Raw genomic sequence first — 57,671 nt, 5'->3', positions numbered from 1 at the left:
GGTTGGTGCGATCGCGCAGCTCGTCCTCGCGCTCTACCTGGCGACGCTGCTGAGCTTCAAGACTCGGTTCTCAAACCTGTTCAAGGGCATCATCTTCTTCCCCTACCTGATCAACGGTGTCGCGATCGGCCTGGTGTTCCTGTACTTCTTTCGTCCAGGCGGCACCCTCGACGCGCTCCTGGCCGTCGTCGGCGTACAGGACACCCCGCAGTGGCTCGGCGACCCGAGCGTGGTCAACCTGTCCCTCGCCGCGTCCAGCGTGTGGCGGTACATGGGGTTGAACTTCGTGCTGTTCCTCGGCGCGATCCAGTCGGTTCCGGCCGAGCAGTACGAAGCAGCAGACCTCGACGGCGCAACGTCGTTCGACAAGTTCCGCTACATCATCGTGCCGAGCATCCGACGCATTCTCGGCCTGTCGTTCATCCTCGCGATCGCCGGTGCACTGTCCGCCTTCGAGATGCCGTACGTGATGACCGGCGGCGCCAACGGGTCCGAGACGTTCGTCATTCAGACCGTGAACACCGCGTTCAAGTTCTCCAAGGTCGGACTCGCGTCGGCGATGGCCGTCGTCCTGCTCGTCATCGTGCTGGTGATCACCGGGATACAGCGGTGGCTGTTCCCCGACGAGAAGAAGGAAGTCGCATCGTGAGCGCACCGTCCGTGACCCGTGGCCGTCTTCTCGCCCGAGCAGGGACTACCGGGAAGTACGCCAGCCTCATCATCGCGAGCCTGTGTGCGCTCATCCCGCTCATCACGATCGTGATGCTCGCGTTCAAAACGGACCGCGAGTACCGATCGACGACACCGCTGACGCCGCCGTCGAACTGGCTGAACTTCAGCAACTTCGTCACCGCGTTCACCCAGGGCGGGATGGTGCAGGGCTTCATCAACACCGGCATCATCCTGCTGGTGTCGGTCACCGGCACGATCCTGATCGGGACGATGGCGGCGTATGCCATCGACCGGTTCCGGTTTCGCGGCAGGAAGCTCGTCTTCGGCGGGTTCCTCCTGGCGACTCTCGTGCCGTCCGTCACGACACAGGTCGCGACGTTCCAGGTCATCAACGCACTCGAGCTGTTCAACACCCGAGGCGCCGCGATTGTGCTGTTCATGGGCACTGACATCGTCGCGATCTACATCTTCCTGCAGTTCATGCAGTCGATCCCGGTCTCCCTCGACGAGGCAGCCATGCTCGACGGTGCCAACCGGTTCACCGTGTACTGGCGGATCATCCTGCCGCTGCTGCGGCCGGCGATCGCGACCGTGATCATCATCAAGGGCATCGCCGTCTACAACGAGTTCTACATCCCCTTCCTCTACATGCCGTCGCAGGACCTCGGCGTCATCTCGACGTCGCTCTTCCGGTTCATGGGGCCGTTCGGCGCCCAATGGGAAGTCATCGCCGCCGGCACGCTGCTGGTCATCATCCCCACGCTGATCGTCTTCCTCTTCCTCCAGCGACACATCTACAACGGCCTCACGGCAGGAGCAACCAAGTGAGCACCACCGCCCCCACCACCACCACCGAGACCCGGCGCACCCTCCACGACGGATGGACGCTCCGGGCCACTAGCGGTGACACCCCGGTCGACGTTGCGCTGCGATCCATCCCCGCAACCGTGCCCGGCCTCGTGCACACCGACCTGCTTGCCGCCGGGCTCATCCCCGACCCGTACCTGGACCGCAACGAGCAGAAGGTCACCTGGATCGGTGAGACGGATTGGGAGTACCGCACCACCTTCACGTGGGAGCCCGACGGGCACGACCACCACGACCTTGTCTTCGAGGGCCTCGACACCGTCGCCACGATCACCCTGAACGGCCGCGAGCTTGCCCGCACCTTCAACCAGCACCGCACCTACCGACTGGCAGCGGACGACGTCCTTGTCGCCGGCACCAACGAACTCGTCGTGCACTTCGCCTCCCCGGTCGCGTACGCCGACCAGGCGAGTCTCGACATCGGCTACCGGCCCCACACCTACTTCCACCCGTTCAACGCGATCCGGAAGGCCGCCTGCAACTTCGGTTGGGACTGGGGTCTCGATGCTGCATCCTCCGGCATCTTCAAGCCCGTGACGTTGCACGCCTGGTCAGGCGCCCGCATCGAGTCCGTCCGGCCCACCGTCACCACGGACGGAACCGCCGGCCACGTCGAGGTGGCGCTCGCGCTGCAGCACGCCGAGAACGCGGCTCCCGTGACCGCGACGGCCACCCTCACCGCCCCTGACGGCGCAGAACACACCGTCGACGCCGTTATCGACGGCGCCACCGGCACACTCATCCTTGATGTCGACGAGGTCGAGCTCTGGTGGCCGCGGGGCTACGGCGACGCCGTCCTCTACGGCCTGTCCGTGACCATCGCCGACGAGAGCGGCGTCCTCGCCACCTGGCGGAAGCGGATCGGCTTCCGGACCGCCGTCGTGGAGCTCCTGCCCGACAGCGACGGCACGAGCTTCCGCGTCGTCGTCAACGACGAGCCCGTATGGGTGCGGGGCGCGAACTGGATCCCTGACGACGCGTTCGTGACCCGTGTCACGCGAGACCGGGTCGCAGCACGCCTGGACCAGGCGGAGTTCGCGAACATGAACCTGTTGCGCGTCTGGGGCGGCGGGTACTACGAGTCGGACGACTTCTACGACCTCTGCGACGAGCGCGGCATCCTCACCTGGCAGGACTTCCTGTTCGCCTGCGCCTCCTACGCCGAGGAAGAGCCGCTGCGCGGCGAGGTCGAGGCCGAGGTGCGCGACAACGTCACCCGGATCATGTCCCACCCGAGCCTCGTGCTCTGGAACGGCAACAACGAGAACATCTGGGGCTTCGAGGAATGGGGCTGGGAGAAGCGCGTCCAGGGCCGCACCTGGGGCCTGGGGTACTACCTTGACCTGCTGCCGCGCTTGGTCGCCGAACTCGACCCGCAACGCTCCTACACGCCGGCGAGCCCCTGGTCCGGCGACGTCGACCGGCCGGCGAACGAGATCGACCACGGCTCGGTGCACCTCTGGGAGTTGTGGAACCGGGTCGACTACCCGCACTACCGCGACACCGTCCCGCGCTTTGTCGCGGAGTTCGGCTGGCAGGGCCCAGCGACCTGGTCCACGATCAACCAGTCGATTTCGGACTCGCCGCTCACCCCGGAATCGCCCGGCATGATTTGGCACCAGAAGGCGCAGGACGGCAACGACAAGCTCACAGACGGGCTCGTGGCGCACCTGCCGCTGCCGGACCACACCGAGGACTGGCACTGGGCGATGTCGCTGAACCAGGCCAACGCGGTGGCGTTCGCGATCGAGCACTGGCGGTCCTGGTCCCCGAAGAACATGGGCTCGATCGTCTGGCAGCTCAACGACTGCTGGCCCGTCACATCCTGGGCCGCAGTCGACGGGTACGGCCGCGCGAAGCCGCTGCTCTACGCCCTCAAGCACGTCTACGCCGACCGCCTCATCACCATCCAGCCGCGCGGCGGCGACCTCGTGACAGCGGTCGTGAACGACTCGTCGGCAGCATGGGACGGCGACGTCGTCCTCCGCCGTCTCAGCTACGACGGCACCGAGCTCGCAGCCACGACGATCACAGTGTCGCTCGCTCCCCGCAGCACCCAGACGGTCGCTGTGCCGGCGGACCTCGCAGCGTTCACTGACCCGGCGAGCGAGGTGCTCGTCGCGATGCTCGGCGACGAGCGAGGCTTCTGGTTCCCGGTGGAGCAGCGCGATTCGGCGTTGCCTGCTGCGGACTTCCGGACGGAGGTATCCGCGACCGACGGCGGGTACGACGTTGCAGTGACCGCAACGTCGCTCGTCCGCGATCTCGCGCTTCTGGTCGACAAGGTCGATGTGGACGCAACGGTCGACGACATGATGGTGACGCTTCTGCCGGGCGAGACGGTCACGTTCCACGTGACGACGGCGAAGACGCTCGCGCCGGAGGAGCTCACCTCGAGCAGTGTCCTCCGCACGTCGAACCAGCTCGTCACCGACTGGTCGTAGCCGTGACGTCGCTCGCACTCGCTGTCGATCTCGGCGGCACCAAGATCGAGACTGCGCTCGTCGACGCGAGCGGCGCCATCATCGCCGGAAGCCGTCATCGTGCCCCGACTGGTCGCGCTGCACGGCGTGAGGACCTCGCCGCAACGGTGTCCCAGACGGTCCGGCAGACACTCGCAGCGGTCCCTGCCGACTCGACGCTCGCCGGTGCGGGCATTGGGTCGGCAGGGCCGATCACACTCGACACCGGGCAGATCAGCCCGAAGAACCTGCCCGCGTTGGTGGACTTCGACCTCCGCGGGGCGGTCGCACGTGAACTGGGGGGCCTGCCAGTTCAGCTGCGACTGGACGGCACGTGCATCGCCCTCGCCGAGCACTGGTGCGGCGCCGCAGTCGGCGTCGAGAACTCGATGTCGATGGTCGTCTCCACCGGCGTCGGCGGCGGGCTGATCCTCGGCGGGACACTCGTGTCCGGCCGCAGCGGCAACGCCGGCCACATCGGCCAGATCCACGTCGCCGGCTTCGGCGGCGATACAGCCGATGCCGACTCCACCACCCTCGAGGCAGTCGCTTCGGGAACCAGCGCCGTCGCCTGGGCGCAGCAGCAGGGATGGTCGGGGACCTCGGGGGAGGACCTCGCTGCGTCCTGCGCGGCCGGCGACACGGTCGCCTGGCGGGCGGTGCGCCGCTCCGCGGACGCTGTCGGCCAGGCGATCGCGAGCACGACGACGCTGCTTGACCTCGACGTCGTCGCGATCGGCGGCGGCTTCGCCTCCGTGGTACCCGACTACGTCGACCTCGTCCGTGCCGCAGCCCGGCGCGCGACGGTCTTCACCTACGCCACCGCGGTGCAGATCCGCCTCGCGCTCCTGGGATCAACTGCACCGCTCCTTGGCGCTGCAGCCCTCATCCACCGCCCCGACATGACCAGCCCCACCCGACCGCGAACCGATCACCTCGTCAGCACCCGCTGAACCCCGGACGGCCACTGCCGCCGCCCGAACCGTAGCCCAGCCGAAGGAGTCTGAGCACCGATGCAGCGCACCACGAACCCCGTCTCACGCCCAACGTCCCGCCTGGCGCACCACCCGCAAGTCCGTGTAGTCCGACTAGGTGCAGCGATCCTCACGGCTGTCCTTTTCGGAACGATGCTCCCGCTCACCACTCATATGCCGGCCAGCGCCGTACCAAGCGAGTGGACGAACCAGAACACCGGCTTCGTCACGCGCGACGCCACGCATCTCCAGGTCGACGGACAGCGGTTCCGCGCGAGCGGCGCGAACATCTACTGGCTCGGCCTCGACGAGAACGTCGGCGGTGTCGACTACCCGACGTACTTCCGCATCAAAGACACCCTCGACGCCGCACACCGCGCCGGCATCACCGTGGTTCGCTCCCACATGGGAACCTCAACCAGCCAGGACAACGCGAACACGCTCGCGCTGATGCCATCCCTCGGCGAATACAACGACCAGGCATTCGCCACCATGGACTTCGCCGTCGCATACGCCGGCACGCTCGGCATCCGACTGATCCTGCCCCTCACCGACGAATGGGAGTACTACCACGGCGGACACCGCGACTTCACCGCACCGCTCGGCCTGCAACCCGACGACTTCTACACGGACTCCCGCGCCATCGGCGCATACCAGGACTACGTCGACCACGTCATCGGCCACACCAACACCCTCACCGGCGTGCCGTACTCGCAGGACCCGACCATCATGGCGTGGGAACTCGGCAACGAGCTCGAGGGGATGACACTGCCCTGGATCAACGAACAAGTCGCCCACGTCAAGCACGAAGCCCCCTCGCAGCTCGTCGCAGCAGGACGTCGATTCGACATAGACCCGGACACCCTCGCAGCAGCGAACCTCGACATAGTCGACGTGCACTACTACCCCCCGACCGCAGCCAAGATCTCCGCAGACGCCAAGACCGTCACCGCCGCCGGGAAGGTCTACATCGCCGGCGAATACGCCTCCACGGCCGCAACCGATGACCTACTGAACGCCGCCGCAGCCGACTCGAACGTCACGGGCATGTTCGTTTGGTCGCTGTTCGGCCACGACGACCGCAGCGGCCTCGTCGCCCACGACGACGGATTCACCCTCCACATCCCCGGCGGGACCGCTCTGGAGCAGACGCGTGCAGACGCGGTCGAACAGTACGCGCGCAGCATCGGCGTCACGATCCCGACCACGCCACTCGACGCGCCACTGATCACAGCCATCACCCGTACCAACGGCGTCTCAACCGTCACCTGGCGCGGCACTGCAGGAGCCACTGACTACGTCGTAGAGCGACAGATCCCCGGGAAAGCTTGGACCGCCGTTCATGACGGCACCCTCGGAGCATCCGCCGGCACCGTGACTGACTTCACATCTCCTGCCGGCGCCTCGTACCGCGTCCGAGCGATCAACGCATCAGGCGCTGCGCCGGCAACCAGCGACGTGGTCACGCCCGCCGGCGGCGACGTCCTGGTGGACCCGCTGCAGGACTGGCGTCTCACATCGAGCCCCACCGACACCGCGGTGCAAGCCGACCCCGAGGGCGGCTTCGTCACCGCTGTAGGCGGTGGCTCCGGCATCGTGACCTGGAAGCAAAACGGACTCACCCGTGCTGCATTCCAGACGGACGACACAGCAGCCCTTCGAGTCGAGACAAGTACGGACGGTTCCACCTGGGCCGCCGCCGACACGACCATCGGCGCCGACGGCACGGTGACCGCCGACAGCCTCACCGGCGATTACGTGCGTGTCGTCGTGACGGGAACTGCGCACCTCACGCGAGCAACGCTCCGCTCAGCAGTGAATGACCCAACAACCGAGCCCGGGGCGTTCTCCTTGCAGTCTCCGACTGTCGGCACACATGACGTCACCGCAGTACCCACCTTCTCCTGGACGCCCGCCGCTGACGCCGCCTACTACCGGTTCAGCATCACCGACGAGGACGGGACGACCATCGCGGACACCGATGGACTCACCGCCACAACCATCCGTCCCGACGTGGACCTGCAGCCTGGCGTGACCTACCGCTGGTCCGTCACCGCAGTCAATGGCGTCGGCAGCACCTCGTCGACACCCGCCAGCGCCTCGTTCAGCACTCGTGCCCTGCCTACGCAGCCGCTCGTCGTTGAAGACTTCGAGGAGTACGCCGACGACGCCGAGCTCAATGCCACCTACGTTCGGAACACCGGCGGCGGGTCCATCACCGCGGCGCTCACACGGAACCCCGACACCGGATCTCAGGCAGGTCGCTTCTTCTACGACCTCGCCGGCCCTGGATACGCCGGCGTCGTGCGAACGCTGACCACGCCGCAGGACTGGTGGGGGTACGCCGGGCTCGAGCTGTCACTCCAAACCGCCGCAGGCGACGACGTCACTCTGCAGATCGTCGCTGGAGGCTCGTACTTCGAGACGACGGTCCCGGTGGACGGGAACGGGTGGCAGCATGTCAGCGTGCCGTTCGACCGGTTCAAGCCGCCGGCGTGGGCGGGAGACGCCACCCTCGACCCGTCGAAGGTGACGCAGCTCGCGTTCTATCTCGGCGGCGACGGCGCCGGGGAGCTCACCATCGACGACGTGACGACCACCGTCGCTCCCGCAGCCACAGACCCGGGCGAACCCGGATCACCGATACCGCCCTCCCCGTCTGGCGCTGGCACTCCGACGACGCCGAACGGCTCCGACGGAGAGGCATCTCCATCGAAGACGGGGTCGAGTGCGAGTGGCGACGTCGGGAACGATGAGGACGCTCGGGGGGTGCTGGCGTTCACGGGCGCACCTCTCGGCGAGGCGCTCATTCTTGCTGCCACGGGAGCAGTGCTGCTCGGGACAGTGACCCTCCTGAGCGCACGACGTCGTCGCTCGCGGATGGCTACTGGACGAACCGGCCACCGGTGAGCATCGCGTCTCCGTGAGTCCAGGTACGCCGACGACCGATCGCACTCCCAGTTCTCGCTTCGGCTCCTGCTCTCCGCCGCAGGAGCGAGCGATACCCATGGCAACAACACGAGGGGAAGACAATGAAGTCGACAACACGCGCGCTCCTGACGGCCGGTCTGGTCGTCGCGCTCGGTGCCACGATGGCCGTCGCCACTCCCGCCGCCCCGGATGCGGAAGCATTCAGCGCGGCGAACAAGGCAACCGTCCTGAACTACCTGGGCTCGATCAAGGGGCAGAAGATCGTCAGCGGGCAGCACAACAAGGAACCCGCCGGTCAACCGAACCAGTACACCCAACGAGTGAAGGACATCACCGGCGTCTACCCCGGGCTCTGGGGTGGTGACTTCCTGTTCAACTCGGCCGATGTCGCGAACAGGCAACGCATCATCGACCAGGCGAAGACCGAGTGGAAGAACGGAGCCCTCGTCAGTCTCACCTGGCATGTCTGCCCACCGACCGTCGGGTCCTCCTGCTCGTTCGATGACGTCAAGTCGGACCTCAGCGACGCACAGTGGTCACAACTCGTCACGAACGGAACAGCCCTCAACACCGCGTGGAAGAAGCGGCTCGATGAGATCGTGCCGTACCTGCAGCAGCTCAAGGACGCCGGAGTCCCTGCGATCTTCCGTCCGATCCACGAGATGAACGAGCAGTGGGCCTGGTGGGGTGGACGGCCGGGAAGCAACGGGTCAGCTCGGCTCTACCAGATCACCCACGACTACCTCGTCGGCACGAAGGGGATGACGAACCTCGTGTGGGCATGGAACGTGCAAGACAATCCGGCAGGCGGCTTCTCGAACTACTACCCCGGCACGGGCTACGTCGACGTCGTGACGCTCGACGCTTGGTACAAAGCGTTCCCGAGTGCCGGCGAGTACCAGTCGCTCCGGTCGATCGCCGCCGGCAAGCCGATCGCCCTCGCCGAGGTCGGGACCTTGCCGACGGCCGCGAATCTCTCCGCACAACCCGAATGGGCCTGGTTCATGGAGTGGTCCGAGCAGCTCGAGGGCAGCAACTCACCTCAAGCGATCAAGGACACCTACTACAACCCTCGCGTCCTGCACCAGGGGGACCTCACGATCCCGTGAAGTGCGCTCCGTGAACCTCCTGCGGGGGAGCAGCGCCGACGTCGGCGGCCGGCTCTCCGCGCAGCAGCCTCCGCCGGGTAGCAAGACCTTCTCCTGGAATGCGACAGCGGGCTTCAGCGTGTGGCGTCCAAGACGTCGCCGCGAGGATCCAACGGTCGAACGACGAACCAGAGGGTGACGACCACGAAGACCTGCGCGAGGTCGCGACCACGGTCGCGAGCCCGACCGCTGAGATGAGGAGGTCCGAGGTGGACAGGACGACCAGTCGTCGCAGTTCCACCCGCGATGCGAGCCGCGCACCGAGTTGCGATCCGATCATCATGCACAGCGCATGCGAGGCAAACGCGACACCGGACCCGGTCGCGGTCGAGCCGAAGTGCCGTTGGAAGATGCAGACCGGCCTCCCTGCCAGCCGGTCGCCCCCGACACCCTCGGCGTCTTCGTGGCACTGCCCGGCGGCGATCAGCCGGCGTCGAGCCGTCGGACGCGCGCGCTCGTCGGCTGGGAGCCCAGCGGCCCGCTCCTGCTCGAGGACCCCGACGCAAGGTGCTCTACGCAAGCCGGCCGACGGACCGGTCCCGAGGACGAGGCACCGCCGACCGGCCCTCGCTCGACGAAGACCCCGGCGCCCGGCGCGCTAGGGTCGGCGCGTGGGGCTTCGGGAGCGGGACCGATCACGGCAGGTCAACGTCCGGGCACTCGTCGCGATCGCCCTGATCGTCCTGTGGGGCATCGTGCTCGTGGCGACCGGAGTCTTCGACCCCGCACACCAGACCCCGCCGTCCCAGTTCGACCACGACGACGGGATGCTCCCGCCCACAGCAGACGACCGCCGGACCTCTGCCGTCCAGGCTGCCGCGTTGATCGGGTCCTTGCCCGTCGCCGTCCTCGCCCTCTGCATCGCGGCGACCTCGCTCCGCGTCTGGCGTGAACAGGTGTCGGCGGTCATCGCGACCGGTCTCGCCAGCCTCGCCGCGCTGGCCGCCATCGGCCTCGCCTGGATCGGCGTCGGCACCGTCGTCTTCTTCACCTAGCCGGTGCAGGTGACGGCATCGACGTCGGGGGAGACGGCACCGACGTCGGGGGAGACGGCACCGACGTCGCGTCCCGAGCGGTCGACGTGGCACGGCGATCGTGCCGGTCGTCCGCCCCGTCAGGACGACAGGTGCGCTGCCGCACGGACCGGACGGAGTGCGTGACCGGCGGGCGGCGACGCCGCCCGCCGGCCGCCGGCCATCTCCTGCAGGACCCGGTGCACCTGTCGGCTGTAGCCGGACTCGTTGTCGTACCAGACGTACAGCACCGCGTGCTCGGACCCGTCCGCGATCGTCGCGAGCCCGTCCACGATGCCCGCCCGCCGACTGCCGAGCAGGTCCGTCGAGACGACCTCCGGCGACTCGACGTAGTCGATCTGCCGCCGGAGCGGCGAGGTGAGCGAGGCGTCCCGGAGCACCCCGTTCAGCTCGTCGCGTCCGACCGGGTGACCGAGCGTCAGGTGGACGACCGCGAGCGAGACGTTCGGCGTGGGGACGCGGACGGCGCTGCCGGTGAGCCGCCCGCGGAGTTCGGGCAGTGCCTTCTCGGCGGCCTTCGCTGCGCCGGTCGCGGTGATCACCATGTTCAGGCCCGCCGCCCGCCCTCGCCGGTCGGCGGGGTGGTAGTTGTCGACCAGGTTCTGGTCGTTCGTGGCGGAGTGCACGGTCTCCACGTGCCCGTGGACGATGCCCCAGGCGTCGGACACGACCTTGAGCACCGGGACGATCGCGTTCGTCGTGCACGAGGCGGCACTCACGACCGGGTCGTCGCCGATGCCGTCGTGGTTGATGCCGTGCACCACGTTCGGTACGTCGCCCTTCCCCGGCGCGGTGAGCAGCACGCGGGCCGCTCCGGGGGCGAGGAGGTGCTGCCCGAGCCCCTCGGCGTCGCGCCAGCGACCGGTGGTGTCGACGACGATCGCGTCCTCGATGCCGTGCGCGCGGTAGTCGACGGCGTCGGGGGAGTCGGCCGAGACGAACTGCACGAGGGTGCCGTTCGCGGTGATGGTGTCGTGCTCGGTGTCGACGGTCACCGTGCCGGCGAAGGGGCCGTGGATCGAGTCCCGGCGGAGCAGGCTCGCCCGCTTGACCAGGTCGCCGGGCCCGCGACGGCGGACGACGACGGCACGCAGGGCGAGCGGGGCGTGCTCCCCGGCGCGTTCGAGCAGGATGCGGGCGAGCATCCGACCGATCCGCCCGAACCCGTACAGCACGACGTCGCGCGGGGCTTCGCGGTGCGGTCCGTCCGCCGTGCCGCGGTGCAGGAAGAACTCGTCGGTGAGGAACTCGCGCAGGGTGCTGCCGAGGCGGTCGCGTCGGTGGCGGGACGCGAGGTCGCCGAGGTCCACCGACACCGACGACAGTGCCATCGTGTCGAGCTCGGTCAGGATCGCCAGGCTCGTCGCGACCGGCAGTTCGGTCTCGTCGACCCGGCGGCTCGACCGGTGCGCCTTGACGATCCCGATCGGGGACTGCCCCACCAGGGGACGGCCGTGGACGGACGGCACGACGTCGTCCCGCCGGTACAGCCGTCCGATGAGCGGCACCATCGCCTCGGCGGCAGCGAGCTTCTCGTCCCACACCCGCTGCAGGCGCGCACGCTCGGCGGCGGTGGACACCCCGGTCGTGGTCGGGGCGCCGGACGGCATCAGGCGACCTGCCGGACGTCGGCCGTGGCGTGCAGGGCGGCGCGACGCTCGTCGAGGATCGCGGTGAACACCGGGGGCGTGCGGTCGCCGAACCCGGCGAGGAACTCCTCGGTCAGGTCGCACTCCTCGAGCCACGGCCCGGGGTCGACGGCGAAGAGGGCGTCGAGCTGTGCGGCGGTGACGTCGAGCCCGTGCACGTCCAGGTCGTCCAGGTCGGGGAGCAGGCCGACCGGGCTCTCGGCCGCCGGCACGGTGCCCTCGACGCGGCGCGCGATCCACTCGAGCACGCGGGCGTTCTCGCGGAAGCCCGGCCACAGGAAGGCGCCGTCCTCGCCACGCCGGAACCAGTTGACCTGGAACACCGCCGGTGCTCCGGCGCCGAGGCGCTCGCCGATCCGGAGCCAGTGCGCCCAGTGGTCGGCCATGTCGTAGCCGCAGAACGGCAGCATCGCGAAGGGGTCGCGGCGGAGCTCGCCGACGGTGCCCTCGGCTGCGGCGGTCCGCTCGGACGACACCGTCGCACCCATGAACACGCCCTCGGCCCAGGTCGACGCCTGCGCCACGAGCGGGACGTTCGTCGACCGACGACCGCCGAACACGACGGCGTCGACGGGGACGCTGCGCTCCCACCCGTCGGCGAGCGTCGGGACCCGGTCGAGCGCCACCGTGAACCGGGCGTTCGGGTGCGCGGCCGGAGTGCCGCTCGCCGGTGTCCAGTCGGCGCCGGTCCAGTCGACCAGGTGCGCGGGCGGTTCGGGGGTGAGGCCCTCCCACCAGACGTCGCCGTCGTCCGTGAGCGCGACGTTCGTGAAGATCGTGTCCGCGGCGATCGTCTCGACCGCGACGGGGTTCGTGTCGGGGCCGGTCCCGGGCGCGACGCCGAACAGTCCGGCCTCGGGGTTGATCGCGTGCAACCGCCCGTCCGCTCCGGGACGGAGCCAGGCGATGTCGTCGCCGATCGTCTCGACGGACCACCCGGGCAGGGCCGGCTGCAGCATCGCGAGGTTGGTCTTGCCGCAGGCCGAGGGGAACGCGGCGGCGACGTGGACGGCCCGGCCCTCGGGCGAGGTGAGCCGGACGAGCAGCATGTGCTCGGCGAGCCACCCCTCGTCACGACCCATCACCGAGGCGATCCGGAGCGCGAAGCACTTCTTGGCGAGCAGGGCGTTGCCGCCGTAGCCCGAGCCGTACGACCAGACCTCGCGGGTCTCCGGGAACTGCACGATGTACTTCGTCGCGTTGCAGGGCCAGGACACGTCCGACTGCGGGACGCCCTGGTCGTCGCGGAGCGGGTGCCCGACGCTGTGCACGGTCGCGACCCACGGCACGCCGGCGTCGATCGCGCGGAGCACGTCCGCCCCGAGCCGGGTCGTCCTGCCCATGCTGAGGACGACGTAGGCCGAGTCGGTGACCTCGACGCCGAGCTGCGAGATCGGCCCGCCCACCGGTCCCATCGAGAACGGCACGACGTACATCGTGCGGCCGCGCATGCTCCCGGCGAACCGCTCGTCGAGCTCGGCGCGCATCGCGGTCGGTTCCCGCCAGTGGTTCGTCGGACCGGCGTCCTCGGGCGTGCGGGAGCAGGTGAACGTGCGCCCCTCGACCCGGGCGACGTCGTCCGGGTCCGACCGGGCGAGGTAGCTGTTCGGTCGGCGTCCCGGGTCGAGGGCGATCAGCTTGCCCTCGTCGACGAGCTGCCGCGTCAGGCGGGCGGTCTCGTCGGCTGACCCGTCGCACCAGACGACCTGGTCCGGGCAGGTGAGGGACGCGATCCGGGCGACCCACGCCTCCAGGGCGACGCGGGGCGAGCCGGGCACGGTGTGCGGTGCGGGACTCGTGTGGTTGGGGTTCGTGATCATCGTCGATCTCCTCGTGACGGGGGACTACCGGCGGGTGGCGGTCGAGCCCTCGGGCTCGACGATGGTGCGGACGGCCTCGGTCGAGATCCGCTCGTCGGTGGCGGGAGCGGAGCCGGGACCGTCTGCGCGAGCCGACGCGCCGTGGTCGTCGGCGGACATCGTCCGCTCGTCGAACGGCGCCGCACCGGACAGCACCCGCTCGACCTGCTGCTTGTCGATCTGCTTCGTCCACGTCCCGACCAGCACCGTGGCCACGGCGTTCCCGGTGAAGTTCGTCAGCGCGCGGGCCTCGGACATGAACCGGTCGATGCCGACGATCAGGCCGACGCCGTCGACCAGGTCCGGGCGGTGCGCCTGCAGGCCGCCGGCGAGGGTGGCGAGTCCGGCACCGGTCACCCCGGCAGCGCCCTTCGACGCGATGATCATGAAGACCAGGAGCGAGATCTGCTCGGGGATGTTCAGCGGCGTGCCGAGGGCGTTCGCGATGAACAGCGAGGACATCGTCAGGTAGATCGCGGTGCCGTCGAGGTTGAACGAGTACCCGGTCGGCACCGTGACGCCGACGACGGGCTTCGAGACGCCGAGGTGCTCCATCTTCGCGATGAGCCGCGGGAGGCTGACCTCGCTGGAGGACGTCGACACGATGAGCAGGTACTCGCGGCCGAGGTACTTCATGAGCCGGAAGATGTTGACCCCGGTCACGACGCGGAGCAGGACACCGAGGACGCCGACGACGAACACGATGCAGGTGATGTAGAACGCGACCATGAGGGTCCCGAGCGCGACGAGCGCCGCGACGCCGGTGGCACCGACCACCGCTGCGATGGCCCCGAAGGCGCCGATCGGGGCGGCCCACATGACCATCGCGAGGATGCGGAACACCAGGGCCTGCAGGTGTCGGATGCCGGTGAGGATCGGCGCACCCTTCTCGCCCATCGCCTGCAGCGCGAAGCCGACGAGCAGCGCGACGAACAGGGTCTGCAGGATGCTGCCGCTCGTCAGGGACGACACGAGCGTCGCGGGGATGATCCCGAGCAGGAACCCGGACGTCGAGGACGCGCTCTCCTCGGTGCCGGCGGGCAGCTCGTACGTCGCCTTCGACATGTCGAGCTGGTCGCCGGGGTGGATGAGGTTGCCGACGACGAGGCCGATCGCCAGGGCGAACGTCGACATCGCGACGAAGTAGCCGAGCGCCAACCCGCCGACCTTGCCGACCGTCGCCGCCTTCGCGATGGAGCCGACGCCGAGCACGATCGTGCAGAAGATGACCGGCGCGATCATCATCTTGATCAGCGCGATGAAGCCGTCGCCGATCGGCTTGAGTCCGACGGCGAAGTCGGGGGCCGTCAGGCCGACCACGATGCCGGCGAGCACGGCCACGATGACCGCGATGTAGAGCCAGTGCGAGCGATCCAGACCGCGTCGCCGTGGGCGGGCGGTGGTCGAGTGCGTCGATGCCATGCGACTTCCTTGTCGTCAGGACCAGGAGCGGCGTCGCTCCGGTCGGTTCGTCCTCGGGGGAACGGACACACCCTCGCGCGGAGCGACCCGCGGCGGCGACTTGTGTTCACAACGTTCACGGGGAGGCTGCGCGGACGGGCCCCCGTGCGCGAGGATGGGTCGTCCCGCAACGGAGCGAGGAGGCAGCTCAGTGGTACCCCGTCGGTGGAGCATCGCCGCGCGACTCTTCGCGCTGCAGCTGCTGTTCGTCGTGGTCGGGGTGGCGGTCGGTGGCGTCTGGAGCTGGACCTCGGCGCGAGCCGACCTCGAGGCGGACGCGGCCGAGAAGTCCACCGCCGTCGCGGTGTCGATCGCCCGGAACCCGTTCGTGGTCCAGCAGGCGACCACCGCGGACCCGTCCGAGCGCCTCGAGCCGTACGCGCTCGACCTGATGCGCCGCACCCACACGGACTTCATCACGATCATGGCGCCCGACCGGACCCGGTGGACGCACCCCGACCGGTCGGAGCTCGGCCGGCCGTTCCGCGGTACGGTCCAGCCGGCGCTCGACGGCCGGACCTTCACCGAGACCTCCACCGGGACGCTCGGCCCCTCGGTGCGGGCCGTCACGCCGATCACCGACGACGACGGCCGTATCGTCGGGCTGGTCGCCGCCGGGGTCACCGTGGCGAACATCTCGAGTGCCCTCGTGCCGCGACTCACGTCGGTCGTCCTGCTCGGCCTGGCGGTGGTCGCGGTGTCCGCGTTGTTCTCGTGGTTGCTCAGCCGGTACCTCGGTCGGGTCACCGCGGGACGGGGCCCGGAGGAGCTCGCGCGGGTCTTCGCGTCCTACGAGGGCGTGCTCCACTCGGTGCACGAGGGGCTCGTGGTCGTCGACCGGTCGGGGGCGGTCGTCCTGCACAACGACCGTGCGGCGGAGCTGCTGCACCTGCCGGCGCCGGCCGAACGCCAGGATCCGGTGCCGCTGGCGGCGCTCGACGTGCCGGACGCCCTCCGGACCCTGCTCGCATCGGGTGACCGTGCCGTGGACGAGACGTACCCCACGAGCGACCGGGTGCTCGTGGTCAACCAGGAGATGGCGTTCCCGCGGGGGGCGACCCGGCCGGTCGGCACCGTCGCGACCATCCGCGACCAGACCGACCTGCTGCACCTGTCCGGCGAGCTCGCCGCCACCAGGACGCTCACCGATGCGCTGCGCTCGCAGACGCACGAGTTCGCCAACCGCCTGCACACCGTCGTCGCGCTGCTGGAGCTCGGTCGGGTCGACGAGGCGATCCGGTTCGCCGCACACGAGATCGACCGGCACAGCGAGGTCGAGCGGCACGGCGAGACCGACCGGCGCAGCGGGACCGACGCGTCCGGCGAGAGCGACCCGTGCGCCGACCCGGCGCACACCGAGCCCGAGGTGCTCGACGCCCTCCTCGCCGCCAAGCGGGCACAGGCGGGCGAGCGCGGCGTCGACCTGGTCGCCGACACGAGCGGACTGCTCGGCCCCGTCCCGGCCGCACCCGCCGACGTGGTCACCGTGCTCGGCAACCTCGTGGACAACGCCGTCGACGCCGTCGCCGGTTCCCCGCAGGGCCCGGACCGCGGCCGCGTCGAGGTCGTCGTCGCCGCAGCCGGCGGGACCGTCCGGCTCGTCGTCCGCGACGACGGACCGGGCATCGCCGACGTCGACGCCGTCTACGAGCGCGGGTGGTCGACGAAGCAGTCCGGTCCCGAGGGACGCGGCATCGGCCTCGACCTCGTCCGCGCCACCCTGGCCCGCATCGGCGGTGACGTCGCCGTGACCACGGGACCGGACGGCAGCACGTTCACCGTCGAGATCACCACCGGGCGGGTGCCCTCGTGACCGCGCCCATCCGGGTCCTCATCGTCGAGGACGAGCCGCTGACCGCCGAGGCGCACACGGCCTACGTGTCGCGCATCGAGGGCTTCGCCGTGGTCGGCACCGTGGGGACCGGTCGGGCGATGCTCGCCGCGGTCGCTGCGGAGCGACCGGACCTCGTGCTGCTCGACCTGAACCTGCCGGACGCCCACGGCCTGCAGCTCGTCCGCACGCTGCGAGCCGCCGGTTCCGCCGTCGACGTCGTCGCGGTGACCGCGGCACACGACGTCCAGGCGGTGCGGAACGCGATCGCCCTCGGGGTCGTGCAGTACCTCGTCAAGCCCTTCAGCTTCCGGTCGTTCGCCGACCGGATGACGTCGTACCGCGAGTTCCGGCGCGGGTTCGAGGACCGTCGTGCCCTCACGCAGGCCGACATCGACCAGCGGCTCGGGACGCTCCGTCCGGTCGCGCCCGCCGACCACGAGAAGGGCATCGCCCCGGAGACGCTCGAGGTGGTGCGCGACGCACTGCTGCAGCGGTCCGACGGTGGTTCGGCATCCGAGGTCGCCGAGGCGACCGGGCTGTCGCGGGTCACCGTCCGGCGGTACCTCGAGCACCTGGCCGCTGCCGGGCAGGTCGCCAAGGACGTCCGCCACCGCGGGCAGGGACGGCCGGAGTACGAGTACCGCTGGTTGCGCTGATCGGCGCGCTGCGGGCGTGTGACGTGCGGCGTACCGGACGGGAGGCACGACGCGTGCCGGCGCGGCACGCTGCGGCCGTGCGCGGTGCCGGACGGGAGGCACGGTGCGGGCCGGCACCGCGCCTCCCGTCCGTGGTCCGGTCGCCCCGGCAGCGGGGTCAGCGTGCGCGGGCCGTGCCCGCGTCCGCACCTGCTCCGGTCCGGTCCTGCCGGAACCACTGCAGGAGCTCCCGCACCGCGGCGAGGTCCGGTGCCCCGCCGTGGTCGTCCGGCAGGAAGTCGAGGTCGTCGAAGGTGGTGCGGTGACCGGGCACCGCGGCGCGCTGCAGGGTGGTCTCGGCCGCGTAGCCCATCGACCAGTCCGGGAACTGCCGTGCGGGCACCTGTTCCTCGAGCAGCACGGTGACCTGGTCGTGGCGCGGGTCCTCGGCGATGTACGCCATCTTCTCGCGGACCGCCGTGGCGGGCCCCTCGAGCAGCTGCAGGAACCGGTGGTCGCGGAACAGCAGCAGGCCGGTCACGCCGGCGCGGGCGTTCGCGCTGCGGGCGTGCGCCAGCAGGTCGTCGAGGTCGTCGAGTCCGAAGCCGACGACCGCGCGGCTGGCGTAGACGAGCGACAGCAGCGCGCCGTCACCCGGGGTCTGCGTCGGTTCCGATGAGGGCTGCACGGGTCCACTCAGCCCGCGCGAGCCGAGAGCCGACCCGGTGACCGGGCGGTGACGTCCCCCGGTTCCCTGTGACCGACGTCGTGCCGCTCTCTACGGTGGAGCGATGCGAGAAGAGCTCGAGGCGGTCCTGCAGGCACACCGCGTCACGCCACTGCCCGACGGCGTGGACCGTGCCAGTGCCTGCGACCCGGAGCTGCCGAGCGCGGAGATCGTCGGGTGGGCGACCCTCGTCGTGGCCGGGGTGCCGCTGTCGGCGTCCGAGCAGGACCGGCTCGCGGACACCGCAGCGAACGCGTTCGCCCTGATCGCGGTGCTCCCCGTGGGCGCCCGACCGTACTTCGCCCGGCTCGGGCTGATCGCGACCCTGGCGTCGGCGCTCGCCGTGGGCGCGCCCGCTCCGCGCTAGTCCCTCGCCGCGCCCGCGTCCGCCGAGTGCGTGACTAGGCTCAGCACGTGCGGTCCGCGGGTGGTTCCCGGAAGGGCCGTCGGGCCGGACGGGCAGAGAGCAGGAGACCACGTGGCGCGAGCGACGAGCATCCGCGACGTGGCGGCCGAGGCCGGGGTGTCGATCACGACGGTGTCGCACGCGCTGAGCGGCAAGGGCACCGTGAGTGCCCGGACGCGCCTCCGGGTCGAGGAAGCGGTCGAACGGCTCGGGTACGCGCCGAACCCGATCGCCCGTGCCATGCGGACCGACCGACGGGCGGTCCTGGGGTTCGTGTCCGAGGAGATCGCGTCGACCCCGTACGCGGGCAAGATCATCGTCGGGGCGCAGGCCGAGGCCGCCGCGCACGACCACGTCCTGATGATCGTCGACATCGCAGCCGGGGAGTTCGACGACCCGCGCATCGACGCCCTGATCCAGCGGCAGGTCGACGCGGTGGTGTTCGCCTCGGCGTCGAACCGGGTCATCCGGCTGCCGCGGTCGCTCGACCCGGCCCGGACGGTGCTGCTCGACGCGTTCGACCCCGCTGCTCCGGTGCCGTCGGTGGTGCCCGACGAGCAGGACATCGCCGCGACGGCGGTCCGCGCGTTGCTCGCGGCGGGGCACCGGCGCATCGCGCACCTGACGGTCGAGGGCGCCGGTCCCGCCGTGACCGGCCGGGTCGAGGGGTACGAGCGGACCCTGGTGGAGGCCGGCGGCACCCCCATGGTGGTCCGCGCGGTCGGCGAGGTCGCGGATGCCGCAGCGGGCTTCCGGGCGGCGACGGAGCTGTTCGGACCGGTACCGGAGGCAGCCGGCGACCGCGCCGCCGAGCGCCCGACCGCGGTGTTCGCCTTCAACGACCAGATGGCGATGGGGGTCTACCAGGTCGCGGAGGAGCGGGGCATGCGGATCGGCCGTGACCTGTCGGTCGTCGGCATCGACGACCTGCAGCTCGTGGCCGCCGCCCTGCGTCCGGGCCTGACGACCGTCGCGCTCCCGCACGAGCAGATGGGTCGTGCGGCGGTCCGCCGTGCGCTCGAGCAGACGGGAGCGCTGACCGCACCGCCGACGCCGCGTGCCGGGGTCGAGCGGCTCCGCGGAGAGCTCGTCGTCCGCGACTCGATCGGACCGGTAACCGTTACTCGTTCGTGACCCGCGCCCGTGGCGAGCGGTCGGCCCCTGTGTGATGCTCTTCCTCAACACAAAACGATTTGGGTTTGTGCGAGTGAAAGGTCGAAGTAATGAGGCTTCGTAAGGGCATCGCCGTCGCCGCCGCGCTCGCGGTCGGGACCGGCTTGACGCTGACCGGCTGCAGCGCCGGAGGATCCGCATCGTCCGACGGCACGGTCACGATCTCCGGTGGCTTCACCGGTGCGCAGGCCACGGCGTTCCAGAAGGACCTGGACACGTGGGCCGAGGGCCAGGGCATCACGGTCAAGTACTCGGGCAGCGACAGCTTCCAGACGTCGATCGTCACGCAGGTGAAGGGCGGCCAGGCCCCCGACGTCGCGATCTTCCCCCAGCCCGGCGTGCTCAAGTCGCTCATCAGCCAGGGCATCCAGCCGCTCGACGACCTCGTGGACGTCAAGAGCGTCACCGCGGACGAGGCGAACGGCCTCGCCGACATCGCGAAGGTCAACGGCAAGACGTACGGCCTGCCCTACAACATCAACGTGAAGTCGCTCGTCTGGTACGACCCGGCCGCGTTCGAGGCCAAGGGGTACGAGGTCCCGAAGACCGACGCCGAGCTCACCGCGCTGCAGGAGAAGATCATCAAGGACGGCTCCGGCTACCCGTGGTGCGTCGGCATCGCGTCGCAGGGCTCGAACGGCTGGCCGATGACGGACTGGCTCGAGGAGTACGTGCTCCGCTACGGCGGCCTCGAGAAGTACGACGACTGGATCACCCACGAGGTGAAGTTCGACTCGCCCCTGGTCAAGCAGGCCGCGGGCAAGGTCGAGTCGATGATCTTCGCCGACGGCGCGGTCAACGGCGGCGGCAAGGCCATGGCGTCCACCGACTTCGGCGCGGCGGGCAACAACCTGTTCGTCGACGGCGGCAAGTCGGCGGGGCAGTGCTACATGATGCGCCAGGGCACCTTCATCACCGGCAACTTCCCGGCCGCGATCCAGGAGCAGATCGCGAAGGGCGACACGACGAACGTGAACGCCTTCCCGCTCCCGACGCCCGAGGGTGCCGCGACCTCCGGCACGCTCGGCGGTGGTGACCTGGTCGCCGCGTTCAAGACGGACGACGACACGAAGAAGGTCGTCGACTACCTGGTCGGCAAGGAGTTCGGCACGAACGGCTACGCCAAGAACTGGTCGGCCGCGCTCTCGCCGCACAACGACTTCCCGGCGTCCGAGTACACCAGCCCGTTCCAGAAGGTCGCGCAGCAGGCCGTGAAGGACTCGAAGGTGTTCGGCTTCGACGCCTCCGACCAGATGCCCGGAGCCGTCGGTGCCGGTACCGAGTGGACGAACCTGACGGCCTGGACCGCGGGTCAGCAGTCACTCGACCAGACGCTCAAGGCCATCGACGACTCCTGGCCGTCGCAGTAACACCCTCCACCTGCGCCGTGGCGGTGCCGACCAGCACCGCCACGGCCGTCGGCGCCTGCACGCCGCGACGACACACCCCGACAACGAAGTGAGGTGACCCCTCGTGCAGCAAGTCCTCAGCGTCCTCGTCTCCGTCATCGGCGGACTGGCCGTCTCGTTCCTGATCTACCTCGGGCTGAACTTCCTGGTCTCGAAGACGCACGGCAAGTGGCACGGTCGACTGCTGCCCTACGTCTTCATCGGGCCGGTCCTGCTCCTCCTGCTCGTCTTCCTGGTCGTCCCGACGGTGCAGACGGTCATCCAGAGCCTGCAGAAGACGGACCAGTACGGGCTGACGTCCTTCGGCGGCCTCGACAACTACGTCTCGCTCTTCTCGACGCCGTCGTTCCTGTCGACCCTGTTCAACAACCTGCTCTGGATCATCGTCGTCCCGGCGGTGGTGGTCGTGATCGGCCTGCTCGTGGCGACCTTGGCGGACCGCCTCGGGCCGAAGCGCGAGAAGACGTTCAAGTCCCTGATCTTCCTGCCGATGTCGGTGAGCTTCATCGCGGCCGCGTCGATGTGGTCGTTCGTGTACGCGTACAACGCACCGGGACAGCCCCAGGTCGGCCTGCTCAACGGCATCTGGACCGCGATCACGCACCAGAACCCGATCCCGTGGCTGCAGAACGACTTCCTGCGCATGAACAGCTTCCTGCTCATGGCGGTCGTGATCTGGCTGAACGCCGGCTACGCGATGGTCCTGCTCTCCGCGGCGATCAAGGCCGTGCCCGAGGAGACGATCGAGGCGGCACGCATCGACGGTGCCAGCGAGCGGCAGGCGTTCTTCCGCGTCATCGCTCCCCAGATCCGCACGACCATCATCGCCGTCGGCATCACGGTCCTCATCACGGTGATGAAGATCTTCGACATCGTCTTCGCGATGACCAACGGGCAGTTCGACACGAACGTGCTCGGCGTCGAGTTCTACTCGCAGTTCTTCGCGTTCAACAACCCCGGGAAGGCGTCCGCCGTGGTCGTCATCCTCATCCTCGCCGTGGTGCCCGTCATCGTGTACCAGGTGCGGACCTACCGCGAACAGGAGGCCCTCCGATGACCGAGATCGTCCCGGTGGCCGGAGCCCCGGAGATCGTCGCGACGAAGCGCGAACGGGTCACGAAGACCAGCGCCGAGCAGCGTCCCCGCGTCCTGCTGAGCATCGTCATGGGCGTCATCGCCGTGCTCTGGATGGTGCCGGCGATCGGCCTGCTCGTCACGAGCTTCCGCACGACGACCGCCGCCCAGAGCACCGGGTGGTGGACCGTCTTCGGGAACCTGTTCGGTACGGAGTGGACCCTCGACAACTACTCGAACGCGCTGACGGGGGCGACCTCGGGGACCGGGCAGAGCCTGGCGGCCGAGTTCCTCAACAGCGTCGCCGTCGCGGTCCCGGCCACGATCCTGCCGCTCATGATCTCCGCGTTCGCGGCCTACGCGTTCACGTTCCTGCAGTTCCGGTTCAAGGAGTTCTACTTCGCGGTCATCGTCGGGCTGCTCGTGGTGCCCGTGCAGATCTCGCTGATCCCGGTCCTGCAGCTGTACAAGACGATCACGCAGGCGACCGGGCTGCAGATCACCGGCACCTTCCCGGCGGCGTGGATCGTGCACTCGGCGTTCGCGCTCCCGCTCTGCATCTACATCCTGCGGAACTACATGTCGACGCTCCCCGTCGCGCTCATCGAGGCCGCCCGCGTCGACGGCGCGTCGCACTTCCAGATCTTCTGGCGGCTCGCGGTCCCGATGTCGGTGCCGGCGCTGGCGTCGTTCGCGATCTTCCAGTTCCTCTGGGTCTGGAACGACTACCTCGTCGCGTACATCTTCATCGGCAACACGAACCCCGTGCTGCAGCAGGGCCTGCTCGGGCTGCTCGGACAGTACGGGTCGGGCTGGAACCTGGTCGCGGCCGGCTCGTTCATCGTGCTGATCGTGCCCCTCGTGGTGTTCCTGTCGCTCCAGCGCTTCTTCGTCCGTGGCCTCACCGCAGGGTCGGTCAAGTGAGCACGGAGACGGCGACGCAGTCCGACGTGCCGGCGACGGAGCGCACCCGGACCGAGCCAGCGGCCGACGGCGCCACGATCCGGCGCCCGCGGCAGCACTTCACGCCCGCCCGCAACTGGATGAACGACCCGAACGGCCTGGTCGTCCACGACGGCCGGTACCACCTCTACTTCCAGCACAACCCGGACGGGATCGACCACGGCACGGTCGGCTGGGGGCACGCGTCGAGCACCGACCTGCTCACGTGGACCGAGCACGAGGTGGCGCTCGAGGCCGACGCGGACGGGCAGGTCTTCTCGGGCTCCGTGGTGTTCGACGCGGAGAACACGAGCGGGCTCGGATCGGCCGAGCAGCCGCCGCTGGTCGCGATCTGGACGCAGGCCGCCGAGACCGAGCAGTCGCAGGCCCTCGCCTCCAGCACCGACGGCGGGTACCGGTGGCGGAAGTACCCGGGGAACCCGGTGCTGCGCCGCGGCTCCGCCGACTTCCGCGACCCGAAGGTGTTCCGGTACGAGGGCACGGACGGCCCCTGCTGGATCATGGTCGCCGTCGAGGCCCAGGACCGCCAGGTGCTCGTGCACCGGTCGACCGACCTGCGCACCTGGACCCTCGTGTCGACCTACGGTCCCGCCGGTCCGGTCGGTGGTGTCTGGGAGTGCCCGGACCTCTTCCCCCTGACCGTCGACGGCGACCCCGACCGCGTGGTCTGGGTGCTGCTGGTCAGCCTCAACCCCGGCGGGGTCGCGGGCGGATCCGGTACGCACGTCGTGCTCGGGCAGTTCGACGGGGAGCGGTTCGTCCCGGACGAGCCGCTCCCCGCCGAGACCCGGTCGCCGGACGGGTCCTGGCGGCAGCAGTCCACCGAGGAGCTCGCGACGTACCGCTGGCTCGACCACGGTCCCGACTCGTACGCCGGCGTGACCTTCTCCGGTACGGGCCTCCGAGACCGGACGCTCGTCGCGTGGATGGACAACTGGGACTACGCGAAGGACCTGCCGACCACGCCGTGGCGCGGCGCGATGACCGCTGCTCGGGCCCTCGGTCTGACCGAGCGGGACGGACGCCTCGAGCTGGTGCAGCGGATCGTCGGCCCGACCGGTGCCGTGGACACGGTGCTCCGTCACGACGACGACGCGGCGAGCACCCACGAGCTCCCGGGACTCGTCCGCGTCGAGGTCGTGATCACGCTGCGCGGACCCGACGGTGTGGTCCGGTTGGAGCTCGACGACGCCGACGGCCGACGTCGGCTCGGCCTGCGCTACGACGCCGCCGACGCCTCGCTCCGGCTCGACCGTCCCGCCGTGCCGGGGCTCCCGGCGTCGTTCGGACGGCACGTGGCGTCGACGGTGCGACCGGAGGGCGACCGCGTCGCGCTCACCCTGTGGTTCGACGAGTCGTCGGTCGAGGTCTCGTCGGGTGCCGGCACCGGCTCGATGACGGCGCTGCTCGCCGGGTCGGCGACCGACGCACGCCGTCGCCTGCTGGTGGACCCCGGGCCGCACGCGGTCACCGTGACGGCATCCGCCGACGCGGACGAGGTGACCCCGGTCGGCTGACCCGACGCCGTGCCGGACGGGAGGCCCGTGGCGACGCCGCCACGGGCCTCCCGTCCGGCACCCGGTCCGGTCAGCGCGCGGTGCCCCGCTCCTGCTCGCCCGTCGCACGGTCCGGTGCGTCCGGCGCGTCGCGCCGTCGACCGCGCAGCAGGTCCGCCGACCGGATGAGGCGCAGCGACGTCACCAGCACGACACCGCCGAGCACGTTGAACACGAGCACGTAGCCGAACCAGGCGGCCCACTGGCCGTACGTGATCGACGCCCCCGCCTGGATGGCGCCGAAGACCAGCAGCGAGTCCAGGATCGAGTGGAAGAGCTGCAGACCGGCCAGCAGGAAGCCACCGGCGACCGCCGCGACGAGCTTCGCCGGGTCCGAGTCGGTGCCCTGCTGCATGCGGGTCACGAGGGTGATCGTGCTCCCACCGAGCACGGCGAGCACCGCGGTCTGCAGTCCGAAGGGGGCGTCGACGTAGTGCCGGGCGGACTCCTCGAGCACCGTGTGCCACTGCGGGAACGCCTGGACGACGAGCCACATCACGACCCAACCGCCGGCGAGGTTGCTGACCAGCGTCCCCGCCCAGAGCCGGACGAGCTGCCACACCGTGCCCTCCCGGGCGACGAGCGCCACGATCGGCACGAGGAAGTTCTCGGTGAAGAGCTCGCTGTGCGCCAGGTACAGCGCGACGAGCCCGATGCTGAAGGCGAGGCCCGCGAGCAGGTGGCTGTCGGTCTCGTGCAGGACGGCCAGGTACCCCATCACGCCGAGCCCGATCTCCAGGCCGCCGGCGAACCCGGTCGCGAGCACCACCCGCAGGGTCCGCTGCAGGCGTTCGGCCCCCTCGTCGACCACCGCGTCGAAGGACTCCTCGATCTCGTCCTCGACCGGGGCGTCGTTGTCGCCGACCTCGCGGCGTCGTTCGTCCGTCACCGGTCCGACGGTAGCCCCGGGCCCGCTGGGAGCCGACGACGGTGCGGATCGGGGCCCGGCGGACGCGCAGCGGGGTCGTCCCGCCACCGCACCTCTAGAACGGATCCTCACTTCTCCTGACGTCCAGCGCGGGCCTGCCGACAGGGGTCCCTGCGACCCGACGCACGCCCCGCCGCCGAACCTCCGCCCCCGGAAGGGACCCCTCCGTGCACCTGGTCCGCACCGTCGTCGTCACGCTCCTGCTCGGCGGGCTCTCGCTCGCGCCCGTCGCCGCCGCGGACCTCGCGTCGGCGAGCACCCTCCCGACGGTCCTGCCGGACCCTGCCGCAGGGACCCTAGCCGCGGACCCGGCAGACCCGCCGGTCGACCGGGCCGTGGCATCCGCTCCCGGTGCTGCCGGCCCGCAGGTCGACGGCGTGCGCGTCGGGGCCGGCTCGTACGCGCCGACGCCGCCGGCGGAGATCGCGTCCGTCGCCGACGTGCGGAAGACCGTCGACCAGCACCTGTACGTCGACCCGTCGCAGGCGGGGAAGCCCGTCCCCACGAACCAGTGGTGGACCGACCTGCTCGTCAGCAGGTACTCGGGCGACATGTGGGCGTACCCGTTCGTGTCGTCGAACAGTGCGCAGGGGACGAAGGTGACCCTCCCGACGTCCTGGAACGCGGACGGCACCGCGATGCGGCTCGACGCGCCGGTCACCGTGGGCGGCACGGTCGACCCGACGCCGGACACCTCCGACCGGGTGCTCGCCGACTTCGAGGACGGTCTGCCCGACGGGTGGACCACGACCGGTGACGCCTTCGCCGGGACCTCGTCCGGGACCGCGTCGGGGCAGAGCGCCGTGTCCGGCTGGCTCGGTGGTGGGTTCGTCGACTCGTTCACCGACCGCGACGGCGACGGCGCGACCGGCACGCTCACCTCGCCGGGGTTCACGGTCGACCGGTCGACCCTCGCCTTCCTGGTCGGCGGGGGCCGACACCCGGGGGCCGAGGCTGTGCAGCTGCTCGTCGACGGCGCGGTGGTCGAGGAGGCGACCGGCGCGGACAGCGAGGAGCTGCGCTGGACGACGTGGGACGTCAGCGCGTACCGCGGACGGACGGCGCAGGTCCGGGTCGTCGACTCGCTCCGTGCCGGGTGGGCGCACGTCCTGGTCGACCAGGTGCTGCTCACGGACGCCCCGGACGGCATCGCGGAGCGCTTCACCACGGCGTTCTCCGCCGATCGGGCCGACGCCCTGCGCTGGGGCGACTGGAACGTGAGCTGGCGGATGCCGCAGGCCGGACCGGGCGGTCAGTACATGGACGTGACGAGCGTGCAGGGGTCGCCGTACGAGTGGTTCGAGTTCCACGGCATGACCCCGCGCATCACCCTGCAGGACGGCGCCGCGCTCACCGACGCCGACGGCCGCGGACTCACCGGGACGATCACGACCGACCGCTTCGAGATCCGGCAGGACGGGCACGTGTTCGGGGTGCACGCGCCCACCGGCACCACCTTCACCCGCTCCGGGAACGTGCTCGAGGCATCCGCGGGCACCCCCTTCCTCGTGCTCAGCGCGGTGCCCGAGCAGGGGCTGACGCTCGACGACCTGCACCGCACGGCCTTCGCCGTCCCGCGGGACACCCGGATGGACTACTCGTACGACCCCGCGGCGGGTCAGGTCGAGCAGCGGTGGTCGCTGCAGACCGACGTGCTGCAGGGCTCGGACCACGACACCGTCCAGGGCTGGCTGCAGCACCAGTACGCCGAGGCGACGCACGACCTGTCGTTCACCGGAGCCACGTACGCGACGCCGCGCGGCACGATGAGGACGACCGTCGGGCACGACGGCTGGACGCTGCGGTACGCCTTCAGCGGGCTGACCCCGATCGGCGCCGAGCCGACGAGCACGGGCGACGACCCGTACCGCGAGGAGGTCATGCGGCAGTACCTGTCGGACTACGCCGCGAAGGAGACCTACGGCGGCGACACCTACTGGGGCGGCAAGGACCTGCAGCAGCTCGGCGCGTACATGAGCGTCGCGGACCAGATCGGCGACACCGAGGACGCCGACCGGATGCGGGCGACCCTCGAGCGCGCACTCACGGACTGGTACACGTACAGCGAGGGCGAGCGGGAGCACTTCTTCGCGATGTACCCGACGTGGAAGGCCCTCATCGGGTTCGGCGACTCGTACGGGTCCGCCCAGTTCAACGACAACCACTTCCACTACGGCTACTTCACACTCGCGACCGCGCTGCTCGGACGGGCCGACCCCGAGTGGGCACAGCGGTACGGCGAGATGGCGACCCTCGTCGCGAAGCAGTACGCGAACTGGGACCGGGACGACGAGCGCTTCCCGCACTTCCGCACCTTCGGCGTGTGGACCGGTCACTCGAACGCCGGCGGTGTGTCCTCGCCGGGCGGCAACAACCAGGAGTCGTCGTCCGAGGCGATCCAGTCCGAGGCCGGGCTGTTCCTGCTCGGGTCGGTGCTCGGTGACGAGGACATGCAGGCAGCCGGTGCGGTGCAGTACGTCACCGAGCGTGCCGCCGTCCGCGACTACTACCAGAACGCCCACGGCAACCCGGCGTCGGCGGCGTACGACGGCGACGGCGCGTTCCCCGAGGCGTACGACGCCGGACAGGCCGGCATCCTCTTCGACTCCGGGCAGGCCGAGGCCACGTACTTCTCCGGCGACCCCGCGTGGATCTACGGGATCCAGTGGATGCCGACCGCGCCGTGGTTCACGTACTTCGGGTGGGACCCGGACTTCTCGATGGCGATCATGCGGCAGATGATGGCAGCCCGGGGCGAGGTCGTCGGGCAGGACGGCGTCGTGGACGGCAACGCCGGGCACGTGCAGATGCTCACCAAGAAGTGGTGGGGCGTCGGTACCTACGGGGACGTCGCGATCACGCGGGACCGGCCGGCGGCGATCGGTGAGCTGCAGGACGCGATCCGGGCCGTGGAACGGAACCACCCGGGCTACGTGACCGCGAAGACCGCGACGAACCCCCTGTACGACCGGTCGACGGACACGCTGTACGTCTCGGTCGACGACGACGGCTCCGTCGTGTTCCCGTCCCGGTGGTGGACACCCGAGGCCCTGCCGGCGGCACTCGTGCCCGCGCAGCTCGACGGCTCGACGGCGGACCGGCAGCCGGGGGACTGGCCGGAGCCGTCGCCGCTCCTGCCGTTCCTCGTCACCGACTACCGGGCGGACCCCGACACCATCGGCCGGCTGTACGGCGTCGACCTGACCCACCACCGCCCGGGCGCCGACACCGCCCGCGCGGCCGCCGTCTTCAGCGAGATGGGCGATGCACTCGGCAACGTCGTCCTCGGGTTCCTCGCCCAGTACGACCCGGACACCTACGCCGACGTCCACGCGGCGCTCTGGGAGGCGCAGGACCCGACCGTGACCGGACAGTCGATGGCCGGGATGGTCTACCACCAGGCGATGTCGAACCGCACCGTCGGGCACGAGGTCACCGACCGCCACACGTCGAACCCGCTGAGCCAGGTGTTCCGCGCCGCCGACGGCACGTACTCCTACGTGATCGACAACGTCGACGACGTCCAGCGCACCTACGACGTGTACGCGGGGCAGCGGGTCGTCGGGCAGATCGCGGTGCCCGCCCGGACGCAGATCACGTCGCACCTCGATGCCCGACTGGCGAAGGTCGTCGTCGGGACGGAGGGCGACCCGCGCACGCTCGCCCCGGGCAGCACGACCGCGTTCACCGCGACCGGCTACGACCAGTACGGCGCGACCGTGCCGCTCGACGACGTGCGGTGGTCGACGAGTGCGGGGACGATCGACCAGGACGGCACCCTGCACGCGGGGGCCGCGGCGGACCAGGTGTCCGTGACCGCGACCGTCGGCACGGTCTCCGACGCGTACGACGTGCGTGTCGCCCCGGCACCGGTGCTCACGGGCATCGCCGTGACGCCCGGCACCGCCCGTGCCGTGGTCGGCGAGCCGGTGACGTTCTCCGCCGAGGGGCGCGACCAGTACGGTGACCCGGCTCCGCTGCCCGCCGACGTCGCCTGGAGCACCACCGCTCCCGGCACGGTCACCGGTGACGGGACCCTCACCACCACCGCGCCCGGCGCAGGCTACGTCGTCGCGACGGTGAGCGACGTCGAGGCCGGCGGGGTCGAGGCCGGCGGGGTCGAGGGCAGTGCCGTCGTGTCGTCGATCGCCTCGGTCCCGGTGGTCGAGGGGACCACCGCGACCGCGAGCTCGACCGACGGGGGCAACACCGCGGCGAAGGCCGTCGACGGGGACCCCGCCACCCGCTGGGAGAGCGCGCACGGCGTCGACACGGTGGACCTGACGCTCGACCTCGGGTCCGCGCGGGACGTCGACTCCGTCCGGGTCACGTGGGAGAACGCCGCGGCGGCACGGTACGTCGTGCAGGTGTCCGACACGGACGACGGCCCCTGGCGGAACGTCCGCACCGTCACGAACGCGGACGCGTCGGTGGACACCGTGCCGGTCGGCGCGACCGCCCGCTTCGTCCGGCTGCACATGACCGACCGCCTCACCCAGTACGGCTACTCGGTGTGGGACGTGCAGGTGACCGGGACACCGGCCACCGCCGACGTGGACGTGCGCGACCTGCTGGTCGCCCCGCGCAGCGTCACGGTGCTGCCCGGCTCCTCCGTCCGGCTCGCCGCGTACGGGTTCGACGCCGACGGCCACGGCGGTCTGCTGACCGGTGACGCCCAGCCCGTCTGGACCGCGGACGAGGGTGCGACGGTGAGCGCCTCGGGCACGGCGACCCTGCCGGACCGCGGCGGTGCCACCGCGACGGTCCGCGCGGTCCGTGGTGCGGCGACCGGGCAGGCCGTCCTCACGACCCTCGACCAGGGTGAGTCGCCCGCGGTCTCCCGCGACGTCGCCGTCGGCAAGCGGGTGACGACCTCGTCCGACGAGCGCGGGAACCTGTCGGGCGACGCAGCCGTGGACGACGACGACACCACCCGGTGGTCGAGCACGGCTCGCGACGGCGAGTGGCTCGCCGTCGACCTCGGCTCGGTGCTGCCGCTCGACCGCGTCGAGGTCCTCTGGGAGACGGCTGCAGCGGCGTCGGACCACGTCGAGGTCCGCGACCGGGCATCCGACCCGTGGCGCACGGTCTCGACGACGGCCGAGGGACGGGGCGGGACGGAGACGCACGACCTCGACGGCGTCCGGGCCCGCTTCGTGCGCCTGGTGGCCGACTCGCGCACGACCCGGTACGGCGTCTCGGTGTGGTCGTTCCGGGTGTTCTCCACCGAGGGCACGCCGACGCCGGACCTCGCCCGGCGCGCCGCGGTCTCGTCGTCCGGCGACGAGTCGGCAGGCACACCGGCGCGCCACGCGGTGGACGGGGACCCGGGCACGCGGTGGGCGAGCGAGCACCGGGACGATGCCCGGCTCGACGTCGACCTCGGTGCGCGCCACGAGGTGCACGAGGCGACGATCCGGTGGGAGGACGCGTACGGCCGCGCCTACCGCATCGAGGGTCGCGACGCGACGACCGGAGCGTGGACGACCATCGTCACCGTCACCGACGGCGACGGTGGCACCGACCGGGTCCCGCTGTCCGGTACGTGGCGGCAGATCCGGTTGCAGGGTGTCGACCGGGCGACGCCGTACGGGTACTCGACGTACGCCTTCGAGGTCCGGTAGCGCGGGCGGCGGGCGGAGGACGACGTCGCCGCCCGCCCGCCTCGTCAGCCGAGCGCTGCCGCGAGCAGCTCGTCGACGAGCTCGACGTAGCCGAGGCCCACCGCCGCGTACATCCGCGGGACCTGCGACTGCTCGGTGAAGCCCGGCGCGGTGTTCACCTCGTTGAGCACCACCCCGTCACCGGTGACGAAGAAGTCGAAGCGGGCGACCCCGGCGCAGCCCAGGACCTCGTAGAGCACGGCGGCGGCACCGGTGACCGCTGCGTGCTCGGCGACCGACAGGCCGGCCGGGATCCGGAACGGGGCGCTGCCGTCGTACTTCTGTTCCCGGTCGAAGACGCCGCGCTCGTCGGTGGCGATCTCCAGTGTCGCGCCGCACCGCAGGACGCCGGACCGGTCGCGGAACAGCGCCACGTCGACCTCACGCCCGGCGACGAACGACTCGACGAGCACGGTGCCGCCGGCGGAGCGTGCGTGCTCGATCGCCGCCGCCAGGTCGTCGTGCCGCCGGACCAGGGTGACGCCGTTGCTCGACCCGGCCGACGTCGGCTTCACCACGAGCGGGGGTGCGGACGGGACGGCCGCCGCTGCCTCGTTCGCCGACACCGCTGCCGCGACGCGCACGGCGGGCGCGCAGGCGATGCCGACCGCGCCGGCGACCGTCTTCGTCACCCACTTGTCCGCCGCGAGGGCGCCGGCTCGGACCGGTGAGCCGACGACGGGCACGCCGACGAGGTCGAGCAGCCCGGCGACGGCGCCGTCCTCGCCGTGCTCGCCGTGGAGCAGCGGGAAGGCCGCGTCGCAGGACGTCAACCGGGCGACGGCATCGGCCGGGGACAGGAGCGCCCCGCCGTCGTCGTGCCACGTGCCGTCACGGCCGACGGTCAGCGGGACCGCGGTGTGGCCGCCGGTGCGGAGTGCGGCGACGACGGCCGCCGCGGAGGCCAGGGACACGTCGTGCTCGTCGTTCGCGCCGCCGCCGATCACGGCGACGCGGTGGTGTGGTCGGTCGGTCACGGGTGCTCCTCGGTGCTCGGATTGGTGCTGGTGCTGGTGCTGGTGCTGGTGCGGTGCACGCGGGCGACCCGGCTGCCGATCCGCGTGACGAGCTCGTGCGGGATCGTCCCCGCCCACGCCGCCCACTCGGCGACGGTCGGTTCGCCGCCGTCCCCGGGGCCGAACACGGTGACCGGTTCCCCCGGGGACGTGCGTTCGGTGCCGGTGTCGACGACGACGCTGTCCATCGAGAAGCGCCCGACGACCGGACACCGGCGCCCACGGACCAGGACCTCGGCCCGGCCCGAGGCAGCGCGGGGGAGACCGTCGCCGTACCCGAGCGGCAGCAGCGCCAGGTTCGTCGCGGACGCGGTCGTGCTCGTCCCGCCGTACCCGATGCGGGTGCCCGCCCGCGCCGAGCGCGAGGACACGACCACGGTCGTCAGTGACAGCGCCGGCCGCAGCCGGTCGGTCGTGCCCGAGGGGTCGATGCCGAAGAGTCCGGCGCCGATCCGGTGCAGGTCGAACCCGGCCCCGACGCCGGTCAGCGTGGCAGCGGTGGCCGCGAGGTGCACCGTGGACGGGGTCAGCCCGCGGCGACGGGCGGTCCGGACGGCGTTGCCGAAGAGCAGGCGTTCGCGGACGTTCTGGTCGTCCTCGGGGCGGTCCGCCGAGGACATGTGCCCCATCACGCCGACGACCCGGACCGACCCGGTGCCCTCGGCCTCGCGCGCCAGCGAGCACAGCGCTGCCCAGTCGGCCGGCGCACACCCCTCGCGGGCCATGCCGACGTCGACGTGCAGGTGCACCCGTGCCGCGCGACCGACGGCGCGTGCCGCGACCACGACGGCGACCAGGACGGCGGGGTCGGCGACGGCGAGCGCGACGTCGGCGCCGACCGCCGCGGCGAAGTCCGCGTCCGGTGGGTTCAGCCAGCTCAGCACCGGTGCGGTCACGCCCTCGGCGCGGACCGCGAGCGCCTCGTCGACGCTCGTGACACCGACGGAGCCGGCCCCGGCCTCCAGGACGGACCGTGCGACCGCCCCGTGCCCGAACCCGTCGGCCTTGAGCACCGCCATCAACCGTCCGCCCGTCAGGGCGGCGAAGAAGGTCGTGTTGGCGCGGATGGCGTCGTCGTGGACCGTCAGGAGCGACCCGGACGCGGTCACTGCTGCATCCGCGGGTCGCCGGTCGGGTCCCAGTACTTGCGGGGGCACCCGTCGGAGGGGGCGTCCGGCCGGAGCTCGAAGTGCCACGCCTCGTTGTCGTAGACCTGGCAGAGCCCGTACCGAGCGCCGTTGTCCTGCAGCCAGGTGGCCGCATCCCAGTCCCCGATGTCGATCGCCTCGCCGCGGACGTGGAGCGACGTCTCGGGCGTCGAGACCCAGCGCGCCGCCTCCTGCCGCGAGCCGTACTCGGCGACGGCGTCGTCGAGGAGTCGTTCCTGGAGCGCGGGGGAGCGCCAGCCGCTGTTCACGACGAAGCGCACGCCCTCGCCCTCGGCGTCCCGGGCAGCGCGACGGACCGCGTCGAGCAGGTCCGGCTGCAGTCGTGCGACCGCGGGCAGGTCGTCGTCGAAGACCGACGCGCCGGACGGCACCTCGCCGGCGGCGGATCCGGTGGCGGCGCCGGCCGTGCCGTCGTCGTGTGTGCCGGCGGAGGCGCCGGTGAGGCCGTGCCCCGGTGCGCCGCCGGTCGCTCCGGGGCGGCCGGAGACGGCGGACAGCACGACGAGGACGACGGCGACCGCCGCGACGAGGGCGAGGAGGACGACGACCAGGACGGCCCCGGTTCGTCGCGGTCGTGCGGGGACGGGGACGGAGGGAGGAGCGGGACGGTGCTGCATGTCGACCAGTGCAGCGTGGACCGTGTCGTCGGAGCGTACGCGTTTCCGCATACGCTCCCGACACGTACCGCCGCCTAGCATCGGTGCCGTGCGTGTGCTGATCCTCGAGGACGAACCCCTGCTCGCCGAGGCCGTCCGCGACGGCTTCCGCCTCGAGGCCATCGCGGCCGACGTCGCGCAGGACGGGGACGCCGCGCTCGAGCTCCTCGCGCTGAACCGCTACGACGTCGCGGTGCTCGACCGGGACGTCCCCGGGCCGACCGGCGACGAGGTCGCCGCACACCTGGTCGCGACCGACGCCGGCGTCCCGGTGCTCATGCTGACCGCGGCCGACCGACTCGACGACAAGGTCTCCGGCTTCGCCGTCGGTGCTGACGACTACCTGACGAAGCCGTTCGCACTGCGGGAGCTCGTGCTCCGCGTCCGCGCGCTGGCACGGCGGAGCGGCGAGCACCGCCCACCGGTCCTCGAAGCGGCGGGGCTGCGGGTCGACCCGTTCCGCCGCGAGGTCTTCCGCGACGGCCACCACGTCGCCCTCACCCGCAAGCAGTTCGCCGTGCTCGAGGTCCTCGTCCGCGCCGGTGGCGGGGTGGTGAGTGCCGAGCAGCTGCTCGAACGCGCCTGGGACGAGAACGCGGACCCCTTCACGAACGCCGTCCGGATCACGGTGTCGGCGCTCCGCAAGCGTCTGGGGGAGCCGTGGGTGATCGCCACCGTGCCGGGCGTCGGCTACCGCATCGACACCGACGGACCGCGTGCCGGCGGCGTGACGGACGGCGGCTCGTGACCGACCGTCGCCGCGGCGCCAGCGTGCGGGTGCGACTCGCCCTCAGCTACGCGGGGGTGGTGGTGCTCACCGGAGCGCTGATCCTCGCCGTGGTCTGGGTGTTCCTCCTGCGGTACGTGCCCGTCGGGAACCTGGCCACGACCGACGGCTACGTCCCCGACCGCTCCGACCTCGTCCGTGCGTTCGTCCCCGCAGCGGCCGCGGTGTCCGTGGCACTCGTGGTCGTCGGGCTGGTCGGCGGGTGGTTCCTCGCCGGCCGGGTGCTGGCGCCGCTCCAGCGGATCACCGACGCCACGCGACAGGTCGCGGCCGGGTCGCTCGCGCACCGCGTCGCGCTCCCCGGGCGACGCGACGAGTTCCGTGACCTCGCCGACGCGTTCGACGGCATGGTCGGGCGGCTCGAGGCGTACGTGGCGGAGCAGCAGCGCTTCGCGGCGAACGCGTCGCACGAGCTGCGGACGCCGCTGGCCACGACGCGCGCGCTGCTCGAGGTCGCCGCCCGCGAGCCGGACCGCGACCCGGCCGGGGTCCTCGAGCGGTTGCGGAACGTGAACGAGCGGGCGGTCGACCTGACCGAGGCCCTGCTGGTGCTCGCACGAGCCGGCCGGGAGCTCCCGGACCGCGAGCGGGTGGACCTGTCGCTCCTGGCGGACGAGGCCGTCGAGACCGTCCTGCCCCTCGCCGAGGCGCGGGGCATCGACGTCGAGCCCGTCACGGCGACGGCGTGGACGACCGGCTCGACGTCCCTGCTGCTCCAGCTCGTGACGAACCTCCTGCAGAACGCCGTCGTCCACAACGTCGGCCCGGGGCGGGACGGCTGGGTCCGCGTCACGACGGGCACCCGGCAGGGCGCGTCGGTCGTCGTGGTCGAGAACCCCGGTGCCGTCGTGCCGGCCGCGGTCGTCCCGACCCTCACCGAGCCGTTCCAACGGGTGGCCTCGCGGCGGCGCGAGGACGACGCCGGCGCCGGTCTCGGTCTGGCGATCGTCGCGGCGATCGTGACCTCGCACGGTGGCACGCTCGACGTCGCCGCACGTCCGGAGGGCGGTCTCGTCGTCGAGGTGGCACTGCCCGCCGCGGGGTGCCCGGCCGGGCCGTCCTCTGCCGCGTGACCGCCGTCGTGCACGGGAGCCGGGCCGCTCCGTGCGAGGATCGGTCGGTGCAAGCAACGCCCGTCGCCGTCGTCATCGCCGCGATGACCGAGGAACTCTCCGCCGTCGCCACCCTGCTGGGTGGTGTCGTCATCGACGACGGGCCGGTGGGCGGACACGACGAGCACCACCTGCTCGACGTCGGCGGATCGGTGGTCGCCCTCCGCCGCAGCGGCATCGGGTTCACGAACGCGACGGCCGCCGTCGCGCACTGCTTCCACGACTTCGGCACCGTCCCGGTGCTCAGCGTCGGGACCGCCGGCGGGCTCATGCGCGGCATCGAGATCGGTGACGTCGTCGTCGGCGAGCACTACGTGAACATCAACGCGGACGCGACGGCGTTCGGCTACGCGCTCGGGCAGGTCCCCGGGATGCCGCCGCAGTACGCGCCCGACTCCCGCATGCTCGCCCGCGCCGCCGCTGCTCGGACGCCGTACCGCATCCGATCCGCGACCATCGGCTCGAGCGAGGTCTTCGTCACCGAGGGGCGCGCCCGTGCGTTGCGCGAGGTCTTCCCCGCGGTCGCAGCGGTGGACATGGAGTCCGCGGCCATCGCGCAGTTCGCGCACGTGCACGACATGCCGTTCCTGTCGATCCGTGGGATCAGCGACCTGTGCGCACCGGACGGCGACGAGTTCCGGGAGCACCTCGACGACGCGTCGGCACGCGCAGCGCGCGTGGCGCACGACGTGCTGCTCGACCTGGCGGCCTGAGGCGGCGACCACCAGCGACCACCGCCGCCCACCGGACGGGAGGCAGGGCACCCGTCGGTCCCGCGCCTCCCGTCCGTCGGTCGCCCGCGTCGGACGCGCGTGGCGGCAGACCGGGTGAGCGCCGGGTCAGCGACGCCGGCGGCTGGCGATCAGGCCGCCGAACACCAGGACGACCGCGATCACGAAGACGATCAGCTGGGCCGGTTGGAACCCGTCGAGGTCCATGGTGCACTCCTTCCGTGCGCGGGACGTCCGCGCTCGCATCGACCCGAACGGTAGGACGCGGTTCCTGTACGCGTCGAGGGGACGGGGTACGACTCCTGCACGACAGCCGGTCTCCGCACACTCGTGCACGGTTGGGCGCCAGCCGAGTGCCTCGACGCTCCGCCGGTGCGATGATGATCCGCGGCCGTCGCCCGGACGGCCCGGACGGAAGTGACGAGCGTGACCGAGACCCGCTCCCCGGCGCCGACGAGCGACACCGTCGACGACCCCTCGCACGGGCCGGCGAAGGGCATCGCAGCCCTCGCCCTCACCGCCCTCGGCGTCGTGTTCGGCGACATCGGCACCAGCCCGCTGTACGCCCTCCGCACGGTGTTCACCATCGACGGCGGCATCGTGAAGGCGAACCAGGAGGACGTCTACGGCGTCATCTCGATCATGTTCTGGAGCGTCACGATCGTCGTGTCGATCAAGTACGTGCTCGTGCTCATGCGCGCCGACAACGACGGCGAGGGCGGGGTCATGGCGCTCGCCGCACTGGCGCGCCGGCTCTACGCGAAGCGGCGCGGGGGCGCGACGGTCTTCCTGGTGATCGGCATCATCGGTGTCTCGCTCTTCTACGGCGACTCGGTCATCACCCCGGCCGTGTCCGTGCTCTCCGCGGTCGAGGGGCTCTCGACCGCGGCGCCGTCGCTCGAGCACCTCATCGTGCCGATCGCGGCCGTCATCCTCGTGCTGCTGTTCCTCGTGCAGCGGTTCGGCACCGGCAAGGTCGGCAACCTGTTCGGTCCGGTGATGCTGCTCTGGTTCGTGGTCATCGCCGCGGCCGGCGTCCCGCACATCGTCGCGCACCCCGGCGTGCTGCAGGGGCTCTCGCCGACCTGGGCGATCTCCTTCCTCGTCGCCCACCCGTACATCACGTTCGTGGCGATGGGTGCCGTCGTGCTCGTCATCACCGGGGCCGAGGCGCTGTACGCGGACATGGGCCACTTCGGCCGTCCGGCGATCCTCCGCGCCTGGTTCTTCGTGGTGTTCCCGGCGCTCGTGCTCAACTACCTCGGCCAGGCGTCGCTGGTGCTGCAGGACCCCTCGGCGGCGAAGGACCCGTTCTTCCTGCTCTTCCCGGACGCCCTGCAGATCCCGGTCGTCGTGCTCGCGACGATGGCCACGGTGATCGCGAGCCAGGCGGTCATCTCCGGCGCCTTCTCGCTCACGCGTCAAGCCGTCCAGCTCGGGCTGCTGCCGCCCCTGACGATCCGGCAGACCTCGCGGGAGGAAGGCGGCCAGATCTACCTGCCGGCGGTCAACCTGCTGCTCTTCATCGGTGTCCTCGCGATCATGCTCGCCTTCCGGTCGTCGGCGAGCCTCGCCACCGCGTACGGGGTGTCGGTGACCGGCGCGCTGGTCGTGGACACGCTGCTGCTGCTCCTGGTCGTCAAGCCGCTCTGGCACTGGGCGACGTGGAAGCTCGTGCTGGCCGCGGTGGTCTTCGGCGGGCTCGAGCTGACCTTCCTGGCCGGCAACCTGTCGAAGATCGTGCACGGCGGCTGGGTCCCGCTGCTCATCGCCCTCGCGGTGATCACGCTGATGACGACCTGGCGCCGGGGGCGGCAGCTCGTGCAGGAGGAACGCAAGGAACGCGAGGGCTCACTCGCCGAGTTCATCGAGCGCATCAACACGAAGCACGTCCCACGGGTCGAGGGCATCGCGATCTTCCCGCACCCCAACAAGGAGACGACCCCGCTGGCGCTCCGCGCGAACGTCGAGCACAACCACGTGGTGCACCGGACCGTGATCATCGTCTCGGTGCTCACCGCGAACGTGCCGCACGTGCCGCATGCCAAGGCGTTCTTCCGCGACGACCTCGGGTACGAGGACGACGGCATCGACCACATCACGGTGAAGTTCGGGTTCTCCGACGACCAGGACCTGCCGCGGGCACTGCACGCCGCGTGCCTGGCCGAGGTGCTCGACGTCGATCCGGAGGCGATCGCCGGGGCGTCGTACTTCATCTCGCGCGGTGCGCTCCGACCGCAGGCAGGCAACCGCGGCATGGCGCGCTGGCGGAAGAAGCTCTTCGTCGGGTTGGCGCACAACGCGGCCGATCCGGCAGCGCGCTTCGGGCTGCCGGCACAGCGCACGGTGACGATGGGCAGCGACGTCGAGCTCTGAGCGCCGTCCGTGCGGCTGAGCACCGTCCAGGCGGACGGCGTAGCGTCCGACGGGTCGTTCCGCCACCCGGGCTCCTGCGGCACCGAACGGAAGCCGCACCATGGCACACCGGAACGACCTCACCTGGCGTCAGGACAGCGACGCCTCCTGGTCGGCGTGGGCCGACGGCCGCGTGCTGGCCCGCATCACGCTCCAGCGGCAGTACGAGCTCGAGTCCGAGGACGGATCGGTGCGCGGGTCGCACAGTGCCCTCGGCAGTGCGCAGGCGCAGCTCGAGGCCTGGTACCAGTGGGAGACCGCGGTCGGCGACGCCTGAGACCCCCGTCCCTCGGCCGGACCGGGCTGCCGCAGCACTCCGCCCGGTCGCGGTGACGACCTGCCGGCCACGTCCACAGCGCGCCAGGAGGACCGCGCGGACCGTGCCGTCGGGGGAGCCCGGCCGGGTCAGTGTGCGCGGCCCCGCAGGCGACCGACACCGAGCACGATGCCGACCACGACCATGCCGAGCACGAGCCCGAACACGGCCGACACCGCGGTGTCGACGATCCACGTGACGACCGGGCCGGCGGCCTCGACCGCGTGCTCGACCACGTGCAGCAGTTCCTCCGGGCCCGCCCAGAACGTCTCCGCCAGGTTCGCGATCACCAGGTGCCCACCGACCCAGAGCATGGCGACCGTGCCGACGATGCTGATGACCCGGAACACCGTCGGCATCGCGCGCACGATCCGCGCACCGGCACGGCGGGTCCGCCGGGAGTCGTTCTTCATCATCTGCAGGCCGATGTCGTCGACCTTCACCAGGAGCGCCACGGCGCCGTAGACCAGGGCCGTCATCCCGAGCCCGATCAGCGCGAGGGCACCGACCTTCGGCCAGAAGTCGAGCCCGGTGTCCAGGCTCGACAGGGCGATGAGCATGATCTCGGTGCTGAGGACGAGGTCGGTGCGCACGGCGCCGAAGACGAGCTTGGGCTCCGTGGTCGGCTGCGCGTCGCCGGCGGCCTCGTGGTGCACACCGAACCACTCGGTGACCTTCTCGGCGCCCTCGAAGCACAGGTACGTGCCGCCGATGACGAGCAGCCAGGGCAGCACCCACGGGGCGAACGCCGACAGCAGCAGCGCCAACGGGATGATGATGACGAACTTGTTGAAGAGGCTGCCGAGCGCGATGCGCCCGACGACGGGGAGTTCGCGAGCCGGTTGCAGTCCCTGGACGTACTGCGGAGTGACCGCCGCGTCGTCGATCACGACCCCCGCGGTCTTCGCGCTGGCCTTGAGGGCCGCGGAGAGGATGTCGTCCACCACGGCGAGCAACCCGACTGACATGTCGCTCACCCTACTGGAGCGGTCACCGGCGTCCGTCCCGCGCCCTCCCACCGGCCGGCGCTTCCCCCAGATCGGGGTACGTGTGACGGCGGGTCCGCGCCGACATCCGCGGAGCGGCGAGCAGTCAGACCGTTCTGCTCGCGCGAACGGGGTACGCCACTGGGGGTTGCCTGGCAGCCGCCCGTCGTTCCACTGACGGCAGCCCTTCCCGAGCCGACACAGCAGGGCACACCGAGCACCACCACCACGGTCCGCCGACGCCACCCACGTCGGCGCCCACAGGCAGGAGCGCCCCTTGCAGTCCTCGATCGTCGCAGCCCTCACCGTCGCCGTGCTCGCAGTCGGCGCGGTCGCCGATGTCTCGGCTCCCCCCTCCGCGTCCGCCGCACCGACGTCGACCACGACGACCTCCGCCCCGAAGGGCACCGTCGTGTCGAACGGTCGGACCTGGAAGCAGACCTACCGGCAGGACTTCGCCACGGCCGCGCCGGCGGGCGAGGTCGCCGCGAAGTACCCGGGCATGGGCCTGTACGACGGGTTCTCCGACACGAGCGGTCAGGGGCGCTACACGCCGTCGAAGGTGCTGAGCGTGCAGAACGGTGCGCTCGACTTCTGGCTGCGGTCCGACCGCGGTCAGCCGCTCGCCGCGGCCGTCATGCCCGACGGCTACGCGCCGCACCGCACCGGCCGCGTCTCGATCCGCTACAAGACCACGAAGACCCCCGGGTACAAGTTCGTCGTGATCCTGTGGCCGTCGAGCGACCGGTGGAACGAGGGCGAGATCGACTGGCCCGAAGCGGCCCTCGGCGCGAAGCCCCGACCCGCGTCGGCCATCCCGGGCAGCCTGCGGAACGGTGCCATGACCTTCCAGCCGGAGCGTGAGACCTTCGCGGCCACCGACACGAGCAGCTACCACGTCGCCACCACCGAGTGGGACAGCAAGGTGGTCCGCTTCTTCTGGGACGGCAAGCTGGTCGCGTCGACGACGAAGGCCGTGCCGACGAAGCCGATGCGGGTCACGCTGCAGGCCGAGACCGACACCGGTGGGCGCGTGCCGGCGGGCGCCTCGGGGCACGTGAGCGTCGACTGGATCGCGATCTACGACTGACGGGAGGCGCGGTGCCGGTGAGCGGGACCGCCCACCGGCACCGCGCCTCCGGGCTCAGCCTGCGGTGCGACGGGCGGTCAGCCGACCGCGGCCCAGTGGCAGTGCGCCGCTGCGGTAGGCGAAGCCGTCGGCATCGCCGACCGTGCCGCTGGCGGTGCCGAAGTGCCACAGGCGGTTGAAGCAGGAGACGCCGATCCGGGTCGACCCGTCGTCGGCGACCGCCCACGTGCCGGTGCCCCACTGGGCCGGGTGACCGACGCCGTCGATCGTCACCGTCGGTCGGGCTCCCCAGGTCAGCAGGGGGCGACCGAGGTCGAGGGTGATCCGGCGCTTCGTCGTGCCGGACGGCTGTGGGGTGTCCATGCGGTCAGGGTACGGGCGTCGGAACCCTGAACGCGCCCGGGCGGCCGTCCGTAGGATCCGCTGCATGGCTGACTTCACCGCTGCACAGGCCGCCGTCGTCCGGATCGAGCGCGCGGAGGAGGGCCGGTGGGACCTCACCCTCGTCAGCGACTCCGGCGTCCGGATGGGGCACGGCGTGCACCTCCCCGACGCTGCGTCCGACGATGCCGAGGACGAGCGGGTCGCAGCCCTCGGCTTCGTGCGCGGGTACGGGTTCCGCTTCGAGGCCGACGCCGTCGTCACGGACGGCCCGGACGCGTTCTGGGCGCCGTTGCTCCCGCTCGGGTCCGACGAGCACCCGACGGACTGAGGCTGGTCAGTCCTGGTCGTCGAGCGCTGACCGTTCGAACCCGATCAACCAGGTCACCCCGAACGCGTCGCGCACCGTTCCGTCCCAGTCGCCCCACGGCCGCTCCTGGAGGTCGTCGACCACCGTGCCGTCGGAGGCCAGGTCCACGAACCACCGCCGGAGCACCTCGGGCCGGGCGCTCCCGAGCAGGGCGAACAACAGGCCGGAGACCGCGAGCGCGGTGTCGTCGGGGCCGGTGTCGGCGGCGAAGAGCCGGACCGGGCCGACGAGCTCGCCGTGCGCCACGGCGCCGGGCGGCCCGTCCTCGCGAGCGGCCTCCTCGTACGAGGTGACGCGGACGTCGCCGCCGAAGACCTGCTGCCAGCGGGCGAGCGCCGTGCGGGCGGTGCCGGGGAGCAGGAGGTACGGGGTCGGGGCTGTGCCGTCCATGGGCTGACCGTACTCCGGTGCTCGCAGGCGGGCCCCCTTCGGCCTCCCTGTCCGTGGTCGATGTGAGACGCCGGCGTCGTGCCGAGACGCCGGCGTCGTGCCGAGACGCCGCCGTCGTGCCGAGACGCCGGTGTCGTGCCGAGACGCCGCCGAAGAGGACGGCGTCTCGCGCGATCGGGGGCGTCTCGCGGTGACGCCGGCGTCTCGGACCCGTCCGGCACGGCGAAACGCCGGCGTCTCGGGCCGGCCGCCCGGCTCAGGCGCGGTGCCGCGTCCGACGCGCCCGGCGCAGTCCGACCACGGCCGTGCCGAGCGTGAGGAGCGCCACGGCCCAGCCGATCGGCACGGCGGCATCGGCCCCGGTCCAGGCGAGCTCACCGGCGGTGTCCGCGACGGAGCGGGCGCTCGACGAACCACCGTCCGGGTCCTGCCCGACCCGAGCTGCGGTGGTGGCGTCTCCCTCGGGAGCGGTCGCCGCCCGTCCGCCGGTCACCCGCACCGGGAACGTGGTCGCGGTGCCGTCGAGCGACACCCGGACGGTCTGCGACGCCGCACCGGTGAAGGTCACCGTGACGGTCCCGTCGGCGCGGTCGACCCGGTCGGCGTCGTCGCTCGCACGGACCTCGGCGTCCTCGGCGACCGCCACCGTGTTGCCGAACCGGTCGGTCGTCCACGGTTCGAGCGTGAGGGAGCCGCCGAGCGCCACGCTCAGCGGATCCGGGTAGACCCGGCCGTCGGCACCGACCCAGGTGTACGTACCGTCCGACGCGGCGGGGACGGTGCGGACGACCACGCCGACGCCGGTGGCGGCAGCCGGCAGGACGGTCCAGCGCACCCAGTGCTCCGCGGAGCCGACCGCGGTCGTCGCGGTGACCCGCACGGTGGCGGTGCCCGCGTGGGTCGGGGTGCCGGAGAGCACACCGTGGGCGAAGGTCAGCCCGTCGTCCGGGTGGGCCGTGGCGCCGTCGGCGGTGGTGAGCGAGTACGTGGCTCCGTCGGCGTCCCGTGCGCGCAGGTCGGCGGAGGACGGTTCGCCGGCCCGGACGGTCGGGAGCACCTGGGGGGAGGACTCGCTGGTGGCCGCTGCCCAGGACGGCACGTCCGCCGTCGTCGGCGGGGTGACCGGTGTCGGCGACGACGACGCTGTCGACGCCGACACGGGCTGGGTGGCGCCCCGGGCCGTGGCGGCCGGCAGGACGCCGAGTGCGGCGGCGACCAGCACGGCGGCAGCCGCTGCGGTGGTGCGCGCTGCGGACCGAGCGCTCGGGACGTGGTGCATGGTGCTCCTCGCGGATCCCCGGAGCGTCGGGAGACCGCGCCGGGACCGGTCGTCGGGTACGTCCGGTGCCGCGAGCGTAGGCGGCGAGGAACCTTCGCGGACGATCGGTTGCGGCTTCCCGAAGGGACCCTGTGGAACCCCGCAGCGCCGTGCGGCACCGTGCGTCGCACCGCGGGCGCGGATCAGGACGCGGCGATCGCGCCCATCTCGGCGACGACGGTGCGGAGCTTCACCGCGAGCTCGTCGCTGTCACCGACGGTGTCGCGGTGCGCGACCTCGGACAGCGCGGACAGCACGAGTCCGACGGCCGTGCGAGCGGTCTGCTCGTCGGTGCGCGACGACACCGTGGCGAGGAGCGACTGCCGCGACTCGGCCATCCACTGCATGACCATCGGTGCCATCTCGGGTCGGAGCACGAGGAGCTCCTTCATCCGGCGGCGGTCCTGGGAGAGCGGGACGGTCGCGGCGATCAGGACGCACAGGTCGTCGACGAGTCGGCCGTCCGCCTCGGCGAAGCGCGTGGCCGCCCACTCCGGCACCTCGACGGTGTCGAGACCGAGCGCCGCGTGCGCCTTCGACGTGAAGTAGTTGAAGAAGGTCCGCGGGGAGACGTCGGCGTCGCTGCAGATCTGCTCGACGGTGACGCCGTCGAGACCGTGCTCGGAGACGAGCGTCAGGGCGGCGTCGTGGAGCGCCTGCCGGGTCTGCTGCTTCTTCCGCTCGCGCAACGTGCACGGCGCGGTGACCGGCTCCGGTGCTGCTGTGGTGCTCACGTGCACTCCTGTGGTGCTGGGCGGCCACCGTGTCCTGCGGTGGCCCGGGTCGTCTGCGCCGGACGGGTCCGGCACGGGGAGGCCGCCCGCACCCCGGGCGGGGTGCGGGCGGCCGGGGGTCACCGACGCTGGGTCGGCGTGGAGCCGGTCATCGGCCCGGTGAACGATCCGGCCTCGGCTGCCGCGAGCCCGGCGCGGGCCTCGAGCTCGGCCTCGGCCGACGGCGCCGAGCGGTCGACATCGGACGAGGAACCGTCGGACGAGGAGCCGTCTGACGAGGATCCGTTCGCGGCGTCGTGCTGTTCCTGCAGCGCCGAGCGCTGGCGCAGCGGCGGCACCCGGAAGAACCAGGTGAGCACGAAGGCGAGCAGGATCACGCCGAGTCCGACCCAGTAGATCGTCACGGACGAGGCGTTGAAGCCCGCCATGAACGGCCGCGTGAGGCGGCTGTCGGCGCCGGTGAGGAACGAGGTGTCGTTCGTGCTCGTCGCCGCGGAGTCCGAACTGGCGCCGTCGTCGATCTGCTTCGCCAGGGCCGGCGTGAGCTCGTCCACCCAGTACGACCGCTGCGAGGCGTTCGACCAGTCGACCGACACCGTGCCGTCCTGGACGCTGGCGTGCGCCTCGTCCGCCACGGCCTCGAGGGCTGCGGACTCTGCGGCTGGGGTGGCCGCTGCGACCTGCTGGTCGATCACGCCCTGCGCCGCGGCTGCGGGCACGGCACCGGCGGCGACCTGCTGCTGCACGGCCGCGGTGACCTGCTGCGTGACGGCCTGGTCGGCCGCCTGCTTCGCCTGCGCCGAGGCGTCGTCGAGCTTCCCCTGGACGGTCTGCTGCAGCGGGGTGGTGATCGGGGCCCAGATCGTGTCGATCGCGCCCTGGTTGGCCGGCTTGCTCGCCACCGCGGGGTCGAGTGCGGCCGACAGCGCCGGCTTGAGGTCGGCCTGGTTCGCGGTCGCCGTCAGGATGTTGCTCGGCATGACCGAGAACAGGATCGAGAGCAGCACCGCGGTGCCGAGCGTTCCGCCGATCTGCCGGAAGAACGTCGCCGAGCTGGTCGCGACGCCCATGTCCCGGGCCTCGACCGAGCCCTGCGACGCCAGGGTCAGCGACTGCATGACCGAGCCGAGCCCGAGGCCGATCAGGAACATGCCGATCATGAGGAACCAGAGCGGCTTGTCGATCGTCATGAAGGTCAGGACGACGTAGCCGGCCGACACCAGGAACGTGCCGATGACCGGGAAGATCCGGTAGCGGCCGACACGGGCGACGATCTGGCCCGAGGTGATCGACGCGATCATCAGCCCACCGACGAGCGGCAGCGTGGCGAAGCCCGACTCGGTCGGGGTCAGGCCCACGACGATCTGCAGGTAGAGCGGGATGGTCAGCATGGCGCCGAACATCGCGAAGCCGACCAGGAACCCGATGACGGTCGCCATCGAGAACGTGCCGGAGCGGAAGAGCTTCAGCGGGATGATCGCCGCGTCGCCCATCTTCGACTCGACGAGCAGCAGTGCGACGAGTCCGAGCGCACCGATCACGTAGCTGGCGATCGCGGCGGGCGAGCCCCAGCCCCAGGTGCGGCCCTGCTCGGCGACGAGCAGCAGCGGCACGAGCGTGACGATGACGGCCGTCGCGCCCCACCAGTCGACCTTCGGCTTGTCGCCCTTGCCGTGCACCTTCGGCAGGTGCAGGAAGACGATCACCATGATGAGCGCGGCGACGCCGATCGGCACGTTGATGAGGAGCACCCAGCGCCACCCGGTGATCCAGAGGATCTCGGAGGAGCCGGCGAGCAGGCCGCCGATGAGCGGTCCGATGACGGACGAGATGCCGAACACGGCGAGGAAGTACCCCTGGTACTTCGCACGCTCACGCGGCGCGAGGATGTCACCCATGATCGCGAGCGGCAGCGACATGAGCGCGCCGGCGCCGATGCCCTGCACGGCACGGAAGGCCGCGAGCATGAGCATCGAGGTGGACATCGAGGACAGCACGGCGCCGAGGATGAAGACGACGATGCCGAAGATGTAGAGCGGCCGTCGGCCGAAGATGTCGGAGAGCTTGCCGTAGATCGGCGTCGCGATCGTCGACGTGATCAGGTAGGCCGTGGTCACCCATGCCTGCTGGTCGAGACCGTGCAGGTCGTCGCCGATGGTGCGGATCGCCGTGCCGAACACCGTCTGGCCGAGGGACGACAGGAACATGCCCGCCATCAGGCCGTAGATCACCAGGAGGATCTGGCGGTGCGTCATGAGCGGCTGCTGGCCGGAGGTGCCGGGCGCGTGCGCGCCGGTCGCCGCGTCGGGGCCGGCGGTGTCGCGGCCCTGCTGCACCGAGACGGGTGCGGTGGCGGTCATCGAACTCCTTTTTCGTACTGTGTAACTTTGCAGACCGCGCAACGATACATCCGGTGGTTCCGGAATGCAACTAAATGGCGACGGACGGGAGGCGCGTCGCGGCGCCGCCACGCGCCTCCCGTCCGGCCACCGCTCGCCCGGTCGCGTCAGCGGGCGTCCGCCGTCCGAGGTACCGTTTCCCCATGAGCACGGACACCGCCACCGCCACCGAGACCGCCGACGAGGGGCCCGTGGTGACCTTCGCCGACCTCGGCCTGAGCGATCCGGTGCTCAAGGCCGTCAAGGACATCGGCTACGAGACCCCCTCCGCCATCCAGGAAGCGACGATCCCGACGCTGCTCGAGGGGCGCGACGTCGTCGGCCTCGCGCAGACCGGCACCGGCAAGACCGCGGCGTTCGCGCTGCCGATCCTGTCCCGCATGGAGTCGGGCAGCAAGGTGCCCCAGGCCCTCGTGCTGTCGCCGACCCGTGAGCTCGCGCTGCAGGTGTGCGAGGCGTTCGAGCAGTTCGCGTCGCACATGAAGCACGTGCACGTCCTGCCCGTCTACGGCGGCCAGGCGTACGGCGTGCAGCTGTCCGCGCTGCGCCGTGGCGTCGACGTCGTCGTCGGCACGCCCGGTCGCATCATGGACCACATCGCCAAGGGCACGCTCGACCTGTCCCAGCTGAAGTACCTCGTGCTCGACGAGGCCGACGAGATGCTCAAGATGGGCTTCGCCGAGGACGTCGAGACGATCCTGGCCGAGACGCCGGACGACAAGCAGGTCGCGCTGTTCTCGGCGACGATGCCCGCGCAGATCCGTCGCATCTCGCAGCAGTACCTGAACGACCCGTCCGAGATCACCGTCAAGACCAAGACGAAGACCGCCGCGAACATCACGCAGCGCTACCTGATGGTGTCGTACCCGCAGAAGGTCGACGCGCTCACCCGCATCCTCGAGGTCGAGGACTTCGAGGGCATGATCATCTTCGTCCGCACGAAGAGCGAGACCGAGACCCTGGCCGAGAAGCTCCGCGCCCGCGGGTACGCCGCGGCGGCGATCAGCGGTGACGTCGCCCAGGCGCAGCGCGAGCGCACGGTCAACCAGCTGAAGTCCGGCAAGCTCGACATCCTGGTCGCCACCGACGTCGCCGCCCGTGGCCTCGACGTCGACCGCATCACCCACGTCGTGAACTTCGACATCCCCGTCGACATCGAGTCCTACGTGCACCGCATCGGCCGCACCGGTCGCGCGGGCCGCAAGGGTGACTCGATCAGCTTCGTCACGCCGCGCGAGCGCCGGCTCCTGTCGGCCATCGAGCGCCACACGAAGCAGCCGCTCACGCAGATGCAGCTGCCCACGGTCGAGGACGTCAACGAGACGCGCCTGAGCCGGTTCGACGACGCGATCACCGCGGCGCTCGAGCAGCAGGACCGCATCGAGAAGTTCCGTGACGTCATCGCGCACTACGTCCGCAACCACGACGTGCCCGCCGAGGACGTCTCGGCCGCGCTCGCGGTCGTGGCGCAGGGTGACTCGCCGCTGCTGCTCGACCCGGCCGACGACCAGCTCCGCAACCAGGTGGACCGCGACGGCCGCCGTGGTGAGCGCCGCGACCGTGACGACGACCGTGGTGGCCGCGAGGACCGTGGGCCGCGCCGCTCGCAGCCGATGACCGCCTACCGGATCGAGGTCGGGCGTCGCCACCGCGTCGAGCCGCGCCAGATCGTCGGCGCCCTGGCGAACGAGGGCGGCCTGCGGCGCGACGACTTCGGCGCGATCCAGATCCGACCCGACTTCTCGATCGTCGAGCTGCCCGAGAGCATGGACCCGGGCGTGCTCGACCGGCTCGCCGACACCCGGATCAGCGGGAAGCTCATCGAGATCGCGCCGGACCGCCGCGGCGGTGCCCGTCGGTACGACCGCGACGACCGCGGACCGCGTGCGCCCCGTCGGGACGACCGTCCCCGCCGTGACGACCGCCGCGACGACGACCGTCCGGCACGCAAGCCCCGGCACTGACCAGCCATCGGTCGGTCACTGACCGGCCACTGACCGGCCACTGACCGGCCACTGATCCGCTGCGCGACCCCGTTCTCCGGGGTCGCGCAGTCGCGTCGCGGGACCCCATCGGCCCTGCCCACTGCCGGGCCGACTCCGGGACGGACGCGAGCCGCCCGCCCGTCGCGGGTCGTGCCTCCCGTCCGGTCGGCTCAGACGGTCAGCCCGTCCACCGTGCGGCGGCAGACCTCGTCCCAGGGCGTCGGGCCGAACCCGAAGTGCGACCGGGTCGCGGTGTCGTCGACCACGTAGGGGGCCGACCACTGGTAGCCGAGCTGCGCGACCTCCCGCATGAACGGGGACACCGCGCCGATCCCGCGGAGCAGGCCGATCGGCAGTGACCGCACGTGGACGGCGGGCCGACCGGCCGTCCGGAGCATCTCGGTGAGGACCTGCTCCTGGGTCCGCGGTGCGTTGGTCGGGACGATCCAGGTCCGACCGTGCGACCGCTCGTCGTCCGCCGCGGCGACGAGGAGCCGCGCGACGTCGCCGACGTCGGTGTACGAGTGCGGCTGGTCCGAGCGCCCGATCACGGTGACGGGCTTCCCCCGCATCGCGGTCGGGAGCACCCGCGTGACGTGCCCGTTGACGCCGGTGCCCGGGCCGACGTAGTCCGAGCCGCGGACCTCGACCGTGCGGATGCGTCCGGCCTCGTGCGCCGCCAGCGCGTCCGCCCACATCCGGGCCCGCAGGACGCCCTTGTGGTCGGTCGCGGCGTCGGGCAGGTCCGCGCGCATCGGTCCGTCGACCGGGCCGTACGGGTACAGGTTCCCGGTGATCGCGTACACGGCACCCGTCCGCTCGGCGGCGGTGAGGAGGGAGGACGCCAGCGGCGGCCACACCCGCTCCCACTGCGTGTAGTCGCCGGGGTTCGCGCAGTTGTGGAGTGCTGCCGCGCCGTCCGCGACGGCCGTCAGGGCGTCCGCGTCGGCGGCGTCGAGCCCGACGTGGCGGACCCCGGGCAGACCGGTGTCGCGTCCGGAGCGGGTGACGACGACGACCTCGTCGCCACGCTCGGACAGCAGTGCCGCAGTGTGGCGACCGACGGGGCCGGCGCCGACGACGACGTGGTGACGGGGCATGGTTCCTCCTGAGATTCGGGAGAGCAGTGCTCTCGGAAGCCATCATGCAGCCGGACGGGCTCCGATGCAAGAGCAGTGCTCTCGTTTGTGTGCAGTGCTCTCCCGTGGCACGCTTGACGGCATGGTGGAGAAGGCGAGGACCGCCCGGTCCCTGGCACGGGAGGCCGTGCACGCGAGCATCCTCGCGGCCGCGCGCGCCCGGCTCACCGAGGAGGGACCGGCGCAGCTGAGCCTGCGCGCCGTCGCTCGTGACGTCGGCCTGGTGTCCTCCGCCGTGTACCGGTACTTCCCGAGCCGCGACGACCTGCTCACCGCGCTGCTCGTGCTCGACTACGACGAACTCGGCGCCGCGGTCGAGGCGGCAGAGGCGCCGGTCGACCGGTCCGACCACGTCGGCCGCTGGGTCGCCGCGTGTCGTGCCGTCCGGCAGTGGGCGATCGGGCACCCCGGGGACTTCGCGCTCCTGTACGGCTCACCCGTGCCCGGGTACGTCGCACCGCAGGACACGGTCGAGCCCGCCTCGCGGACGACGCACGTGCTCGTCCGCGTCGTCACCGACGCGTGGTCGGGAGTCGCCGGGTCCGAGCTGGCTCCGGACTGGAGGCTCGGTGCCGGTCCCGCGATCGGCTCGCGGCCCGCAGCGCCGGGCGCCGTCGCCGACGCGGTCGCCTACACACGAGAGCGCGGCTTCCACGACGACCCCTCGCCCGAGGTCGTCCTGCGGACCCTGATCGCCTGGACGACGGTGTTCGGCGTCCTGTCGTTCGAGCTGTTCGGGCACGCGGTCGGCTCGGTGACCGACCCGGCGGCGTACTTCGACGAGGTGATCGTCCGCCTCGCGCACGATCTGGGGCTCGCAGCGCCCGGATGAGCCGATCTCACCCCGCGGACGGGGCGGCGGGCTGACAGCGGTGCCCTGCCTGCGGTAGACAGGGCGGTACGGCGCACTCACCCAGCGCTCGCCGGCTGCAGCAGGAAGGACGCCGATGACCGCGCTCGACGTCAGCCGTCAGGACCGTCGCCGACTCACCACCGGTACCCCGACCAAGCGGCTCGCGACCGTGCGCACCGTCGCGCTCCTCGCGTCGATCGCCGGCGTCAACTACATCGTCTGGCGCTGGATCGGCTCGGTGAACTGGCACTCGTGGTGGATCGCGGTGCCGCTGATCCTCGCGGAGACCTACAGCGTGATCGACTCGCTGCTGTTCGCGTTCGGCGCCTGGCGACTCCGCGAACGCGGGGAACCGCCGACGAAGCCCGCCGGGGACGTCACCGTCGACGTCTTCATCACGACGTACAACGAGCCGGTCGAGCTGGTCGTCCGCACCGCCCGTGCGGCGAAGGCGATCACGCACCCGCACGCCACGTGGATCCTCGACGACGGCAACCGCCCGGAGATGCGCGCCGCCGCCGAGTCCCTCGGCATCGGCGTGATCACGCGCGGCGCCGACTGGGTCGACCGGCCACGGCACGCGAAGGCCGGCAACCTCAACAACGCGCTGCTCGCGACGCAGGGCGAGTTCCTGCTCATCCTCGACGCCGACCAGGTCCCGGAGCCGTCGATCCTCGACCGGACGCTCGGCTACTTCAAGGACGAGCGCATGGCGCTGGTCCAGACGCCGCAGTGGTTCGAGAACGTGCCCGAGGCCGACCTGCTCGGCAGCCAGGCTCCGCTGTTCTACGGGCCCATCCAGCAGTCGAAGGACGGCTGGAACGCGGCGTTCTTCTGCGGATCGAACGCGATCCTGCGGCGCGAGGCACTCATGCAGCTCGGCGTGACCCGCTACGTGCGCGAGGTCGAGGAGTCCGTCGAGCGGACCATCAGGACGTCGCGGAAGCTGCTCGCACGAGCCCGCGAGACCGAGACCGACCCGCGGGTGCTCGACGCGCTCGACGGTGCGGAGCAGGTCGTCGACCGTGCCCGTGACCAGATCGACCGCGGCGAACCGCTCGGCGACGTCACCTACGACTTCCAGCGCGGCATCGACGCGATCGCGTACCGGTTCGCCGCCGCCGACCTCGAGTCGGTCCGCCGTGACCTGCAGGAGCTCGCCGCGATGTCGACCGAGGCGGACACCTTCGCCGGCCTCGACGACGCTGCCCTCGACGTGCTCGGACGACGGGACGCCTCGCCGGTGGCCGCGATCGAGTCCATCGCGGTGCTCGCCCGGGCGCTCGACGTGAACCGCGACGACGAGGCCCAGCCGATCATGCCGCTCGCCACGATCTCCGTGACCGAGGACATGGCGACCGCGATGCGCCTGCACGGCCTGGGATGGAGGTCCGCGTACCACGACGAGATCCTGGCGAAGGGCCTCGCGCCGGAGGACCTGCCCACCATGCTCGTGCAGCGACTCCGCTGGGCGCAGGGCACCATGCAGGTCTTCTTCCGCGAGAACCCCCTCGTGCAGAAGGGCCTGTCGTGGGGGCAGCGCCTCATGTACTTCTCGACCATGTGGAGCTACCTGTCGGGCTTCGCGGCGATCGTGTACATCGCGGCCCCGGTGCTCTGCCTGTCGTTCGGTGTCGTGCCCGTGCAGGCCTACAGCGTCGACTTCTTCGTGCGGCTCATCCCGTTCCTCGTGCTCAACCAGCTGCTGTTCTGGGTGGTGGCCGCCGGCAGACCCACGTGGCGCGGGCAGCAGTACTCGCTCGCGCTGTTCCCCGTCTGGATCGAGTCGGTGACGAGCGCGTTCGAGAACGTGTTCCGTGGCAAGCCACTGGGGTTCCGGGTCACGCCGAAGGTCAAGGACGAGTCCGACCAGCGACCGCGGTGGGACCTCGTGAAGCCCCAGCTGTACGCGATGGGTGCGCTCGTCGCCGCCCTCGTGATGATCGCGATCCGGTACGCCACGGGCCAGGCGGACGGCATCGCGCCGCTCGTGAACACCGCGTGGGTGATCTTCGACCTGTTCATCTTCAGCATCGTCGTCCGCGCCGTGCTCTACCGCGGACCGGAGGCGGGGACGCCGCAGTCCGAACACGTGTCCTCGACGGCAGGAGGCCCACTGTGACCGACCACGACCTGACCTTCGACGTCCCGGCCGTCGCCGAGTCGCTCGACGTCGTGCAGGACCGCTTCGGCGCCTGGTGGGACACCATGGCGATCGACGACGCCCGTCTCCGCTTCTCGCTCGAGACCGCCCTCGCCGAGATCGCCGCCAACATCGTCGAGCACACGCGACGCACCGATGCCGAGGCCGGCCGCGGGTACACGGTGGAGCTCTGCGCCACGGACCGTGAGCTCGTCGCGGTGCTCACCGACAACGGGCGCCCCGCCGACGTCGACCTGTCCGCCGTGACCATGGCCGACCCCGACGAGGAGAGCGGTCGCGGCCTCGCGCTGGCGATCGCCGCGCTCGACCGCCTCGAGCACGAGCACACCGGCGGCCACAACATCTGGACCCTGGCGTGCAACCGGTGAGGGGCGCGCTGGCGAAGGCCGTCGCGTTCCTCGTCGTCGTCGGGACGCTGCTGCTCGGCGGGGCGCTCCCCGCGTCGGCCGTGTCGGCTCCGTCTCGTGCCGGCGAGACGCCCTCCGACGGGCGCGTGTGGTTCGGCCCGGACCTCGACTGGGGGAGCGACGCCCCCGACGGGTACGAGGGTCGGCTCGGCGCGACGCCGTCGGTCTACGGGGTCGAGATCGAGTACCCCTTCGACCGCAGCGCACGGGACGAGTTCCTGCGGGCGACCCGCGCGGCGGCGACCCAGGGCGCGGTGCTCGCGGTGAGCCTGGAGCCGTCGCGGTCGCTGCGGTCCCTCACGAAGGCCGACGCGGCCGCGGCGAACCGGCTGTTCGAGGAGGTCCACCGGCAGTACGACACCCAGTTGCTCGTGCGCTTCGCTCCCCAGATGAACGGCACGTGGGTTCGCTGGGGACAGCAGCCGACCGCGTTCGTCCCGGCGTTCCGGACGCTGGCCGCGGCCGTGCACGCGGGTGACTCCGACGCTGCCATGGTGTGGTCGCCGTCGTACGGCGCGGGCTACCCGTTCGGCGAGTCCGCCGGGCGGCTGCAGACCCTGTCGGGCAGCGACGTCGCCGAGCTGGACACCGACGGCGACGGCCGACTCACCGCCGCCGACGACCCCTACGGCCCGTACTGGCCCGGCGCCGAGAGCGTCGACTGGGTCGGGCTGTCGATGTTCTTCTTCGGCAAGGGCAAGGCGACCGAGGCCGCCGGTCGCGACGTCCCGCTGACCCGCAACGAGGTCCCGCAGGACGGCGAGGTCGCGGCACGCTTCGACGAGACCTGGGGGTACGAGCAGACGCAGTCCGAGGGCACGTTCACCGAGCGCTTCGCACAGGGCGAGGACCGGCCGATGCTGCTCGACACCGGCGCGCTGTACGACCACTCGTTGCGCGGTGCGGCCGAGCTCCCGGTCAAGCAGGCGTGGTGGCGGCAGGTGATCGCCGCCGTGCAGGACCACCCCGAGGTCCGGGGCGTGACGTTCCTCGAGACGAACCGGCGCGAGCCCGAGGCCGGCAACCGCGTCGCCGACTGGCGGGACACGGCCGACCCCGGGATCGCCGGGTCCTTCCGGACGGACCTCGAACAGGCCGGGGACTTCGTCCTCGGACCGGTGACGGAGCGCGTGACGACGCAGGAGGGTGCCGCGGCGATCAGCCAGCAGTACGAGACCGGCGGCGACCAGATGGCGTGGATCGTCTGGTGCGCCTTCGGCCTCGCAGCGGCGTTCCTGCTGAGCGGGCTCGTCGGACGGCTGCTGCCGAGCTGGCGGTACCCCGACGACGGCAAGCCCGGGCGCGACCTGCGCCTCGACCTCTTCCGCGGGTTCATCATCCTCGCGGTGGTGATCACGCACATCGAGATCGGCGGGCCCTACTCGTACATCACGCTGCACGCCACCGGTGCGATCACCGGCGCCGAGATGTTCGTGTTCCTGTCCGGCATGGTGCTCGGCATGACGTACCCGTTCGCGATCAAGAAGTTCGGCGAGTGGGTGGCGGCCGTCGGGGCGTGGAAGCGGGCGCGGAAGCAGTACGTCGTCACCCTGGCGGTGATCGTGGTCGTCTTCGCGCTGAGCTTCGTGCCGTTCCTGAACACCGATGCGATCACCACCTTCACCGACCGGGGGACCGGCACCGGGGGCGTCGGCGCCGAGGGCCGGGTGTACGACCTGTACCCGAACGCGATGCAGCTGCTGGCCTACCCGCCGCCCTGGTTCGCGATCCGGCAGTTCCTGCTGCTCGAGATGGGGCCGTGGCCGTTCAACATCATGGGCCTGTTCGTGGTGCTGAGCCTGTTCATCCCCGTCTTCCTGTGGGTGATCCGGCGCGGCTTCTGGTGGGCGCTGCTCCTCGTCAGCTGGGGGCTGTACGCGTTCCAGGCGCTGAACCCCGAGTTCCGCCCGCTGAACTCGCAGTTCGAGTCGGTGTTCCCGCTGCTCACCTGGCAGGTGGTCTTCACGCACGGCCTGGTGCTCGGCTACTACCGGCGCCAGGTGATCGGGGCGCTGACCGGCCGACTCGGCAAGGTCCTGATCGGCATCGGGATCACCGGGTACGCCGCGTTCCTCGTCTACGTGTGGGCGGGCGACCAGTTCGGGTTCACCCCGGCACCGTTCCCCGCGTCGATGTACAACGACCTGTACAACACGGCGTACCAGCGGGTGGACCTGCAGTGGGGGCGTCTGGTCGACATCGCCTTCTTCGCGATCGTCTCGTACGCGATCCTCACCGTGTTCTGGAAGCCCATCAGCGCCGTCATCGGGTGGCTGTGGATCCCGATCGGGCAGGCGAGTCTCTACGTGTTCGTCTGGCAGGTCTTCTTCGCGCTGGCCATCGCGTCGATCCCGGGCGTGGACTGGTTCAACGGCTGGATCGGCTTCGCGGCCCACACGGCCCTGATCCTGCTGGTCTGGTACATGATCCGGAAGCGCTTCATGTTCTCGGTCATCCCGCGCTGACCCGCGTGGGCGGCGTGGTCCGTCGCAGCGGGCTCCGAGTCTCGTCCTGACCGACGGTCCTCGCGGTCGGCGGCACGAGGACCGTCGCTGAGCCCGAGTCTCGGGCCGGGCCGGGCTGGGCCGGGCCGGGCCGGGCGGGCGGGACGGAACGACGGACGGGAGGCGCGGTGCCCGCTGGCACCGCGCCTCCAGTCCGTCGCGTGGTCCCGTCAGCGCGTGGCGACGCGCAGCGGCTGCGGGTCCACCGGGTCCGGGGGGACCGGCAGGGAGCCGCGGACCTGGTTCTGCGCCTGGCAGTCGCTCGTGCAGTTCGTCGCGCCCTGCGACAGCTCGACCGCGTCCTCGCCGAGCACACCACCCATGCGTCCGCCGGGCTGGACCGTCCAGGTCGTGGTGGTCGCGGTCTGCGAGGTCTTCGTCGCGACCTGCGGGCTGTCCTTGCCGAGCAGCATCTGGTGCGCGTCGCTGCCCGAGGACACCGCCGCGACGCCGTCGCCGAAGTTGATCTTCCCCGTGTAGGGGTTGGTGAAGTAGAAGAGCCCGGCCCCGAGCGTGTGCGTGAACGTCACGGGCTGGGCGAACTCGGTCTCCATCTGGAAGATCCCGCCCTGGGCGCCGTCCTTCGCCTGGATCTTGAACTTGCCCGCGCCGGTGCCGAAGATCGCCACGAGCGTGTCGTCGCGGACCTCGAGCGAGGAGAGCTTCGTGCCGGCGAGCTGCGCGGCGGTGAGCGACGGGACCTTCGAGGCGAACACCACGGTCGGCTTCGTCACCATCCGCTGGGTGTCCGGTGCCCCGGTCAGCGTGTAGTCGTACACGCCGAGGTCGGCGATGCGGATGTCGAAGCCGTTGTGCTTGCCGCGGACCGCGATGGTGCCGGTGACGGCGACGTCCTTGAGCTTGAAGTCCTTGCCGACCGCGGGGTTCGTCGTGGCGCCGTTGACGGTGACGGCGTAGTCCCCGCCGGTCGACGTCTTGCCGGACGCGTTCGCGGGGGACACCCCGACGAGGGCCGCCGCGGCGACGGCGCCGAGCGCGATCGCGGTGGCGATGCCGGTGGTGCGGCGTCGCGTGCGCTGGGTGGTCATGGGGTGCCTCCTGGGCTGGTCCGACGCGCCGGCGGTGGTCGCGTCCCTCGTGACGATCGTCGCCGGGACGCGGAGGCGGCACCATCGGACCTTGGTACTAGTACCCGCTCCGCCGGCGTGTGCACGGCCGCGTCGTCACCAGCCGTGGTCGCGGGCCCAGAGCGCCGCACTCGTCCGGTCGGCGACGCCGATGCGGCGGAACAGCGATCCGACGTGCACCTTCACGGTCCGTTCGGCGATCCCGAGCTCGGTCGCGATCTGGCGGTTCGACAGGC

The 57,671-nt window shown here is 71.4% G+C and carries 45 protein-coding genes (2 of these 45 cut by a window edge); 28 read left to right on the top strand and 17 right to left on the bottom strand.

The window, feature by feature from the left end; genetic code table 11:
* The 7 genes from M3677_RS11230 to M3677_RS11200 form a co-directional block, all read left to right on the top strand.
* Positions 1–649: the 3' portion of a carbohydrate ABC transporter permease gene (locus M3677_RS11230; RefSeq protein WP_251160630.1), read on the top strand. 239 nt of this gene lie to the left of the window's left edge; 649 of the gene's 888 nt are visible here — the last part of the coding sequence; its start codon lies off the left edge, out of view; the stop codon is at positions 647–649.
* Positions 646–1,500, top strand: coding sequence for a carbohydrate ABC transporter permease (locus M3677_RS11225; RefSeq protein ID WP_251160575.1), 855 nt, complete (start codon positions 646–648; stop codon positions 1,498–1,500). The genes M3677_RS11230 and M3677_RS11225 overlap by 4 nt, the downstream gene beginning before the upstream one ends.
* Positions 1,497–3,983: a glycoside hydrolase family 2 protein gene (locus M3677_RS11220; RefSeq protein ID WP_251160574.1), complete on the top strand. Its 2,487-nt coding sequence runs from the start codon at positions 1,497–1,499 to the stop codon at positions 3,981–3,983. Before M3677_RS11225 ends, M3677_RS11220 begins: the two co-directional genes overlap by 4 nt.
* 2 nt (positions 3,984–3,985) lie before the next feature.
* Complete coding sequence (locus tag M3677_RS11215; RefSeq protein ID WP_251160573.1) at positions 3,986–4,954, top strand: ROK family protein; 969 nt, start codon at positions 3,986–3,988, stop codon at positions 4,952–4,954.
* A 174-nt stretch (positions 4,955–5,128) separates the two neighbouring features.
* On the top strand, positions 5,129–7,885 hold the full coding sequence (locus M3677_RS11210) for a CIA30 family protein (protein WP_251160572.1): 2,757 nt from the start codon (positions 5,129–5,131) through the stop codon (positions 7,883–7,885).
* A gap of 122 nt (positions 7,886–8,007) precedes the next feature.
* Positions 8,008–9,015 (top strand): glycoside hydrolase family 26 protein, encoded by a 1,008-nt coding sequence (locus M3677_RS11205; protein ID WP_251160571.1) that lies wholly within the window; start codon positions 8,008–8,010, stop codon positions 9,013–9,015.
* Between the two features lie 650 nt (positions 9,016–9,665).
* Positions 9,666–10,049 carry a hypothetical protein gene (locus M3677_RS11200; protein WP_251160570.1) on the top strand — a complete coding sequence of 128 codons (384 nt, stop codon included), beginning with the start codon at positions 9,666–9,668 and terminating at the stop codon, positions 10,047–10,049.
* Between the two features lie 119 nt (positions 10,050–10,168).
* On the opposite strand, the gene M3677_RS11195 is transcribed toward M3677_RS11200, so the two are convergent.
* From M3677_RS11195 to M3677_RS11185, 3 genes are read right to left on the bottom strand one after another with little or no spacing between them, the layout of a single operon-like run.
* On the bottom strand, positions 10,169–11,698 hold the full coding sequence (locus M3677_RS11195) for a glyceraldehyde-3-phosphate dehydrogenase (RefSeq protein ID WP_285844706.1): 1,530 nt from the start codon (positions 11,696–11,698) through the stop codon (positions 10,169–10,171).
* Positions 11,698–13,557, bottom strand: coding sequence for a phosphoenolpyruvate carboxykinase (GTP) (locus M3677_RS11190; protein WP_251160569.1), 1,860 nt, complete (start codon positions 13,555–13,557; stop codon positions 11,698–11,700). The genes M3677_RS11195 and M3677_RS11190 overlap by 1 nt, the downstream gene beginning before the upstream one ends.
* A 24-nt stretch (positions 13,558–13,581) precedes the next feature.
* Positions 13,582–15,018: a cation:dicarboxylase symporter family transporter gene (locus M3677_RS11185; protein ID WP_066652321.1), complete on the bottom strand. Its 1,437-nt coding sequence runs from the start codon at positions 15,016–15,018 to the stop codon at positions 13,582–13,584.
* Between the two features lie 190 nt (positions 15,019–15,208).
* On the opposite strand from M3677_RS11185, the gene M3677_RS11180 reads away from it, so the two are divergent.
* The gene (locus M3677_RS11180; RefSeq protein ID WP_251160568.1) at positions 15,209–16,870 is read left to right on the top strand and encodes an ATP-binding protein; all 1,662 of its coding nucleotides are present in this window, start codon (positions 15,209–15,211) and stop codon (positions 16,868–16,870) included.
* On the top strand, positions 16,867–17,547 hold the full coding sequence (locus M3677_RS18455) for a response regulator (protein ID WP_251160567.1): 681 nt from the start codon (positions 16,867–16,869) through the stop codon (positions 17,545–17,547). Before M3677_RS11180 ends, M3677_RS18455 begins: the two co-directional genes overlap by 4 nt.
* 157 nt (positions 17,548–17,704) lie before the next feature.
* Here M3677_RS18455 and M3677_RS11170 read toward each other — a convergent pair whose 3' ends face one another.
* Positions 17,705–18,214: a BLUF domain-containing protein gene (locus M3677_RS11170; RefSeq protein ID WP_066652328.1), complete on the bottom strand. Its 510-nt coding sequence runs from the start codon at positions 18,212–18,214 to the stop codon at positions 17,705–17,707.
* Between the two features lie 103 nt (positions 18,215–18,317).
* Here M3677_RS11170 and M3677_RS11165 point away from each other — a divergent pair, with 103 nt between their 5' ends.
* The 6 genes from M3677_RS11165 (at position 18,318) to M3677_RS11140 (ending at position 24,795) form a co-directional block, all read left to right on the top strand.
* Entirely contained in the window at positions 18,318–18,620 is a 303-nt protein-coding gene (locus M3677_RS11165) for a hypothetical protein (protein WP_066652329.1), read from the top strand.
* 111 nt (positions 18,621–18,731) lie between these two features.
* Positions 18,732–19,793, top strand: a complete 1,062-nt coding sequence (locus M3677_RS11160) for a LacI family DNA-binding transcriptional regulator (RefSeq protein WP_251160566.1) — start codon at positions 18,732–18,734, stop codon at positions 19,791–19,793.
* Between the two features lie 89 nt (positions 19,794–19,882).
* Entirely contained in the window at positions 19,883–21,202 is a 1,320-nt protein-coding gene (locus M3677_RS11155; RefSeq protein WP_066652332.1) for an ABC transporter substrate-binding protein, read from the top strand.
* A 103-nt stretch (positions 21,203–21,305) separates the two neighbouring features.
* A complete protein-coding gene (locus tag M3677_RS11150; RefSeq protein WP_066652333.1) occupies positions 21,306–22,298 on the top strand; it encodes a carbohydrate ABC transporter permease in 993 nt (330 codons plus the stop codon).
* Positions 22,295–23,239 carry a carbohydrate ABC transporter permease gene (locus tag M3677_RS11145; protein WP_209683910.1) on the top strand — a complete coding sequence of 315 codons (945 nt, stop codon included), beginning with the start codon at positions 22,295–22,297 and terminating at the stop codon, positions 23,237–23,239. Before M3677_RS11150 ends, M3677_RS11145 begins: the two co-directional genes overlap by 4 nt.
* Positions 23,236–24,795: a glycoside hydrolase family 32 protein gene (locus M3677_RS11140; RefSeq protein ID WP_251160565.1), complete on the top strand. Its 1,560-nt coding sequence runs from the start codon at positions 23,236–23,238 to the stop codon at positions 24,793–24,795. The genes M3677_RS11145 and M3677_RS11140 overlap by 4 nt, the downstream gene beginning before the upstream one ends.
* A gap of 70 nt (positions 24,796–24,865) precedes the next feature.
* Here M3677_RS11140 and M3677_RS11135 read toward each other — a convergent pair whose 3' ends face one another.
* Complete coding sequence (locus tag M3677_RS11135) at positions 24,866–25,723, bottom strand: formate/nitrite transporter family protein (protein ID WP_066652338.1); 858 nt, start codon at positions 25,721–25,723, stop codon at positions 24,866–24,868.
* A gap of 206 nt (positions 25,724–25,929) precedes the next feature.
* Here M3677_RS11135 and M3677_RS11130 point away from each other — a divergent pair, with 206 nt between their 5' ends.
* Complete coding sequence (locus M3677_RS11130) at positions 25,930–31,386, top strand: discoidin domain-containing protein (RefSeq protein ID WP_251160564.1); 5,457 nt, start codon at positions 25,930–25,932, stop codon at positions 31,384–31,386.
* A 44-nt stretch (positions 31,387–31,430) separates the two neighbouring features.
* Here M3677_RS11130 and M3677_RS11125 read toward each other — a convergent pair whose 3' ends face one another.
* From M3677_RS11125 to M3677_RS11115, 3 genes are read right to left on the bottom strand one after another with little or no spacing between them, the layout of a single operon-like run.
* Positions 31,431–32,402: an ATP-grasp domain-containing protein gene (locus M3677_RS11125; RefSeq protein ID WP_251160563.1), complete on the bottom strand. Its 972-nt coding sequence runs from the start codon at positions 32,400–32,402 to the stop codon at positions 31,431–31,433.
* Complete coding sequence (alr, locus tag M3677_RS11120) at positions 32,399–33,550, bottom strand: alanine racemase (protein ID WP_251160562.1); 1,152 nt, start codon at positions 33,548–33,550, stop codon at positions 32,399–32,401. The genes M3677_RS11125 and alr overlap by 4 nt, the downstream gene beginning before the upstream one ends.
* The gene (locus M3677_RS11115) at positions 33,547–34,227 is read right to left on the bottom strand and encodes a M15 family metallopeptidase (RefSeq protein WP_209683889.1); all 681 of its coding nucleotides are present in this window, start codon (positions 34,225–34,227) and stop codon (positions 33,547–33,549) included. Before M3677_RS11115 ends, alr begins: the two co-directional genes overlap by 4 nt.
* Before the next feature lie 88 nt (positions 34,228–34,315).
* Here M3677_RS11115 and M3677_RS11110 point away from each other — a divergent pair, with 88 nt between their 5' ends.
* From M3677_RS11110 to M3677_RS11090, 5 genes are all read left to right on the top strand, one after another.
* On the top strand, positions 34,316–35,014 hold the full coding sequence (locus M3677_RS11110; RefSeq protein ID WP_209683887.1) for a response regulator transcription factor: 699 nt from the start codon (positions 34,316–34,318) through the stop codon (positions 35,012–35,014).
* Positions 35,011–36,126 carry a HAMP domain-containing sensor histidine kinase gene (locus M3677_RS11105; protein WP_251160561.1) on the top strand — a complete coding sequence of 372 codons (1,116 nt, stop codon included), beginning with the start codon at positions 35,011–35,013 and terminating at the stop codon, positions 36,124–36,126. Before M3677_RS11110 ends, M3677_RS11105 begins: the two co-directional genes overlap by 4 nt.
* 47 nt (positions 36,127–36,173) lie before the next feature.
* A complete protein-coding gene (gene mtnN, locus M3677_RS11100) occupies positions 36,174–36,878 on the top strand; it encodes a 5'-methylthioadenosine/S-adenosylhomocysteine nucleosidase (RefSeq protein WP_251160560.1) in 705 nt (234 codons plus the stop codon).
* 444 nt (positions 36,879–37,322) lie between these two features.
* Positions 37,323–39,272, top strand: a complete 1,950-nt coding sequence (locus tag M3677_RS11095; RefSeq protein WP_251160559.1) for a potassium transporter Kup — start codon at positions 37,323–37,325, stop codon at positions 39,270–39,272.
* 100 nt (positions 39,273–39,372) lie between these two features.
* Positions 39,373–39,588, top strand: a complete 216-nt coding sequence (locus M3677_RS11090) for a hypothetical protein (RefSeq protein ID WP_066652356.1) — start codon at positions 39,373–39,375, stop codon at positions 39,586–39,588.
* Between the two features lie 128 nt (positions 39,589–39,716).
* Here M3677_RS11090 and M3677_RS11085 read toward each other — a convergent pair whose 3' ends face one another.
* The gene (locus M3677_RS11085) at positions 39,717–40,595 is read right to left on the bottom strand and encodes a DUF808 domain-containing protein (RefSeq protein WP_251160558.1); all 879 of its coding nucleotides are present in this window, start codon (positions 40,593–40,595) and stop codon (positions 39,717–39,719) included.
* Between the two features lie 295 nt (positions 40,596–40,890).
* Between M3677_RS11085 and M3677_RS11080 the strand changes: the two genes are divergently transcribed.
* Positions 40,891–41,703, top strand: coding sequence for a glycoside hydrolase family 16 protein (locus M3677_RS11080; RefSeq protein WP_251160557.1), 813 nt, complete (start codon positions 40,891–40,893; stop codon positions 41,701–41,703).
* Between the two features lie 54 nt (positions 41,704–41,757).
* Here M3677_RS11080 and M3677_RS11075 read toward each other — a convergent pair whose 3' ends face one another.
* Entirely contained in the window at positions 41,758–42,066 is a 309-nt protein-coding gene (locus tag M3677_RS11075; RefSeq protein WP_066652360.1) for a hypothetical protein, read from the bottom strand.
* A gap of 64 nt (positions 42,067–42,130) precedes the next feature.
* Here M3677_RS11075 and M3677_RS11070 point away from each other — a divergent pair, with 64 nt between their 5' ends.
* Complete coding sequence (locus tag M3677_RS11070) at positions 42,131–42,415, top strand: hypothetical protein (protein WP_251160556.1); 285 nt, start codon at positions 42,131–42,133, stop codon at positions 42,413–42,415.
* Between the two features lie 6 nt (positions 42,416–42,421).
* Here the strand turns inward: M3677_RS11070 and M3677_RS11065 are convergent, their stop codons facing one another.
* The 4 genes from M3677_RS11065 to M3677_RS11050 all read right to left on the bottom strand — a co-directional run bounded on the left by M3677_RS11065 (position 42,422) and on the right by M3677_RS11050 (position 47,151).
* A complete protein-coding gene (locus M3677_RS11065; RefSeq protein WP_066652363.1) occupies positions 42,422–42,844 on the bottom strand; it encodes a glyoxalase in 423 nt (140 codons plus the stop codon).
* A gap of 256 nt (positions 42,845–43,100) precedes the next feature.
* Positions 43,101–44,123: a hypothetical protein gene (locus M3677_RS11060; RefSeq protein ID WP_251160555.1), complete on the bottom strand. Its 1,023-nt coding sequence runs from the start codon at positions 44,121–44,123 to the stop codon at positions 43,101–43,103.
* A gap of 182 nt (positions 44,124–44,305) precedes the next feature.
* Positions 44,306–44,896 (bottom strand): TetR/AcrR family transcriptional regulator, encoded by a 591-nt coding sequence (locus tag M3677_RS11055; protein WP_066652370.1) that lies wholly within the window; start codon positions 44,894–44,896, stop codon positions 44,306–44,308.
* Between the two features lie 119 nt (positions 44,897–45,015).
* Entirely contained in the window at positions 45,016–47,151 is a 2,136-nt protein-coding gene (locus tag M3677_RS11050) for an MDR family MFS transporter (RefSeq protein WP_235426705.1), read from the bottom strand.
* A gap of 287 nt (positions 47,152–47,438) precedes the next feature.
* On the opposite strand from M3677_RS11050, the gene M3677_RS11045 reads away from it, so the two are divergent.
* Complete coding sequence (locus tag M3677_RS11045; protein WP_066652376.1) at positions 47,439–49,259, top strand: DEAD/DEAH box helicase; 1,821 nt, start codon at positions 47,439–47,441, stop codon at positions 49,257–49,259.
* 191 nt (positions 49,260–49,450) lie between these two features.
* Here M3677_RS11045 and M3677_RS11040 read toward each other — a convergent pair whose 3' ends face one another.
* Positions 49,451–50,380, bottom strand: a complete 930-nt coding sequence (locus M3677_RS11040) for an NAD-dependent epimerase/dehydratase family protein (RefSeq protein ID WP_251160554.1) — start codon at positions 50,378–50,380, stop codon at positions 49,451–49,453.
* Positions 50,381–50,501: 121 nt separating this feature from the next.
* Between M3677_RS11040 and M3677_RS11035 the strand changes: the two genes are divergently transcribed.
* From M3677_RS11035 to opgC, 4 genes are all read left to right on the top strand, one after another.
* Entirely contained in the window at positions 50,502–51,251 is a 750-nt protein-coding gene (locus M3677_RS11035) for a TetR/AcrR family transcriptional regulator (protein WP_209683867.1), read from the top strand.
* 115 nt (positions 51,252–51,366) lie between these two features.
* Entirely contained in the window at positions 51,367–53,394 is a 2,028-nt protein-coding gene (locus M3677_RS11030; protein ID WP_251160553.1) for a glycosyltransferase, read from the top strand.
* Entirely contained in the window at positions 53,391–53,804 is a 414-nt protein-coding gene (locus M3677_RS11025; RefSeq protein WP_066652386.1) for an ATP-binding protein, read from the top strand. The genes M3677_RS11030 and M3677_RS11025 overlap by 4 nt, the downstream gene beginning before the upstream one ends.
* Positions 53,801–56,308 carry an OpgC domain-containing protein gene (gene opgC / locus M3677_RS18450; protein WP_251160552.1) on the top strand — a complete coding sequence of 836 codons (2,508 nt, stop codon included), beginning with the start codon at positions 53,801–53,803 and terminating at the stop codon, positions 56,306–56,308. The genes M3677_RS11025 and opgC overlap by 4 nt, the downstream gene beginning before the upstream one ends.
* A gap of 209 nt (positions 56,309–56,517) precedes the next feature.
* Here the strand turns inward: opgC and M3677_RS11015 are convergent, their stop codons facing one another.
* Both M3677_RS11015 and M3677_RS11010 read right to left on the bottom strand, forming a co-directional pair.
* Complete coding sequence (locus tag M3677_RS11015) at positions 56,518–57,396, bottom strand: hypothetical protein (protein WP_251160551.1); 879 nt, start codon at positions 57,394–57,396, stop codon at positions 56,518–56,520.
* Positions 57,397–57,531: 135 nt separating this feature from the next.
* On the bottom strand, positions 57,532–57,671 hold the final stretch of the coding sequence (locus tag M3677_RS11010) for a response regulator transcription factor (RefSeq protein WP_066652392.1). 481 nt of this gene lie beyond the right edge of the window; the window shows 140 of its 621 coding nt (coding positions 482–621); the start codon falls outside the window, past its right edge — the gene reads right to left on this strand; its stop codon occupies positions 57,532–57,534.

The sequence above is a fragment of the Curtobacterium sp. P97 genome (assembly GCF_023712445.1).
Classification (GTDB): Bacteria; Actinomycetota; Actinomycetes; order Actinomycetales; family Microbacteriaceae; genus Curtobacterium.
This window is presented reverse-complemented; position numbering and strand designations above follow the sequence as displayed.

Excerpts from the sequence above, each read along its gene's own strand:
- M3677_RS11210 (WP_251160572.1), top strand. The coding sequence starts at position 5,129 with ATGCTCCCGCTCACCACTCATATGCCGGCCAGCGCCGTACCAAGCGAG.
- M3677_RS11205 (WP_251160571.1), top strand. The coding sequence starts at position 8,008 with ATGAAGTCGACAACACGCGCGCTCCTGACGGCCGGTCTGGTCGTCGCG.
- M3677_RS11195 (WP_285844706.1), bottom strand. The coding sequence starts at position 11,698 with ATGCCGTCCGGCGCCCCGACCACGACCGGGGTGTCCACCGCCGCCGAG.
- M3677_RS11190 (WP_251160569.1), bottom strand. The coding sequence starts at position 13,557 with ATGATCACGAACCCCAACCACACGAGTCCCGCACCGCACACCGTGCCC.
- M3677_RS11185 (WP_066652321.1), bottom strand. The coding sequence starts at position 15,018 with ATGGCATCGACGCACTCGACCACCGCCCGCCCACGGCGACGCGGTCTG.
- M3677_RS11165 (WP_066652329.1), top strand. The coding sequence starts at position 18,318 with ATGCGAGAAGAGCTCGAGGCGGTCCTGCAGGCACACCGCGTCACGCCA.
- M3677_RS11155 (WP_066652332.1), top strand. The coding sequence starts at position 19,883 with ATGAGGCTTCGTAAGGGCATCGCCGTCGCCGCCGCGCTCGCGGTCGGG.
- M3677_RS11145 (WP_209683910.1), top strand. The coding sequence starts at position 22,295 with ATGACCGAGATCGTCCCGGTGGCCGGAGCCCCGGAGATCGTCGCGACG.
- M3677_RS11115 (WP_209683889.1), bottom strand. The coding sequence starts at position 34,227 with ATGCAGCACCGTCCCGCTCCTCCCTCCGTCCCCGTCCCCGCACGACCG.
- M3677_RS11090 (WP_066652356.1), top strand. The coding sequence starts at position 39,373 with ATGGCACACCGGAACGACCTCACCTGGCGTCAGGACAGCGACGCCTCC.
- M3677_RS11085 (WP_251160558.1), bottom strand. The coding sequence starts at position 40,595 with ATGTCAGTCGGGTTGCTCGCCGTGGTGGACGACATCCTCTCCGCGGCC.
- M3677_RS11075 (WP_066652360.1), bottom strand. The coding sequence starts at position 42,066 with ATGGACACCCCACAGCCGTCCGGCACGACGAAGCGCCGGATCACCCTC.
- M3677_RS11070 (WP_251160556.1), top strand. The coding sequence starts at position 42,131 with ATGGCTGACTTCACCGCTGCACAGGCCGCCGTCGTCCGGATCGAGCGC.
- M3677_RS11065 (WP_066652363.1), bottom strand. The coding sequence starts at position 42,844 with ATGGACGGCACAGCCCCGACCCCGTACCTCCTGCTCCCCGGCACCGCC.
- M3677_RS11060 (WP_251160555.1), bottom strand. The coding sequence starts at position 44,123 with ATGCACCACGTCCCGAGCGCTCGGTCCGCAGCGCGCACCACCGCAGCG.
- M3677_RS11050 (WP_235426705.1), bottom strand. The coding sequence starts at position 47,151 with ATGACGCACCGCCAGATCCTCCTGGTGATCTACGGCCTGATGGCGGGC.
- M3677_RS11045 (WP_066652376.1), top strand. The coding sequence starts at position 47,439 with ATGAGCACGGACACCGCCACCGCCACCGAGACCGCCGACGAGGGGCCC.
- M3677_RS11040 (WP_251160554.1), bottom strand. The coding sequence starts at position 50,380 with ATGCCCCGTCACCACGTCGTCGTCGGCGCCGGCCCCGTCGGTCGCCAC.
- M3677_RS11035 (WP_209683867.1), top strand. The coding sequence starts at position 50,502 with ATGGTGGAGAAGGCGAGGACCGCCCGGTCCCTGGCACGGGAGGCCGTG.
- M3677_RS11030 (WP_251160553.1), top strand. The coding sequence starts at position 51,367 with ATGACCGCGCTCGACGTCAGCCGTCAGGACCGTCGCCGACTCACCACC.
- M3677_RS11015 (WP_251160551.1), bottom strand. The coding sequence starts at position 57,396 with ATGACCACCCAGCGCACGCGACGCCGCACCACCGGCATCGCCACCGCG.